Annotated in this window: 47 protein-coding genes, 1 rRNA gene and 1 other annotated feature (1 of these 49 running past the window's edge); of the genes, 17 read left to right on the forward strand and 31 right to left on the reverse strand. The window is 43.6% G+C overall.

Annotation, left to right across the window (positions count from 1 at the left end):
* The 4 genes from ACED28_RS13170 to rluD form a co-directional block, all read right to left on the reverse strand.
* A 16S ribosomal RNA gene (locus ACED28_RS13170) occupies window positions 1–465 on the reverse strand; the annotation flags it as partial.
* A gap of 584 nt (window positions 466–1,049) precedes the next feature.
* Window positions 1,050–3,623 carry an ATP-dependent chaperone ClpB gene (clpB, locus tag ACED28_RS13175; RefSeq protein ID WP_371710023.1) on the reverse strand — a complete coding sequence of 858 codons (2,574 nt, stop codon included), beginning with the start codon at window positions 3,621–3,623 and terminating at the stop codon, window positions 1,050–1,052.
* A 143-nt stretch (window positions 3,624–3,766) separates the two neighbouring features.
* Window positions 3,767–4,501 carry a peptidoglycan editing factor PgeF gene (pgeF, locus tag ACED28_RS13180; protein WP_032499186.1) on the reverse strand — a complete coding sequence of 245 codons (735 nt, stop codon included), beginning with the start codon at window positions 4,499–4,501 and terminating at the stop codon, window positions 3,767–3,769.
* Between the two features lie 8 nt (window positions 4,502–4,509).
* Window positions 4,510–5,484 (reverse strand): 23S rRNA pseudouridine(1911/1915/1917) synthase RluD, encoded by a 975-nt coding sequence (gene rluD / locus ACED28_RS13185; protein WP_009848467.1) that lies wholly within the window; start codon window positions 5,482–5,484, stop codon window positions 4,510–4,512.
* Between the two features lie 137 nt (window positions 5,485–5,621).
* On the opposite strand from rluD, the gene ACED28_RS13190 reads away from it, so the two are divergent.
* From ACED28_RS13190 to yjjX, 6 genes are all read left to right on the forward strand, one after another.
* Entirely contained in the window at window positions 5,622–6,350 is a 729-nt protein-coding gene (locus tag ACED28_RS13190) for an outer membrane protein assembly factor BamD (protein WP_009848466.1), read from the forward strand.
* Between the two features lie 157 nt (window positions 6,351–6,507).
* Complete coding sequence (locus ACED28_RS13195) at window positions 6,508–7,932, forward strand: lytic transglycosylase F (RefSeq protein ID WP_309598818.1); 1,425 nt, start codon at window positions 6,508–6,510, stop codon at window positions 7,930–7,932.
* Window positions 7,933–8,356: 424 nt separating this feature from the next.
* Complete coding sequence (gene hpf / locus ACED28_RS13200) at window positions 8,357–8,692, forward strand: ribosome hibernation-promoting factor, HPF/YfiA family (protein ID WP_004735034.1); 336 nt, start codon at window positions 8,357–8,359, stop codon at window positions 8,690–8,692.
* Window positions 8,693–8,802: 110 nt separating this feature from the next.
* Window positions 8,803–8,924, forward strand: a sequence feature (Phe leader region).
* A 12-nt stretch (window positions 8,925–8,936) separates the two neighbouring features.
* Window positions 8,937–10,112 (forward strand): prephenate dehydratase, encoded by a 1,176-nt coding sequence (gene pheA / locus ACED28_RS13205; protein ID WP_009848464.1) that lies wholly within the window; start codon window positions 8,937–8,939, stop codon window positions 10,110–10,112.
* Window positions 10,113–10,469: 357 nt separating this feature from the next.
* On the forward strand, window positions 10,470–12,848 hold the full coding sequence (locus ACED28_RS13210; RefSeq protein ID WP_371710024.1) for an EAL domain-containing protein: 2,379 nt from the start codon (window positions 10,470–10,472) through the stop codon (window positions 12,846–12,848).
* Entirely contained in the window at window positions 12,811–13,332 is a 522-nt protein-coding gene (gene yjjX, locus ACED28_RS13215) for an inosine/xanthosine triphosphatase (RefSeq protein WP_009848462.1), read from the forward strand. Before ACED28_RS13210 ends, yjjX begins: the two co-directional genes overlap by 38 nt.
* A 117-nt stretch (window positions 13,333–13,449) precedes the next feature.
* On the opposite strand, the gene trpR is transcribed toward yjjX, so the two are convergent.
* Both trpR and ACED28_RS13225 read right to left on the reverse strand, forming a co-directional pair.
* On the reverse strand, window positions 13,450–13,746 hold the full coding sequence (gene trpR, locus ACED28_RS13220; RefSeq protein WP_009848461.1) for a trp operon repressor: 297 nt from the start codon (window positions 13,744–13,746) through the stop codon (window positions 13,450–13,452).
* 172 nt (window positions 13,747–13,918) lie between these two features.
* Entirely contained in the window at window positions 13,919–15,868 is a 1,950-nt protein-coding gene (locus ACED28_RS13225; RefSeq protein ID WP_371710025.1) for a transglycosylase SLT domain-containing protein, read from the reverse strand.
* 263 nt (window positions 15,869–16,131) lie between these two features.
* Between ACED28_RS13225 and ettA the strand changes: the two genes are divergently transcribed.
* The 3 genes from ettA to ACED28_RS13240 all read left to right on the forward strand — a co-directional run bounded on the left by ettA (window position 16,132) and on the right by ACED28_RS13240 (window position 19,317).
* Window positions 16,132–17,799 (forward strand): energy-dependent translational throttle protein EttA, encoded by a 1,668-nt coding sequence (ettA, locus tag ACED28_RS13230; protein WP_009848459.1) that lies wholly within the window; start codon window positions 16,132–16,134, stop codon window positions 17,797–17,799.
* An 89-nt stretch (window positions 17,800–17,888) separates the two neighbouring features.
* Entirely contained in the window at window positions 17,889–18,257 is a 369-nt protein-coding gene (locus ACED28_RS13235) for a PilZ domain-containing protein (protein WP_065680294.1), read from the forward strand.
* 49 nt (window positions 18,258–18,306) lie between these two features.
* A complete protein-coding gene (locus ACED28_RS13240; RefSeq protein ID WP_371710026.1) occupies window positions 18,307–19,317 on the forward strand; it encodes a M23 family metallopeptidase in 1,011 nt (336 codons plus the stop codon).
* Between the two features lie 133 nt (window positions 19,318–19,450).
* Here the strand turns inward: ACED28_RS13240 and tyrA are convergent, their stop codons facing one another.
* The 3 genes from tyrA to nagZ all read right to left on the reverse strand — a co-directional run bounded on the left by tyrA (window position 19,451) and on the right by nagZ (window position 23,005).
* Window positions 19,451–20,578 carry a bifunctional chorismate mutase/prephenate dehydrogenase gene (gene tyrA, locus ACED28_RS13245; RefSeq protein WP_135384510.1) on the reverse strand — a complete coding sequence of 376 codons (1,128 nt, stop codon included), beginning with the start codon at window positions 20,576–20,578 and terminating at the stop codon, window positions 19,451–19,453.
* A 117-nt stretch (window positions 20,579–20,695) separates the two neighbouring features.
* Window positions 20,696–21,769, reverse strand: a complete 1,074-nt coding sequence (locus tag ACED28_RS13250; protein WP_017059354.1) for a 3-deoxy-7-phosphoheptulonate synthase — start codon at window positions 21,767–21,769, stop codon at window positions 20,696–20,698.
* A 246-nt stretch (window positions 21,770–22,015) separates the two neighbouring features.
* Window positions 22,016–23,005, reverse strand: coding sequence for a beta-N-acetylhexosaminidase (gene nagZ, locus ACED28_RS13255; protein WP_371710027.1), 990 nt, complete (start codon window positions 23,003–23,005; stop codon window positions 22,016–22,018).
* A 121-nt stretch (window positions 23,006–23,126) separates the two neighbouring features.
* On the opposite strand from nagZ, the gene ACED28_RS13260 reads away from it, so the two are divergent.
* Entirely contained in the window at window positions 23,127–24,242 is a 1,116-nt protein-coding gene (locus tag ACED28_RS13260) for an anhydro-N-acetylmuramic acid kinase (RefSeq protein WP_371710028.1), read from the forward strand.
* 83 nt (window positions 24,243–24,325) lie between these two features.
* Complete coding sequence (gene murQ / locus ACED28_RS13265; RefSeq protein ID WP_371710030.1) at window positions 24,326–25,246, forward strand: N-acetylmuramic acid 6-phosphate etherase; 921 nt, start codon at window positions 24,326–24,328, stop codon at window positions 25,244–25,246.
* A 265-nt stretch (window positions 25,247–25,511) separates the two neighbouring features.
* Here the strand turns inward: murQ and ACED28_RS13270 are convergent, their stop codons facing one another.
* Window positions 25,512–25,862: a DUF2799 domain-containing protein gene (locus tag ACED28_RS13270; RefSeq protein WP_009848451.1), complete on the reverse strand. Its 351-nt coding sequence runs from the start codon at window positions 25,860–25,862 to the stop codon at window positions 25,512–25,514.
* 332 nt (window positions 25,863–26,194) lie between these two features.
* On the opposite strand from ACED28_RS13270, the gene ACED28_RS13275 reads away from it, so the two are divergent.
* The 3 genes from ACED28_RS13275 (at window position 26,195) to btsR (ending at window position 30,453) form a co-directional block, all read left to right on the forward strand.
* Window positions 26,195–27,688, forward strand: a complete 1,494-nt coding sequence (locus ACED28_RS13275) for a carbon starvation protein A (protein WP_371710031.1) — start codon at window positions 26,195–26,197, stop codon at window positions 27,686–27,688.
* A 257-nt stretch (window positions 27,689–27,945) separates the two neighbouring features.
* The gene (locus ACED28_RS13280; protein ID WP_371710032.1) at window positions 27,946–29,616 is read left to right on the forward strand and encodes a LytS/YhcK type 5TM receptor domain-containing protein; all 1,671 of its coding nucleotides are present in this window, start codon (window positions 27,946–27,948) and stop codon (window positions 29,614–29,616) included.
* Window positions 29,617–29,721: 105 nt separating this feature from the next.
* Complete coding sequence (gene btsR, locus ACED28_RS13285; RefSeq protein WP_371710033.1) at window positions 29,722–30,453, forward strand: two-component system response regulator BtsR; 732 nt, start codon at window positions 29,722–29,724, stop codon at window positions 30,451–30,453.
* A gap of 161 nt (window positions 30,454–30,614) precedes the next feature.
* On the opposite strand, the gene ispH is transcribed toward btsR, so the two are convergent.
* The 6 genes from ispH to murJ form a co-directional block, all read right to left on the reverse strand.
* Window positions 30,615–31,571 carry a 4-hydroxy-3-methylbut-2-enyl diphosphate reductase gene (ispH, locus tag ACED28_RS13290; protein WP_012603278.1) on the reverse strand — a complete coding sequence of 319 codons (957 nt, stop codon included), beginning with the start codon at window positions 31,569–31,571 and terminating at the stop codon, window positions 30,615–30,617.
* Window positions 31,572–31,746: 175 nt separating this feature from the next.
* Window positions 31,747–32,178, reverse strand: a complete 432-nt coding sequence (gene fkpB, locus ACED28_RS13295; RefSeq protein ID WP_017098349.1) for an FKBP-type peptidyl-prolyl cis-trans isomerase — start codon at window positions 32,176–32,178, stop codon at window positions 31,747–31,749.
* A 357-nt stretch (window positions 32,179–32,535) separates the two neighbouring features.
* Entirely contained in the window at window positions 32,536–33,036 is a 501-nt protein-coding gene (gene lspA, locus ACED28_RS13300; protein WP_009848445.1) for a signal peptidase II, read from the reverse strand.
* 158 nt (window positions 33,037–33,194) lie between these two features.
* Window positions 33,195–36,053 (reverse strand): isoleucine--tRNA ligase, encoded by a 2,859-nt coding sequence (ileS, locus tag ACED28_RS13305; protein ID WP_017098348.1) that lies wholly within the window; start codon window positions 36,051–36,053, stop codon window positions 33,195–33,197.
* 63 nt (window positions 36,054–36,116) lie between these two features.
* Entirely contained in the window at window positions 36,117–37,052 is a 936-nt protein-coding gene (ribF, locus tag ACED28_RS13310; protein WP_012603275.1) for a bifunctional riboflavin kinase/FAD synthetase, read from the reverse strand.
* A 70-nt stretch (window positions 37,053–37,122) separates the two neighbouring features.
* Entirely contained in the window at window positions 37,123–38,685 is a 1,563-nt protein-coding gene (gene murJ, locus ACED28_RS13315) for a murein biosynthesis integral membrane protein MurJ (protein ID WP_009848488.1), read from the reverse strand.
* A 250-nt stretch (window positions 38,686–38,935) separates the two neighbouring features.
* Between murJ and rpsT the strand changes: the two genes are divergently transcribed.
* Window positions 38,936–39,196 (forward strand): 30S ribosomal protein S20, encoded by a 261-nt coding sequence (rpsT, locus tag ACED28_RS13320; protein ID WP_012603273.1) that lies wholly within the window; start codon window positions 38,936–38,938, stop codon window positions 39,194–39,196.
* 219 nt (window positions 39,197–39,415) lie between these two features.
* Here rpsT and ACED28_RS13325 read toward each other — a convergent pair whose 3' ends face one another.
* Both ACED28_RS13325 and nhaR read right to left on the reverse strand, forming a co-directional pair.
* The gene (locus ACED28_RS13325) at window positions 39,416–39,709 is read right to left on the reverse strand and encodes a metalloregulator ArsR/SmtB family transcription factor (RefSeq protein WP_009848443.1); all 294 of its coding nucleotides are present in this window, start codon (window positions 39,707–39,709) and stop codon (window positions 39,416–39,418) included.
* A gap of 100 nt (window positions 39,710–39,809) precedes the next feature.
* On the reverse strand, window positions 39,810–40,700 hold the full coding sequence (gene nhaR, locus ACED28_RS13330) for a transcriptional activator NhaR (protein WP_371710034.1): 891 nt from the start codon (window positions 40,698–40,700) through the stop codon (window positions 39,810–39,812).
* Between the two features lie 388 nt (window positions 40,701–41,088).
* Here nhaR and ACED28_RS13335 point away from each other — a divergent pair, with 388 nt between their 5' ends.
* Entirely contained in the window at window positions 41,089–42,234 is a 1,146-nt protein-coding gene (locus ACED28_RS13335; protein ID WP_017102996.1) for a Na/Pi symporter, read from the forward strand.
* Between the two features lie 305 nt (window positions 42,235–42,539).
* On the opposite strand, the gene ACED28_RS13340 is transcribed toward ACED28_RS13335, so the two are convergent.
* From ACED28_RS13340 to rppH, 7 genes are all read right to left on the reverse strand, one after another.
* Complete coding sequence (locus tag ACED28_RS13340) at window positions 42,540–43,016, reverse strand: hypothetical protein (RefSeq protein WP_371710035.1); 477 nt, start codon at window positions 43,014–43,016, stop codon at window positions 42,540–42,542.
* Between the two features lie 217 nt (window positions 43,017–43,233).
* The gene (locus tag ACED28_RS13345) at window positions 43,234–44,625 is read right to left on the reverse strand and encodes a transcriptional regulator (protein ID WP_371710036.1); all 1,392 of its coding nucleotides are present in this window, start codon (window positions 44,623–44,625) and stop codon (window positions 43,234–43,236) included.
* A 156-nt stretch (window positions 44,626–44,781) separates the two neighbouring features.
* Entirely contained in the window at window positions 44,782–45,633 is an 852-nt protein-coding gene (locus ACED28_RS13350) for a thymidylate synthase (protein ID WP_009848438.1), read from the reverse strand.
* 9 nt (window positions 45,634–45,642) lie between these two features.
* Complete coding sequence (gene lgt, locus ACED28_RS13355) at window positions 45,643–46,464, reverse strand: prolipoprotein diacylglyceryl transferase (RefSeq protein WP_012603269.1); 822 nt, start codon at window positions 46,462–46,464, stop codon at window positions 45,643–45,645.
* Between the two features lie 58 nt (window positions 46,465–46,522).
* Window positions 46,523–47,314 (reverse strand): sulfite exporter TauE/SafE family protein, encoded by a 792-nt coding sequence (locus ACED28_RS13360; protein ID WP_122047549.1) that lies wholly within the window; start codon window positions 47,312–47,314, stop codon window positions 46,523–46,525.
* 8 nt (window positions 47,315–47,322) lie between these two features.
* Complete coding sequence (ptsP, locus tag ACED28_RS13365; RefSeq protein WP_371710037.1) at window positions 47,323–49,572, reverse strand: phosphoenolpyruvate--protein phosphotransferase; 2,250 nt, start codon at window positions 49,570–49,572, stop codon at window positions 47,323–47,325.
* A 2-nt stretch (window positions 49,573–49,574) separates the two neighbouring features.
* Window positions 49,575–50,093 (reverse strand): RNA pyrophosphohydrolase, encoded by a 519-nt coding sequence (gene rppH, locus ACED28_RS13370; RefSeq protein WP_009848435.1) that lies wholly within the window; start codon window positions 50,091–50,093, stop codon window positions 49,575–49,577.
* A 615-nt stretch (window positions 50,094–50,708) separates the two neighbouring features.
* On the opposite strand from rppH, the gene mutH reads away from it, so the two are divergent.
* Window positions 50,709–51,374, forward strand: a complete 666-nt coding sequence (gene mutH, locus ACED28_RS13375) for a DNA mismatch repair endonuclease MutH (protein WP_102249744.1) — start codon at window positions 50,709–50,711, stop codon at window positions 51,372–51,374.
* A gap of 86 nt (window positions 51,375–51,460) precedes the next feature.
* Here the strand turns inward: mutH and ACED28_RS13380 are convergent, their stop codons facing one another.
* From ACED28_RS13380 to recJ, 6 genes are all read right to left on the reverse strand, one after another.
* Window positions 51,461–51,772 carry a DUF6482 family protein gene (locus tag ACED28_RS13380; protein WP_009848433.1) on the reverse strand — a complete coding sequence of 104 codons (312 nt, stop codon included), beginning with the start codon at window positions 51,770–51,772 and terminating at the stop codon, window positions 51,461–51,463.
* Between the two features lie 194 nt (window positions 51,773–51,966).
* Window positions 51,967–52,218 carry a hypothetical protein gene (locus ACED28_RS13385; RefSeq protein WP_004735015.1) on the reverse strand — a complete coding sequence of 84 codons (252 nt, stop codon included), beginning with the start codon at window positions 52,216–52,218 and terminating at the stop codon, window positions 51,967–51,969.
* A gap of 572 nt (window positions 52,219–52,790) precedes the next feature.
* On the reverse strand, window positions 52,791–54,125 hold the full coding sequence (vpsR, locus tag ACED28_RS13390; RefSeq protein WP_371710038.1) for a cyclic-di-GMP-binding transcriptional regulator VpsR: 1,335 nt from the start codon (window positions 54,123–54,125) through the stop codon (window positions 52,791–52,793).
* Between the two features lie 276 nt (window positions 54,126–54,401).
* Window positions 54,402–55,934, reverse strand: coding sequence for a lysine--tRNA ligase (gene lysS / locus ACED28_RS13395; RefSeq protein WP_009848430.1), 1,533 nt, complete (start codon window positions 55,932–55,934; stop codon window positions 54,402–54,404).
* A 98-nt stretch (window positions 55,935–56,032) separates the two neighbouring features.
* Window positions 56,033–57,131 (reverse strand): peptide chain release factor 2 gene (prfB, locus tag ACED28_RS13400; protein ID WP_100208942.1). Its coding sequence is split into 2 segments (ribosomal slippage): window positions 56,033–57,055 and window positions 57,057–57,131, totalling 1,098 coding nucleotides; the frame shifts between segments, so codons are not numbered across the junction.
* 251 nt (window positions 57,132–57,382) lie between these two features.
* On the reverse strand, window positions 57,383–57,671 hold the final stretch of the coding sequence (gene recJ, locus ACED28_RS13405; RefSeq protein WP_017100502.1) for a single-stranded-DNA-specific exonuclease RecJ. It continues 1,448 nt past the right edge of the window; 289 of the gene's 1,737 nt are visible here — the last part of the coding sequence; its start codon lies off the right edge, out of view — the gene reads right to left on this strand; the stop codon is at window positions 57,383–57,385.

Genomic DNA, 57,671 nt, shown 5'->3' on the forward strand with positions numbered 1-57,671 from the left:
CCCTTCCTCACAACTGAAAGTACTTTACAACCCGAAGGCCTTCTTCATACACGCGGCATGGCTGCATCAGGCTTTCGCCCATTGTGCAATATTCCCCACTGCTGCCTCCCGTAGGAGTCTGGACCGTGTCTCAGTTCCAGTGTGGCTGATCATCCTCTCAGACCAGCTAGGGATCGTCGCCTTGGTGAGCCATTACCTCACCAACTAGCTAATCCCACCTAGGCATATCTTGACGCGAGAGGCCCGAAGGTCCCCCTCTTTGGCCCGTAGGCATTATGCGGTATTAGCCATCGTTTCCAATGGTTATCCCCCACATCAAGGCAATTTCCTAGGCATTACTCACCCGTCCGCCGCTCGACGCCCATTAACGCACCCGAAGGATTGTTAGTGTCGTTTCCGCTCGACTTGCATGTGTTAGGCCTGCCGCCAGCGTTCAATCTGAGCCATGATCAAACTCTTCAATTTAAGATTTTGTGACTCAACGAATACTGACTTCAAAACTAATATTTACCGAAGTAAACATGTAATTCTAAAGCTATTACCATTCCAACAGAATGGTAATGAATTGACTGTGCCGAATAACTACAAGTAGTTAAACGTATTGGTCACTCAGTTCATTGAAATCAATTTTGTTACCGAAGTAACTGTCATTACCTAAGTAATAACGTTTTGATATTCATCAACGAGTGCCCACACAGATTGATAGGTTTAAATTGTTAAAGAGCTTCACTTGTTGAGCGTTCCTTTTAGTAAGGAGCCTCTCTAAGTGGACGGCCATTCTAGCGAATTGGGTTCCAGTGTCAAACACTTTTTCCAGCTAATTTTTCAAAGCATCTTAAATGCTTAATGTCGTCTCGTTACTTAGTTCAAACCGCTTGGTTATCCCTAGCAACGGAGGCGCATTATAGAGAGAATCCCCCTTTGCACAAGACCAAAAACGGAAAAAAATCGCCACAGGCGATCGTTCGGACACTATTCACACAAAGCGTTCAAAATAGGTACGATTACGTCTTAATTTCGACTAATCGTACCTATCCTTCTTACCTTTATTATTGGTGAGCAATAATTCGGTCGTTATTCACTAATAGCTGCACTTTCTTATCCGGATTGATTTTCCCTGCAAGTATCGCTTTCGCTAATGGGTTCTCTACTGTTTGTTGAATTGCTCTTTTAAGAGGCCTTGCACCATATACAGGGTCAAAACCAACTTGAGAGATTAGCTTGAGCGCTTTTTCTGAAACTTCGAGTTCATAACCATTGTCTTCCATTCGCTTTTTCAAATGATCAAGCTGAATAGCGGCAATTGACTCGATGTGCTCTTGGCCTAATGGATGAAACACGACACTTTCATCAACTCGATTCAAAAACTCAGGTCGGAAATGTTTACCCACCACTTCCATAACCTCATTTTTAATCCCTTGGTAATCCAATGTATTAAAGTTCTCTTGAATACGAGTTGAACCTAAGTTCGATGTCATGATTACCACGGTATTTCTAAAATCAACCGTACGACCTTGTCCGTCAGTTAATCGCCCATCATCTAAAACTTGCAATAGAATATTGAAAACATCTGGGTGAGCTTTCTCTACCTCATCAAGCAGAATGACAGAATAAGGTTTTCGACGAACAGCTTCGGTTAAGTACCCACCTTCTTCATAACCCACATAACCAGGGGGAGCACCAACTAAACGAGCAACAGAGTGTTTTTCCATAAACTCAGACATATCGATACGAACCATCGCATCTTCACTATCGAACATAAAGTTAGCTAATGTTTTACACAGTTCCGTTTTACCTACACCTGTTGGCCCTAAGAACAAGAACGAACCAATCGGCTTATTCGGATCAGACAAACCAGCACGGCTACGACGAATCGCATTCGATACCACTTCGACCGCTTCCGCTTGACCGATAACCCGCTTATGCAGAACACCTTCCATTTTCAGAAGCTTCTCCTTTTCTGCTTCTAGCATTTTAGAAACAGGAATACCGGTTTGCTTTGAAAGGACATCGGCGATCTCAGCGTCGGTCACCTTATTACGTAATAAGGTCATTTCTTGCATTTCAGCTTGAGTCGCGAGATCTAACTGCTTCTCCAATTCTGGGATTCGACCATATTGCAATTCAGACATACGGTTAAGGTCACCAGCGCGTCGTGCAAAATCCATATCCATTCGAGTTTGTTCTAGCTCTGATTTAATATGTTGCGTACCAGACAGCGCCGCTTTTTCAGCGTTCCAAACTTCTTCAAGCTCTGCGAAATCGCGTTCTTTCTCAGAAAGTTCGCTTTGTAACGTACGAAGCCTCTTTTCACTGGCCTCATCATTTTCATTCGTCAGAGCTTGCTGTTCGATCTTCAATTGAATGATTTTGCGCTCTAACTTATCCAATGACTCGGGCTTTGAATCTATCTGCATTCGAATACTCGAAGCCGCTTCATCAATGAGATCAATCGCCTTATCTGGTAACTGACGATCTGAAACATATCGGTGAGATAGCGTTGCCGCCGCTACGATAGCAGGATCGGTAATTTCTACATGATGGTGGAGTTCATAGCGCTCTTTCAAACCACGAAGAATCGCTACCGTGTCTTCAACGGTGGGTTCATCCACGATCACTTTTTGGAATCGACGCTCCAAAGCCGGGTCTTTCTCTATATATTGTCGGTATTCATCGAGCGTTGTTGCGCCGACACAATGCAGTTCACCACGAGCTAATGCTGGTTTCAGCATGTTACCCGCATCCATAGAGCCTTCGCCTTTACCTGCGCCGACCATCGTATGAATTTCATCGATAAAGAGAATGACATTGCCTTCTTCTTTCGATAATTCATTAAGCACTGATTTTAGACGCTCTTCGAATTCACCACGATATTTAGCACCCGCAACTAATGAGCCCATGTCTAATGAAAGCACTCGTCGGCCTCTTAAGCCTTCAGGCACTTCATTATTGATAATACGCTGAGCCAAACCTTCGACAATCGCAGTTTTACCTACACCGGGTTGACCGATAATGACAGGGTTGTTCTTAGTACGACGTTGAAGGACTTGAATCGTGCGACGAATTTCATCATCACGACCAATCACAGGATCTAGCTTGCCTTGCTCTGCTCGCTCGGTCAGATCAATGGTGAACTTCTCTAAAGCTTGGCGTCTATCTTCCGCATTCGGGTCATCAACCTTTTGACCACCACGAACTTGCTCGATAGCTTGAGATAGTTTTTGCTCGGTCAGGCCTAGTTCTTTAAGTAAGTTACCCAAAGGCCCTTTGTCTTCAATGGCAGCGAGTAGGAATACTTCTGAAGATATGTAACTGTCTTGCCGCTTTTGTGCGACCTTGTCACATAGGTTGAATAGCGTTCCCATTGCGTTAGAAAGCTGAACATCACCACCGATACCGCTTACTTTCGGCACTCGGTCTAATATTTCGCTCAATTTAGAACGCAATTGAACAACGTCAATATTCAACATAGTGAGCAATGGACGAATCGCACTGCCATCTTGATTAAGCAAAGACACCATTAGGTGTACAGGTTCTATATATTGGTGATCACGACCTAATGCGAGCGACTGAGCATCAGATATCGCAATTTGGAATTTACTAGTGAATCGATCGAGACGCATGCCAACCTTCCTACTCTTTAGATATGTTTATCTTATGGTTAGAAGATGGATACGGTAACGCAGATTTTCAAGGGATAAGGATGAAGAATAGAGCTGATATGAAAATATAAATGAACTGGATGAGTGGTTATGCTAGTCAGAGATTACTCTAACCAAATAAATGTTGCCTGACGCCCAGTAATACCATCACGACGATAAGAATAGAAAGCATCTGAATCTGCGTATGTACATAGATTCGAATCTGTCACCGAAGTCACGCCAACTTTCATTAATCGTTGAGTCGCAAGTTGAGACATATTTGCTAACCACTTGCCGGGTTCAGATTTAGCTTTAAATGCTAATTTCGCTTGAGGGTCAAAACGAGCAAAAGCGTCCAACACATCGTTGCCAACCTCAAACGCATCTTTACCAATAGCAGGACCAAGCCAAGCAATGATCTGATTATCTGAATCTAGGTTTGAAAACTTTGCGACGGCATTTTCAAGAATGCCACCAGCAAGACCACGCCAACCCGCATGAACGGCAGCAACTTGAGTGCCTTTGGTATCGCTAAGGATGACCGGTAAGCAATCGGCTGTCATCGCAGAACACACAACCCCCTTTGCAGTGGTAAATGCACCATCCGCATCAAGCACATTCGCCACAGGTTCTAAAACCGTAACGACATCCGTTGAGTGAGTTTGATTTAGCCATACTGGAGCTGTGGGCATCTTAGATTGTTGCTTTAGCCATGTTCGATTACTTTCAACAAGTAAAGCATCATCCCCAACATGCATACCAAGGTTTAACCCTTGATAAGCACCTGTAGAACAACCATCAAAACGAGTCGAAGCAAATGCTTTCACGTTTTTTGGTGCATTCCAGTCAGGGATGATCATTGACACGATTAAATGTCGTCTTCTATGTTTTCGCGAGCATCAACACGCAACGCTTCAGCCATTACAACCATGTCATTTGGCACAGGTGCGTGGAACTCTACCTCTTCACCAGTAATCGGGTGAACAAACTTCAGCATAACCGCGTGTAACGCTTGGCGATCAAAAGAACGAATCATTGTCGTTAGTTCTTCAGATGCACCTTTAGGAATACGAGCACGACCACCGTACGCAATATCACCTAACAACGGGTGCTGAAGGTATGACATGTGAACACGAATTTGGTGAGTACGACCCGTTTCTAGGCGCAGACGAATACGAGTATGTTCGCGGAAGTGCTCAGCAACACGGTAGTGAGTTACCGCAGGCTTACCCAGTTCATTAACGTCCATTAACGTACGCTTAGTTGCATGACGGCTAATGCCTTTCTCAACCACACCACCCGCGGTCATTTTACCAATAGCAATTGCTTCATATTCACGAGTAATACGACGTTTAGCAAGAGCTCGTACAAGGCGAGTTTGAGCTGGAACCGTTTTAGCCACAACCATAAGACCAGTTGTGTCTTTATCAAGACGGTGCACAATACCCGCACGAGGTACTTCAGCAATCTGAGGGTAATGGAAAAGCAATGCGTTTAGTATGGTTCCATCCGGCGTACCTGCACCTGGGTGTACAACCAGATCGCGAGGTTTATTGATAACCAATAAATCATCATCTTCATAGACAATGTCTAACGGAATATCTTGTGCTTCCCAGCGCTCTTCATCCGCAAGCTCTGCTTGTAAGATGATCGCTTCACCGCCCAAAACTATGGTGCGCGGTTTAGTGATAACTTCGCCATCCACTTGGATTTTGCCGTCAAGAAGCCACTCTTTAATACGAGAGCGAGAAAAATCGGTAAATAGTTCAGCGACAGCTTGGTCTAAACGTTGACCTAACTGGCTGCTTTTTACTGTGTCTGTTAATGTTATCTGCTGAGCCATATCGAACTTTTTTAAAAACCGTGAGACTAATACCCATTAGTATGGATAAAATAGAATAATTGCATCATTGTATCTGTTACTGGTTAGAAAGTAACGGAAGCTTACGAAATATTTAATTCAAGGAATCGACGTCTGACATGAAACACCTTACTTTAACGGGTCTATTAGCCGTATCACTCTTAGTTGGTTGTTCAAGTAGTGAAGAAATAGTACCGGATGTACCGCCATCGGTTCTTTACTCTGACGCCCAAGAATCACTGCAGAGTGGTAGCTGGCTTTCTGCAATCGAAAAGCTAGAAGCCTTAGACTCACGTTACCCATTCGGCGCCTATTCTGAACAAGTACAACTGGATCTGATTTACGCTTACTACAAAAATGATGACTTGGCGCTTGGCCTTGCGACTATTTCGCGATTCCTACGCTTAAACCCTACTCATGAAAAACAGGATTGGGTTCTTTACATGCGCGGTTTAACGCATATGGCACAAGACCGAAACTTCATGCATGATATTTTTAATATCGATCGTAGCGACCGAGACCCAGAACCTGTGAAACTTGCATTTGCTGATTTCAAACGACTGTTAGAACGTTTCCCAGCAAGCCCATACGCTGAAGATGCACAAAAACGCATGTTCGCACTGAAAAACCGCCTCGCGGAGTATGACTTAGCAACCGCTGATTTCTACCTGCGTCGTGAAGCTTGGATTGCAGCTATAAACAGAACACAAGAGTTGCAGAAGACTTACCCTGACACCATTGCTGCACGTAAGTCTTTAGACATTCAATTAGAAGCTTATGAACAACTAGGCTTAGAAGACGCAGTGTTACGAACAGAAAAGTTAATCGAGCTCAATCCACTGCCTTAGTCAGCGAATCACACTCGTCGTTAACTAAAACAATCACTTCAAAATCGCGCTAATTTGTTAGCGCGATTTTTTTTGAACTTCGTCTGGTAAACTTGATGAATGGCAACATAAGCAGTATCTTCAATAGATAACTTTTAACAAAACATCAACATGGAGTGTGGATGTGAGCAGGATGTTATTATTTATCTGGATCGGGTTATTTAGCCAACTTTCCAACGCATTAGAACTGTCCCCATTGAGCAATCAACCTTACATGGGAGACTTAGATGTACTCAAAACAAAAGGAACAGTGAGAGTATTGGTTTCGGCTGATCTGGGCTTTTACTACATAGAAGATGGCAAGCCAAAAGGTATTGTGGCAGAAATGCTCTACCACTTTGAGAAAAGTCTTCGTAAGAAGCACCCCTATCTCAACGTTCAAATCATCCCCGTGCAACGAGATGATCTACTCCCCTCGTTAGAATCTGGTTACGGTGATGTCGCTGTCGCCAACCTAACGATCACCGACAAGCGGTTAAGTGTCATCGATTTTTCCGATCCAATGATCAAAGATGGGAAAGAACTGATTATCACCGGAAAAAATTCTGCCCCTATCACCGAAATCAAGCAATTGAGTGGTCAAGAGGTCTGGATCCGAGCTAGCTCGAGTTACTTCGAGAGTGTTCAAAGAGTCAACAAAGAGCTTAACGCACTAGGTTTACCACCACTGCATGTCCACTTTATCGAAGAATCATTGCAAGACTACGAGCTGATAGAACTGGTCAATCAGGGTTATATACAAGGTACAGTTCTAGATAGCCACAAAGCTAAGCTCTGGCTCGATGTTATGGAAAACATTCAGGTACACACTGAGTTGCCGCTGCGTGAAAATGGTCAAATTGCTTGGGCACTGAGAAAAGACAGCCCTCAGCTAAAGAAAGAGATCAACAAATACGTAAAGACCGCACGAACAGGAACTCTACTTGGGAACGTTATCTATAATAAATACATCGACAACACTCGTTGGTTAGGACGAGCACTCAACCCAAATAAAGTAGACCGAGTGGCAAAACTGGCAGATGTCTTTGAAAAATATTCGAATGAATACGAATTCGACCCTTTGATGATGTCAGCTCAAGGTTTCCAAGAGTCTGGACTTGATCAAAGCAGGGTTTCTCACCGAGGCGCCATCGGTGTAATGCAGGTGTTGCCAAGTACCGCCAAAGACAAAAACGTCAATATAAAAAACATACATAAGGTGGATAACAACATCCATGCTGGTGTGAAATATATGCGCTTTATCAAAGACCGATATTTTGACGATCCAGCGATATCGCCTGACAATCAAATCTACTTCACTTTAGCTTCTTACAATGCCGGCCCCGCTAAGATAAGAAAGATGCGGAACATTGCTAAAAAAAAGGGTTATAACCCAAATATCTGGTTTAAAAACGTGGAAATCATCACTCGTAAGTACGTGAGTAAAGAACCCGTAACCTATGTCGCCAACATCAATCGTTACTTCGTCATTTACAAACAATTGCAAGCAATCAATGCCATCCGAGAGGACGGTACAGCGAGATTACTGAACACTAACGATTAACTTCGCCCTTAACATCAGAGCTTGAGGAACAAAGGTGTTAGATAAGGTTAAAAACATAAAAGCCGCATAAGAAAACTTATGCGGCTTTTATTTATCTAATTCTGAAGAAGCTTACGCAGAGAGCTACATCATTATACCTATATCACAAAACACTATTGAGTAAATTTCAATCAAGCACTTTCTATAGGCTGTAGTCCGCCCCTAAAAACTGGTTTAATTTTTAGCGAAGCCTTGCCTCCAACTTATCGTTTTTCATAGGGATAACAAGTATTTTTCGACAAAAAGATATCAAGACTTGCGTGAGATCACATTTGATTTTAATGCTTATCCCACCCAACCAAAACAAGATCTAAATCACATTCTTTATTCCTAAAAGTCGTAATCTGAAGTTAACCCATGAGGGATACAACAGAGGAAAACTTCTATGAAAATGAACATCACTGGTAAAAATATCGACATTACCTCTGCAATCCGTGATCACATAGAAAGCAAATTTAAGAAGCTGGATAAATGGCAAGTAGACATCATTGGCTGCCAAGCGAGCTTTAGCGAAGAACCAAATAAAAAGAAAAAATTTGAAGCCGTTCTAACGGTACCAAAAGGCCAACTTGTTGCTTCATCAATTCATGACGACCTCTACGTAGCCATTAACGAAGTAGAACAAAAACTAGAGCGTCAACTCAACAAGCTGCGCCATAAACCAGAAGCGCGCCGCGCTGAAAAGCCTGAAATCGAAGAGCTAGAAGCTGAAGTAGAATAAGGAAATATGACAGATTAAAAAATAGCGCCTCAGGGCGCTATTTTTTTGCTTGACGCTCGTAGCTCGCTTGCTTATTGTGTTTAAACATTCATAAAACAATCACTTTTTATGCACTCTCACTCTTTGTTTATTTTTGACTTCTTTTTTCTTCCGTAAATCGGAGGCTAAGTCGTTTTAGAAAAACAAGTCAAAAACGAACAAGAAGCCTCCCACACTAGGGGGGCTTTTTTATAAGGACACATTTATGACTGACCGAACAATTTCACTAGATGATATCCGCCTTCGTCTCAACGATTTAGACGACGAACTCCTAAAATTACTTTCAGAGCGTCGTAAGCTGAGTATCGAAGTCGCTAAAAGCAAGGTAGAAACGTCAAAACCCGTTCGTGATGCAGTACGAGAGCAACAACTACTAGTCAAATTGATCAACAACGGTAAAGATAAATACGAGCTTGATGCGCAGTACATTACTAAGTTGTTTCATACCATCATTGAAGATTCGGTTCTGCTGCAACAGTCATACCTGCAAAACCTTGCGAATCCACAAAGCCGTAAACCACTAGCTCGCGTTGCATTCTTAGGTTCTAAGGGATCGTATTCTCACCTTGCGAGCCGTGAATACTTCAGCCGCAAGAATATGGAATTGATTGAGCTGAACTGTAATCATTTCAAAGAAGTCGCATCGACTGTAGAATCGGGCCATGCCGACTACGGTGTACTGCCGATTGAAAATACCAGTTCAGGGTCAATTAACGAAGTCTACGATCTGCTACAACACACAACGCTTTACATCGTTGGTGAACTTTCTCAACCGATTGAACACTGCCTTGTCGCGAAAAATGATATTCGTTTAGAAGACATTAAAACGCTCTATTCGCATCCACAACCTCATCAACAATGCAGTGAGTTTTTAAGCCGCCTTAAAGATGTCAGCCTTGAATCTTGTGCAAGCACAGCTGATGCTATGAAAAAGGTGAAAGATCTAGACGGTGATGATGTGGCAGCGATTGGTAATGCATCGAGCGGCAAGCTTTATGGACTTCAACCAATCCAAGGTAACATTGCAAATCAAACTGAGAACCACACTCGTTTCATCGTGGTCGCTCGTAAGCCTGTTGAAGTATCGACTCAGATCCCAGCTAAGACGACGCTTATCATGTCAACTTCTCAAGAAGCCGGTTCTTTGGTTGAAACACTACTGATTCTGCAACGCTTAGGTATTAACATGACCAAGCTGGAATCTCGTCCTATCATGGGTAACCCTTGGGAAGAGATGTTCTATGTGGATTTAGAAGCACACTTAGATTCAGATAATATGCAGCAAGCGATAACGGAACTAACAGCCATAACTCGTCACCTAAAAGTGTTAGGTTGCTACCCAAGTGAGAACATTAAGGCTACTCAGGTTAAGTTGTCTTAACTTTTTATTATCTGTTCCCCCATTTTAACTGCTATAAGCTTTTCACTAATACAAGCATTTGGCCTACTGCAGGCCAAATGCTAAAAGAAAGTAACTAATGGAATAAAACTCGAACTAAGGAATACGCAAAGTCTGTATACTTAAAAATGAATTGGTTGTGTTACTGATTCTCACTCCTATCCACTTCAATCACCCCCACCGTACTTACTTAAACACTCATTACTGATAATTTAATCAGTAAATACAAAAACTTAAAACCCAAACAAAACTCTTCAAACACAATATAATCGATGGCAAGAACTCTCGAAATAACATAAACTTGCGTGCTAAAATTTATAAACCATGTTGTGAATAACCATGAAGCTAAGTACTAAAATATTACTTGTGATTGCCCCCGTAATACTGATCAGTACAGCGGCTTCTAGCTATATCATCTATTCCACGCAAAAAAACAGCTTTATCAAACGTGAAGACAATGCCCTGCAATTAAGCATGGAAAAATTAGCAGGCTATTTTCAACAGTCTCGTTCTTTCCTCAACAATTACTCCTACACCCTCACCAATAGTGACCTGGTTAAGCGTTATTTTATGGTTGATGAAAATGTCGACCACCAACGTGAACTTACTGATAACCTAAACGAAACGATTAAGTTATTGCAAGATGGTAACGACAGTTTTACAAGGGTCGCGTTGCTTGATAGCGATCGAGCTCTTAAATATTACGCTGACAATACCAATGATCCTTTCGCAAAAATGGATCCCAAGATATTAGAGTTCATTGAGCATCAATATCAAAAAACGTTAGCAACTTCGAGTACGGACTACATACAGAATTCCCAAGGTGAAGGGGGATTAGTTCATTATGATGTTATTGATAAAAAAACAGTTTCGACACCAATAAACGATCCACCCAACAATGTGTTTTTTGTGGTTGTATCTGTCTCTCTTGATAAGTTTAATTCACTACGAAAACAGATAGAGTTCGACTATCAAACTAGTTTGTTTTTTACCCCTACGTTAGTGACACAGGGGCGTGAGTTAACACAATCTATAAAGCTAGCACCTGGCCTCTACGCCACGCTCGATCCTGCACCATTCTTATTAGACAACAAACTCAAATCTATCTGGAATGAACTGAGCCTATCCTTTGCCCTATCTGCATTTGTCAGTGTTACCTTACTGCTGATCCTGCTATCTCGCTGGGTGATAAACCCGATCACCCGTTTAGATAGGCAGCTTCAAGAGGTTGAGAAAAAACAGAGAAAAAACATTGAGCGCCTAGGAACAAATGATGAGTTGGGGCGCTTATCCCAACGCTTTTATGATATGTACCAAGAGTTGGATGACACGTACCAACAGACTAAGTTGTTGGCAGAAAATGATCAGTTGACCCAAATAGCCAATAGGCACCAGTTTCAAACCTTCGTGCAGCAGTCGTTGTCAAAACCTAGTTCGAACACCGAAACCTGGGTTCTCTACTTTGATTTAGATAACTTCAAATTTGTGAACGACAAATACGGGCATCAGATCGGCGACTCGATTCTCGTCAGTTTTGCTCAGCGTATCTCCAATATTTGTAACCACTACAAAACAGAATTAAATGCCCACTGTCTGCCAGCCCGACTTTCTGGGGACGAGTTCGTTGTATACATTAATGCTCCAAATCACCAAGAAAATATCGCACATCGATTTTCGAATGATTTACTCACCCCACTACAAAAGGGGTTTGTCACCGAGTCAGGTAATTTCCCGATTACGGTAAGTATTGGTATTGCGACCCACCCTAATGATGGCGATACAATCGAGAAGCTTCTTTCGAATGCTGATACCGCGATGTATCAAGCCAAACGTGCAGGTAAAAACCAATTCGCAGATTACTCGTTAGACTTAGATAAAACCATTCAGCGTCAAGCCAGTATTGAGAGCGCCCTCAGAGAAAATAATTTTGATGAAGAGTTTAAGCTCGTTTACATGCCTTATATGGACTCAACAGGAAGTTATATTATTGGTGTAGAAGTGCTATTACGTTGGCACTCAAAACACCTTGGTTTAGTGCCACCCGATGAATTCATTCCTATCGCCGAACAAACCGGATTATTTGAAATAATTGATCGCTGGGTTATCCAGAATGCATTTGCTTCATTCCATCAACTTCAAGCTCAATTCGATCACTCTATTCAGCTATCGATTAACTTATCTTCAGCCGGGATTAAAACCACTCACCTTGCTGATTTCATCAAAGAGCATGCGAAAATCAATCAGATTCCGCCCAATTTGATCGATTTTGAAATCACAGAAACCTTTTACTCAAACTCTCAGGGGTTCCCATTACTTAACCAGTTATCATACATGGGCTATAGATTAGCAATCGACGACTTTGGTTCTGGTTACACCTCGATCACTCAACTGGTTCAATATCCAACTCAGAAGATTAAATTGGATAAAACCTTTTTGGACACCTTGATTGAGACAGATAACCAGAACATAGTGAAACCCATTATCGGGCTATGCCATGCTCAAGGGAAAAAGGTCACAGCCGAAGGAATTGAAACTCAATGCATGCATCAGTGGTTACAAGATGCGCAGTGCGATATGCTACAAGGCTATTATTTTGGTAAGCCAATGCCATTAGAAGAGCTGACGGAATGGTACCGACAGCATCAACTCAATTTTATCGATAATAAAAAGAATCAACCACATGAAATCTGTAATCATCGCATCGCTGAATCCAGCTAAAATTAGCGCCGTTAAAAGTGCATTCTTATCGGCTTTTCCTGATACTGAATTTGATTTCAAAGGCATCAGTGTCCCTAGTGGCGTCGCCGATCAACCCATGAGCAACGACGAAACCTATCAAGGTGCGGTAAATCGTGTTTACAACACGATCCAAGCTCAGCCTAATGCAGATTTTTATGTGGGATTAGAAGCTGGAATAGAAAAAAACGTTACCTTTGCATGGATGGTGATCGAAGCAAATGGCCTACGTGGAGAATCGCGTTCAGCAAGTTTGATGTTGCCACCTGCAGTACTTGAAAAGTTAGAACATGCGAACGAGCTAGGGGATGTGATGGATGAAGTGTTTGGCACCGATAATATCAAACAAAAAGGCGGTGCGATTGGCCTACTAACGCATAACCAACTAACACGCAGCTCTGTCTATCATCAGGCTTTAATTTTAGCGCTGATCCCATTTGTGAATCCAGAGCACTTTCCTATCTAGATCTTCGCTAAACTTCGAAAGCCTCAGAGAACAATCACCAGAATTAAAAAACGCTAACATTCAGTTAGCGTTTTTATCGAATTAATAGACACACTACTCAGAGGTTGCTTAACTCAGTTATTGTTTGAGCAAAAGGTCGGCGATCACGGCTTTCTCTTGTTCAGATTTGGCCTTTAGCTCATTTGAGCCTCTGGTTATCGTCGCGACGCCTACTCCCAGCATTTGGCTAACCTGTCGTTGAGACATCTCACCTTTCATCAGCTCACAAAAGATATTAATTCGAGCAACCAAAGCATCTCGCTCGTCTGGTGTCATCATCATGGTCAACAATAGTTCATGTTGATCTTTTTCGACAGCCGTCTTTACCAAGTCCATCAGTTGTTGCCAATTCTCATATTCAGGTTGTGATGCCATATCTCTACACTTACTTTTAAATTCTGACTTTAAAGAGTCGCTTAACGATTGAAAGCGTCGAACACTTTATACCGAAACACTTGATGTGATCCAATGTAAAAAGGCAGTAAGTGGAAATGGTTCGCACTCACTGCCTTTAATATTACTCAGCTTGGAGAAAAATGCAGAGAGCTTAGTATTTCGTTTTTGCCTCATGGGGCGCTAAAAACGTCCCTTTCTCACCCAGGAGATCTCGATAGTAAGTCTCAAACATCAAGATATTCTGAACGTAACCACGAGTCTCTTTGAATGGGATCATCTCGATAAAAGCAAAAGCATCGAGCTTTTCATCGCTGCGTGATCGCCACTGTTTCACACGACTAGGGCCAGCATTATACGCGGCAAATGCGAAGATGCGGTTATCATCATATTGAGCGAGTAGGCCATCTAGATAGTGGCTACCAATCTCAATGTTCTTGCCGACATCATAAAGATCATCGCTGCCCTGGTACTTAATCTTATGTTTATTGGCCGTGTATTGTGCCGTCTTTGGCATAATTTGCATGATGCCACGCGCGCCAACTGGAGAGCGAGCCTCTGAATCCATCGCACTCTCTTGTCTTGCTAAAGACATCAAAGTAATTGGATCAAGATCGTGCTTCTCGGCATAGAAATTAAACCACCACTTATGAGCGACAGGGAAACGTAACGCAATGTTATCCCACATCTTCGCAGAAATACTCGCCGTTACCGTAAAGTGATTCCATCGCTGTGTCGCAGCATGAGCTGCAAGCATCGCTTTTTGCTCTTTATCTGCATGACTTAATAACCAGCGCCACTCACTCTTTGCAGCCGCTATTTTATCTCGCTCAATCAGCTCACCGATACGAACCAAAGAAGTGTCGAATGGTTTCACCATTTCTGCACTGTATTTAAGGGTCGACGTTGGATAGCTAACTGGCTTATTTAATTGCTTAGCGGCAGCCACACTGTAGAAATTACGCTGACCCAAAATGTCTGACAGTCGCTTATTACCTTCAGCAGTATCGACTAGTGCAATCTCAGCTCTACCCTGCCAATACTGCCAGCGAAGCGAAGCCTGATGCTTATCATCTAAGCGCGCAATCCACTCTTTCAAGCCAGTCCAATCGGCATGCTGAATCGCTAAGCGAGCACGTCTTTCCAACAAGACTTGCTTTGATGAACTCGCGAGCATTTTGTCTCGCCACGCCATCAACTCTTCAGAGTCGGTATTGATCAAGCGGAACGCTAGGTAATCCGCGAGCTCTTGGGATTTTTCTTTCGAAAATTTTTGAGCTTTCACAACATCATCAAAAACCTCTTGAGCGCTGCTTGCGAATTTCCTTACTAGCTTCTCGAAACCAAATTCAGTTTGAGCTTGGTAGAATTCATTCGCTGGGTGCTTCTTAGCAAACGCGAGTACATTTTCAGGCTTGTTGTACAACGCCTTCATCTGCTTCGCTTGAGTAATTGACTCATCATGATCTAATTGCTTAACCAAGTAGCTCATTAACTTACCGTTTCGACTCTCGAACGCTAAAAGCATTCTGTCCAGAATCAGCTGATCCGTTCTTAAGCCCGCTTCATCCCAACTTTCGAAAAGTGAATCACAGTTATCATCAACACCACTGCCACTTAACCAAAGTTGTTTCGCACCTTTAAAGGCGAGATCTTGATTACCTTGTTCATAATTAGCGCGGTAATAGATACATTGATATTTTTCACCAACAGGCTCTTGGGTTTGAAACTCAAGGATCGTCTTCCACTGTTTTTGAGCCGCCAATAAATCTAAATAAGGCGCTCGTATACGATTGGAAAACGGCAGTGCTTTGTTCTCTTCAATAAAAGCATCCACCTCGCTTGGCGTTCGATCACCTAAGCCCAATAAAAAGGCGCGATAGTCAGTGTAAGGTGTTAACGGGTATGTTTGAATTTTATTACGAAGTGCTGAATAAGCTTTTAGATCACGGTTGTCTAAAACCTCTTGCGCTCTATCATAAACATCACGCTGCATTTCAAGCTCGGAAGCATTGCTGGCCATAGCCATTGGAGCCTGTGAAAATGAAAACAAAATTGCCGATGCAGCGACAGCAATTTTCGTATTACCAATGCGAAAAAACATTCGCTCTTTCCTTAGTGCGTGTATGAATACGTGAAGTCTATTTACGCCCGACATCACATCAAATGTAAAGAGTTTGAGTGTAAATATTGTTAATATTTAACACATCGCCTCGAAAGCTTATTAAATATAGTTTTAATGACCAATGTGACAATAATAGGTGAGGATTAGTTCAAGAATGGCTTTTCTGTCCTAGGAGTAACATCTTTGAGGATATTGGTATAAAATAGCAAACAATTTTGAACAATAATTAGGATCGATCGGCAATGGCTGAATACGTATATACCATGTCTCGGGTGAGCAAAACTGTTCCACCTAAGCGTCAAATTCTTAAAGACATTTCTCTTAGCTTTTTTCCTGGCGCTAAAATCGGTGTTTTGGGTCTAAATGGTTCAGGTAAATCTACCCTACTACGTATCATGGCTGGTATTGATACTGATATTGATGGTGAAGCACGTGCACAACAAGGTCTAAAAGTAGGTTACCTACCTCAAGAACCTGTACTAGACGAATCAAAAACCGTTCGTGAAATCGTAGAAGAAGCGGTTTCAGATGTTGCTGACGCACTTAAGCGCATCGACGCAGTATATGCCGCTTACGCAGAACCTGATGCAGATTTCGATGCATTAGCGAAAGAGCAAGGTGAGCTTGAAGCACTGATCCAAGCAAAAGATGGTCATAACCTAGAGACAGCTCTAGAGCGAGCTGCAGATGCACTTCGTCTTCCTGAGTGGGATGCGAAAATCGAATTCCTATCAGGTGGTGAACGTCGTCGTGTTGCTATCTGTCGTCTACTTCTTGAGAAGCCAGACATGCTGCTTCTTGATGAACCAACCAACCACTTGGATGCAGAATCAGTTGCTTGGCTTGAGCATTTCCTTGTTGATTACAGCGGTACTGTTGTGGCGATTACCCACGACCGTTACTTCCTAGACAACGCTGCAGGTTGGATTCTAGAACTTGACCGTGGTGAAGGTATCCCATGGGAAGGTAACTACACATCTTGGCTAGAACAGAAAGATGAGCGTTTGAAGCAAGAAAAAGCTGGCGAAAGCGCACGTCAAAAAACGATTGAGAAAGAACTTGAATGGGTTCGTCAAAACCCTAAAGGTCGTCAAGCTAAGTCTAAAGCTCGTATGGCTCGTTTTGAAGAAATGACGACTGGCCAATACCAGAAGCGTAACGAAACCAACGAATTGTTCATCCCACCAGGTGAGCGTTTAGGTGACAAAGTACTTGAAGTTAAGAACCTAACGAAGTCATTTGGTGATCGCGTTCTTATCGATGACCTATCATTCAGCATGCCTAAAGGCGCTATCGTTGGTATCGTTGGTGCCAATGGTGCGGGTAAATCAACACTATTCAAGATGCTAAGTGGCGCAGAACAGCCAGATTCAGGCACAGTTGAACTTGGCGAAACGGTTAAGCTTGCTTCTGTTGATCAGTTCCGTGACAGCATGGACGACACAAAAACAGTATTCCAAGAGATCTCTGAAGGCGCTGATATCATTAAGATCAACAACTTCGAAATCCCTGCTCGTGCATACTGCTCTCGTTTCAACTTCAAAGGCAACGACCAACAAAAGATCATCGGTCAGCTTTCTGGTGGTGAACGCAACCGTGTTCACCTAGCGAAACTGCTAAAAGCGGGCGGTAACGTACTGCTACTCGATGAACCAACCAATGACCTTGATGTTGAGACACTACGAGCTCTTGAAGAAGCACTACTTGAGTTCCCTGGCTGTGCAATGGTTATCTCGCATGACCGTTGGTTCCTTGACCGTATTGCGACCCATATCTTAGACTACCGTGATGAAGGTCAAGTTAACTTCTACGAAGGTAACTATACTGAATATACAGAGTGGCTGAAAAAGACTCTAGGTGCACAAGCGGCAGAACCTCACCGCATCAAATACAAACGTATTGCAAAGTAAATAAGCTTGTATTTTGAACAAAGGCCGCGATAATAGCGGCCTTTGATATATCTGGTTATATGTTACGTATTGATATAGAGAGATTAGTTATGATTGAAAGACGTCAATTTTCACGAGTTGTTTATCAAACCCCGACTGATATATCACAAGGGAACGTAAATGTATCAGGCTCAGTACAAGACTTATCTCTTCATGGCCTACTCATTCAATGCGATAAATTACAGCAACTCAGAACTGACATTCCTGTTCAAGTCAGCTTTAAGCTCGAAAGCAGTGATATCAATATTCAGTTAGAAGCAACGATAGTCTCGACCATCAATACCTCAATGCGTTTACGTATAGAGCATTTAGATATTGATAGTATCAGCCACCTTAAGCGCCTTGTGGAACTTAACGTTGGCGACGATGAACTGCTTTATAGAGAGATTGAACACCTTACCGATTTAGGTAGTGAGTGACGTCTCCATTCCCCTTTTTCTATTAGAAGCATTTAGTTAATACAGAACCATGTCTAAAAAAGTTTCCATTACAATCCCCTTAACCCAAGGGGATCAGACGTTTTATTTCGGTCGAAAAGCCGTACTAATATGTACCACAGCCCTTTTTTCAGTGCCTCTATTGATTGGCGGAGCTGCATACATGCACTTTGAGGGTAAACAAGAACTCGCCCTCCAAGCCGATGATGCACAACAATTGATTGAAACACTTATTGTTGAAAAAGAACAAACCGACTTTCTTTACGCTGAGCAGGTAGAAACCAATCACTCACTGTCTCAAGCATTAACCGAGAAAGAAGGCACTATTCAGTTACTTGGTAAGCGTGTATTTGATGTGGAATCAGTGCTTGGCCTGACCGATGAAGAGCCGCTGACTGATGACGTCTCTTTAGAAGACCGAATTGATGCAGCTGCAGTAGATTCGGCAGTCAGAGCCACAATGTTTCGTTTAATTCCAAATGACAGCCCTATGGCTTATCAACGCATATCATCCTCTTATGGTCGTCGCTCTAACCCTATAACAGGTAAACGCCACGTTCATACTGGTATCGACCTAACGTGTAAGCGTGGTGAAGATATAGTAGCGCCAGCAGATGGCGTAATTGAAACCGTGCGCCCAAGTAAGAAGGGCTTCGGTAACTTTATAACGATGCGTCACTCATTCGGTTTCATGAGCTCTTATGCGCACCTACAGAAGTTCAAAGTACGTAGCGGTCAATTTGTGAGTAAAGGCGATGTGATTGCGAGCTGTGGTAACTCAGGTAACTCAACCGGGCCACACTTGCACTATGAGGTACGCTTTCTTGGTCGTTCATTGAACCCTCAATACTTGATGGATTGGACACCTGAGAACTTCAACTACGTGTTTGAGAAAGAGAAAAAGGTTAAGTGGGGTCCATTGGTTCAACTGATTGATAATGTGGTTCGCTTGCAGATCAACCTGACTAACGTGCCTTACATTAGCTCGACCATAGACACCGTATCGAGTGAAGATAGTAAGAAACCTATCACGACTAACTAGTTATTGGTTATTGATTTGGCCTATGATGTTCTAATTGCTTTTAGCCTACAGTAGACCAAATGCTTTCATAGCATTCAGTACAAACAAAAAGAGCGACCTGATGGTCGCTCTTTTTTATGATTTCAAATCGTAATTAGCCACGATGAATCGAGTCATGTGCTTGTTTTAGAAGACTTTGGCTCTCTTGCAAGAACTGCTGCGAGTAGTCGCCAAACCAATCACTGACTTGATTAAAGCTATCAACGAATTTAGCTTTATCTTTCCCATCCAAGATTTCCAATGCTTCACCGAAACGACTATGGAAACGTCGAATCATCTCAATGTTCTCATCTGAAGAAAGAATGATATCACCGTACAAGTTCGGGTCTTGAGCAAACAGACGACCAACCATCGCAATCTCAAGTCGGTAGATTGGCGAGCTTAACTTCAAAAGTTGATCAATGTTCGGGTTCTCTTTACTTAGGTGCAAGCCGTAAGCAAAAGAAGTGAAGTGACGAAGAGCTTGAATCAGAGTCATGCCGTGATCGTGTTCCGCAGCATCCATCTGGCAAAGGCTCGCGCCCCAAATACCAAATTGATTCAGCAACCATTGGTAGCTTTCAGAGCCACGCCCATCACTGTAAACAATCACTTGTTTCGCAAGGCTTGGAACATCTGGACCAAACATTGGGTGTAATCCAACCACAGGGCCTTGGTGCATGTTCATCATGGCTTGTAGAGGCTTTGATTTAATCGACGTCAAATCACACAGAATACAATCGCTTGGTAGGTTACCCAACTTCGCAATCACACCTTCTGTCAGGTGAATTGGAACCGTTACAACCACAAGGCCAGCATTATCTAAGATCTCATCGGCTTTGTCCCAATCTTGGCTGCCAAGGATTTTCACTTCGTAACCAGAAAGCTTGAACATACGGCCAAACAGACCACCAAGCTGACCATTACCACCAACGATAACCACTGAACGTAACTCTGGGTTAAGGCACTTAAAACCAGAATCTTTTTCACTGGCATAAGACTCACGCATCGTACGACGTAAAATATCTTCGATTAACTGCGGTGGTACTCCTATTTTCTCGGCTTCTTGACGACGAGATGCCAACATCGCGGCTTCACGTTCCGGTACATAAATAGGTAAACCATGTTCACTTTTTACTTCACCGACTTTCTCCACTAGAGCCAGTCGTTGAGCCAGTAAATCCAACATTTGTTTATCGACAGCATCGATTTGGTCGCGTAATTCGTTCAGTTCAACGGCCATTTTATTCCTTACTCATCTATAAGCCCGTGCCAATCTAAAAGCCCGCACTGATGCAGGTTCGTTAGCAACAGATCTTAAAATGCCCCATTAGATGAGGCACTTAAATTTAAACTCTGACTAACCTTTCAAGCGGTTCTCTAAGAACGGGACTAATTCCGTATGTGCATGTTTCAATAGTGCCTCAGTTGAATCCCAATTGATACACGCGTCGGTAATAGATACACCGTATTTCATCTCATTGAGAGGTATATCTGAAGATTGGTTTCCTTCGTTAATATGGCTCTCAATCATCAGGCCGATAATCGACTTATTACCTTCACGAATCTGATGGATGACATCTTCAGCCACCAGCGGTTGACGACGGAAATCTTTACGAGAGTTCGCATGACTACAGTCGACCATTAGTGCCGCCTCTAAGCCAGATTTACCCAGCTCTTGCTCACATTCGTGTACCGATACTGAATCGTAGTTCGTCTGCTTACCGCCACGTAAAATTACGTGACCATTTGGGTTACCTTGCGTCGTTAGTAGTGCGACTTGACCTTCACGGCTGATACCCATGAAACGGTGGCTAGAAGAAGCCGCCTGCATTGCATTGATTGCAGTACCTAGATTGCCATCCGTACCATTCTTAAAGCCGATTGGCATTGAAAGACCACTCGCCATTTCACGGTGGGTTTGTGATTCAGTCGTACGAGCGCCGATTGCAGCCCAGCTGAATGTATCTGCTAGGTATTGCGGACTGATTGGATCTAGCGCTTCCGTCGCTAGTGGGATTTCCATCTCAGCAAGTTCAACAAGTAACTCACGACCAACATGTAAACCATGCTCAATATCGAAAGTACCATCTAGGTGAGGGTCATTGATCAAGCCTTTCCAACCAACAGTAGTACGAGGCTTCTCAAAGTAAACACGCATTACAATATACAGTTGGTCGCTAAGCTGCTCAGATAAAGCTTTTAAGCGTTTCGCGTATTCTTTCGCAGCTTCAATATCATGGATAGAACATGGGCCACATACTACAAGCATGCGATGATCTTTCTTATGAATGATGTTTGCTATAGTTTGACGAGACTCTTGAATGAAACGACGAGCATTATCACTCAAAGGCAGTTTTGCTTTTAACTCCTCAGGAGTAATCAGTACCTGTTCGTCGATGATATTGACATTGCTTAATTCACTTTTCTGCATAACTCAACCTGTATATTTATTTTTACACCCAACATTTCCATTTGGGCTGACAATCTTTAAAAACACAATAACAACTACAAAAACGATTGCAAGTGTAAACAATAAAAAACATTTAATGTAAATTAAAACTTACACACCCTCTTTAATTCACTCTGATACACAAACCAGCTTAAACTGCACCTCACACATACAAAAAAGGCGATATTTCTCATATCGCCTTCTTCAAACTTATAGAGTGTTTATTTATCACCCAGCGTTTAACATTCGCTTAATTTGCTCTGAGGCCTCTTTCCATCGACTATCCGAGTGAAGCGTCGATAAATCAAAGCTGTGCTTTTTAAGCAATGAGTTGGCTAAAGGCACCTCTTGAATCGCTAAATGATCAAGAGCCTCAATTTGTGCATCTCGCTTATTACACATCAACACCATGTCACAGCCAGCATTCAAAGCTGCTTTCGCTCTGTCTGCTGGTCCGCCCATAATGGCCGCGCCTTCCATCGTTAAGTCGTCAGAAAAAACTAAGCCTTTGAATCCAAGCTGCTGCTTCAATACTTTCTGCAGCCAATACAGTGAACCGCTCGCTGGTTGATCATCATAGTGAGAGAAAACCACGTGTGCTGGCATCATGGCATCCAATATTCCGGCTTCAATTTGCGCCTTGAAAATGGCCATGTCTGTTTCAAAGATATCGTTTCTAGGATCGTAAGGCGTTTCAAGGTGCGAATCAGCAATCACGCCACCGTGTCCTGGAAAGTGCTTGCCTGTTGTCGCCATACCAACCGACTTCATGCCTTTGATGAAAGCGCTGCTGTGACGAACAATGGTATCAATATCTTCACCAAACGCTCGGCTACCAATCGCTTTACAGTCGTGGCCTTTGTCTAATACCGGCGCAAAGCTCAGATCGATATCATGGGCAATCAATTCCGCCGCCATCAACCAGCCGGCTTGTTCTGCTAACTGCTCACCATCGTTCTTAGTCGCAAATTCTTGAGCTGCAGGGATAATTGAAAAACCATCGCGAAAGCGCTGAACTCGGCCGCCTTCTTGGTCAACGCCAATCAAAATAGGACGTTTCGCTACCTTGCGGATCTCTTTATTTAACGCCGAAAGCTGTTTGCTATCGTGGTAGTTTCGAGCGAATAAGATGAGACCACCAACGGTTGGGTGCTCTAAAATTTCTCTGTCTTCAGCTGTCAGTTCGTAGCCCGCGACATCTACCCACAACGGTCCCATATTTATCCCTTATTAAACCTAATTTCATAAACTTCCCGAGATTATTCTCTTTAAATTTGCTTTACAATGTTTTTAAACCAATCTGTGGAAGACTTTAAGAATGCAGTGCAAGAGCTTAGGAATGGATCGTAAAGAACTGTATATCGGTGTGATGTCGGGGACGAGTATGGACGGTGTTGATACGGCCTTGGTTTCGATTGAAGATTCGCGCATCACATTGCTCGCTCATGATGAGTTCCCAATGCCTGATGATCTCAAAGCGCGTCTGCTTGAAGTTTGTATTGGTCAGAAAACGGATTTGATTGCCATTGGCGAACTAGACCACCAGCTTGGTCATCTATTTGCTGATGCTGTTCTGCAACTTCTCGATAAGTCAGGTACGCCTGCATCTTCTGTGACTGCGATTGGGAACCATGGCCAAACAGTATTCCACCAGCCAACCGGTACTTCGCCATTTACCATGCAGTTGGGTGACGCTAATATCATTGCCGCTAAAACAGATATTCAAACTGTTGCCGACTTCAGACGCAAAGACATGGCGCTTGGCGGACAAGGTGCGCCATTAGTCCCCGCGTTTCACCATACGATTTTTCACCCGCGAGACAGCTCGGTTGTAGTCTTGAATATTGGTGGTATCTCGAATATTTCAGTACTGCGCCCGAATCAGCCTACTCTTGGTTATGATACAGGCCCCGGCAATATGTTGATGGACGCTTGGGTTGATAAACACATAGGTGATAAGTTTGACCGTGATGCACTGTTCGCGCTAACAGGCCAACTGAATCAAGCCTTGCTCGAACAGCTTCTAAGTGAATCTTATCTATCTCAACTGCCACCGAAAAGTACTGGTAGAGAACTGTTCAACCTACCTTGGCTAGAGCAACAATTAACAGAATTTAAAGATCTTGCGACAGAAGATATTCAGCGCACACTTTGTGAATACACCGCATTGACGATAGCGAATGAAGTGGAGACTTATCGCTTGGGTGATCAACCTGCACTCTATGTGTGTGGCGGTGGTACGAGAAATCCATTGTTGATGAAGAGACTGTCTGAACTGCTTCCTAGCTGGGAGGTTGAGTCAACCACCAGTAAAGGCGTTGATGCCGATTATATGGAAGCTATGGCCTTTGCGTGGCTTGCTCAACGTCATGTTCATCAACTGCCAAGCAATTTACCAGAAGTGACTGGCGCAAGCAGAGCGGCCTCTCTAGGCGTTCTCTATCGTGCAGATTAACTTGATAGCCGTGCTAACTTAGTAACAATACTGACTTCGCGATGCTGTCTAAACAATTTTAGAATCACCATTTAAGGATCATTATGAGTAACGACGCTCTCATATCAGCGCTCTCGCACCTCGTTTCGGAGGGGAGAAACCCTGACACTATGGATATTGATCTACTCACCTCTCTCGAAGTGGTTGAAAAGATTAACCAACAAGACAAACAGGTACCACTGGCGATCGAAGCCGAATTACCACTGATCGCGAAAGCGGTTGACAAGATCGCTCACGCCTTTCAAAACGGTGGCCGACTGATCTATATGGGTGCAGGCACCAGTGGTCGATTAGGTGTATTAGATGCCTCAGAGTGCCCTCCGACTTTCGGTGTTTCAGACAAAATGGTTATCGGCTTAATCGCTGGCGGACCAGAAGCGATTTTAAAAGCCAAAGAGGGAGCGGAAGATTCGCTGACTCTCGGTATTGAAGACCTGAAAGCCATTCAATTTACAGAAAACGATGTCGTGGTAGGCATTGCAGCCAGTGGCCGTACACCTTACGTGATTGGTGCACTCAATTATGCCAATCAACTTGGCGCAGTGACGGTTGCATTGTCTTGTAACCCTGATTCTCCGATTGCTGAAATCGCTCAAATCGCAATTAGCCCGGTGGTTGGCCCAGAAGCATTGACGGGTTCAACACGACTCAAATCAGGGACAGCACAAAAGCTGGTGCTTAATATGCTGACCACAGCCAGCATGATTCGCATTGGTAAGAGCTACCAAAACCTGATGGTCGACGTAAAAGCGACCAATGAAAAGTTGGTTGCCCGCGCTGCTCGTATCGTTATCCAAGCAACGGAGTGCGAGAAAGCACTGGCGGTGTCGACACTTAAAGCGACTGATTACGATGTGAAGCTATCGATTTTGATGATTCTAACAGGGCTAGATTTAGAACTGGCCAAGGCTCAGCTTGATAAACAAAATGGCTTCTTGAGAAAAGCGGTCGAGAATAATCAGTAATCTGCTGATACCAATCACAGTAAGTAAGTGATTATAAATAGCGCAGGAAAAATGCTTGAGAACAAGGCAGAAATTTTCGATAAGTAGTTATTCTACAATTAAAATTTCTAACGATGTTATCGAGTGTTTTAACCAGCTAGGATGAACAGTTATTTACTACGATTGGCATTATACTGTTGAGCGTTACTCTCGCTACATACAAAAAGACCAGTACACATGCAGTACTGGTCTCTTTTAGTTTTCATTTGTTATCGCTAGCTTGGGCTTAATAATCGTTCGAGAACTCATCCCAGCCACGTTGCCATTCCATACGGAAACGTTGAGCGTCTTCCGTACCAGAACACACGCCTTCATACACTTGACCAGATAAACCAATCTGATAAGCATGGTTCGGATTACAATATTCAGTCACACCTAGGTGATAACCTTCTGTATAGCTAGCTTGATCGACTCCGCCAAGCTCGGCCATATCTGAATAAGAACGCTGAGTGTGGCCTTTGATACCATCACGATAGCCAATCTCTTGCCAATTGCCTTCAGCTGCTAAATCTTGAACATTGGCGCTGCATCCTGCAAGGCTAAATGCCACGGCGAATAGTGCGATTATTTTTTTCATTTCAATCCTTTATATTTACCTAGCCACTTCCTGATGAAGCGTTATCTTTGTGGTGATTCTCCGCTGAACACTGGCTGATGTCCACTGATGTCTGCTATCTGCCACTGATATCTATTGGTGACCGCTTAAAGCTGATAAGTCACCACTTGTCAGAAGTAAGGCACTTCTCAACACGAATAACCAACCGCTCTACAAACGTAGCAAACCACTCAATCAGTTATAACACCACTTAATTGACTATTCGACCACTCACTCTCATAGCGGAAGTTTCTTCTCATACTCTTCTTTAATATACACCCTGACTTAATTAATACATTCAGGGATAACAAATTATGATGTGGTTTCTTACCTGTGTTGCAGCACTCATTGGTGGCTACTTTATTTACGGTGCCTTTATCGAGAAGATTTTCGGTATCAATGAAAAGCGTCAAACACCTGCTCACACCAAACAAGATGGCGTGGACTACGTTCCGATGTCGACGCCAAAGGTTTACCTAGTTCAGCTGCTTAACATTGCAGGTGTAGGTCCAATCTTCGGCCCTATCATGGGTGCCCTTTACGGCCCAGCAGCGATGCTTTGGATCGTGCTAGGCTGTATCTTCGCAGGTGCAGTACACGACTACTTCTCAGGTATGTTATCTATCCGTAATGGTGGCGCTTCAGTTCCAACTATCACTGGACGTTACCTAGGCAATGGCGCAAAACACTTTATGAACATCTTTGCCATTGTTCTACTGCTTCTAGTTGGCGTGGTATTCGTATCTGCTCCTGCAGGCATGATCACTAACCTAGTGAACGACCAAACTGATTTCGCGATGTCTGCAACAACCATGGTTGTTATCATCTTTGCTTACTACATCATCGCAACGATTGTCCCTGTCGATAAAATCATTGGTCGCTTCTACCCACTGTTCGGTGCACTGCTTATCTTCATGTCTGTTGGCTTAATCACTGCGATTGGTCTGTCTGACGAGCACCAAATAATGGGCGGCTTCGAGATGAAAGACATGTTCACCAACATGAACCCGAATGACCTACCACTTTGGCCTGCTCTATTCATCACTATCGCTTGTGGTGCTATCTCTGGCTTCCACGCAACTCAGTCTCCTTTGATGGCGCGTTGTATGGAAAACGAGAAGAACGGTCGCTTCGTGTTCTACGGCGCAATGATTGGTGAAGGCATCATCGCTCTAATCTGGTGTGCACTTGCTCTGTCGTTCTTCGGTTCAGTTGAGTCTTTATCTGACGCGATTGCAAACGGCGGCCCAGGTAACGTGGTATACAGCGCTTCATTTGGCCTACTGGGTGTATTTGGCGGTATCCTTGCTTTCCTTGGCGTGGTTATCCTACCTATCACTTCTGGTGACACAGCGTTCCGTTCAAGCCGTCTTATCCTTGCTGAATACTTCAACATGGAACAGAAAACACTGCGTAACCGACTACTAATGGCTCTACCGCTATTCGTTCTTGGTGGCATCCTGACTCAAGTAGATTTCGGCATCATCTGGCGCTACTTCGGTTTTGCTAACCAATCAACAGCAGTCATGATGCTATGGACAGCTTCGGCTTACCTACTTCGTCACAATAAACTGCACTGGGTAACAACGGTTCCAGCTGTGTTCATGACTTCTGTGTGTATTACATTCATCCTGAACAACAGCCAGCTAGGCTTCGGTCTGCCAATGCAGCTTTCAACCATCATCGGCGTAGTGAGTGCATTCGGTATCGCAGCTTACGTTATCAAAATTTCAAAAGGCAAAGGCGATACCGACCTTGCTGATGAAGAATCAGAAAAGGAAGCAAAGCCCGTAACAAAAACAGCTTAGCTTTCCCGAAATATTCTCACTCTTCATAGAAAGAGGAGAATAAGAAAGCCAAAAACACTTCGCTTGTTCCACCACATCTTTGATGAACTGGAATCTAAGATCAAAGCCCATCATGTATGATGGGCTTTATTATTTTATCCATAACCACTGAATACGTTAGTTTCCACTTTATAAAAGAAAGACAACCTGCAAAAAGCAAAGCTACCTTTCAGCCTCAATGAGCTTTACACTTAGCAAGCATCTCAATTGGTGAAAATATGGAACTCATTCTCTCTCTGCTGCAACAAACCTGTGTCTACTTAGTAATAGCTTACATGCTAAGTAAAACCCCGTTGATTCTCCCTTTGTTGAGCATCTCTTCACGCTTAAGTCATAAAATAAGCTGCTACGTTCTGTTTTCCCTATTCTGTATTATGGGCACCTATTTTGGACTGCAGATTAATGACGCGATAGCCAATACGCGCGCGATGGGTGCGGTCATGGGTGGTCTATTTGGCGGCCCTGTCGTTGGCTTTGCCGTCGGCTTTACTGGCGGTATTCACCGTTACTCATTAGGCGGCTTCACAGACTTGGCTTGTGCTATTTCCACCACAGCAGAAGGCTTGATTGGCGGCCTATTGCACGTTTACTTGGTTAGAAAGAACAAAGCCAGCCAGCTATTTAATCCATTGGTGGTTTTCTCGGTAACCCTGTTTGCAGAGATTATTCAGATGCTCATTCTTTTAGCGGTCGCGAAACCATTCGAGCAATCTTATGCCTTAGTGTCCGATATTGCCGCACCAATGATCATCGCAAACTCTGTGGGTGCGGCACTGTTCATGAGCATCATCCAAGACCGTAAAACCATCTTCGAAAAATATTCTGCAACCTTCTCTCGTCGCGCATTAACCATCGCCGAGCGTTCAGTGGGTATTTTGCATGGAGGATTCAATTCAGATAATGCGCAAAAAATCGTGCGGATCATTTACGAAGAGACCAACGTTGGTGCGGTGGCGATCACCGACCGAGAAAAAATTCTCGCTTTCATCGGCATTGGTGATGAACACCATATTCCGAACACCCCTATTTCATCGCAGAGCACGCTCACTTCGATGGAACAGAACGACATCATCTACCTTGATGGCAAAGAGAATCCATACCAATGCTCCCTTTCGCAAGATTGTAAGTTAGGCTCAGCGCTAATTATCCCGTTAAGAGCAGGAAACGAAGTCATCGGAACCATCAAACTGTATGAGCCAAAGCTGAAGCTGTTCTCGACCATCAATATGTCGATGGGTGAAGGTATCGCTCAGCTATTGTCGAGCCAGATCCTATTTAGCAACTATCAGCAGCAGCAAACGCTGCTGACACAAGCGGAAATCAAACTGCTGCATGCACAGGTGAACCCACACTTCTTGTTTAATGCACTTAACACCATCAGTGCCGTTACACGTCGTGACCCTGATAAAGCACGTGAGCTCATTCAACATCTGTCTCACTTCTTTAGAAGTAACCTGAAGCAGAACATCAACACGGTAAAACTCAAAGATGAACTGGCACACGTTAATGCGTATCTAACCATAGAGAAGGCACGCTTTACCGATCGATTAGAAGTGGAATGGGATATCGACCCGCAACTGTATGAGTCGCAACTGCCAAGCTTTACCCTACAACCGCTAGTAGAAAATGCCATCAAACATGGGATTTCTAACATGCTAGAAGGCGGCAAAGTGAAGATCTATAGCGAGGCTTTAGTGGGTGGATTCAAGTTAATCGTTGAAGACAATGCTGGTAATTATCAGAAGCCATCCCAAGATCACGTTGGATTAGGTATGGAGATTGTTGATAAACGACTCACTAATTTTTTTGGACAAGATTCAGCACTAAAAATAGAATCTCAACCACAGCAATTTACTCGAATGAGCTTTATCATACCTATACTGAAATAAAGGCATTTTCGGAGACGAATCACTCCGAGTTGAAACATTTAGAAGCAGACATTTAAAAGAAAAGCGTGAAACAAGCAGGGATAGAACCAAAATGAAGATTGTAGGATGTTAAAGGCATTAGTTGTCGATGATGAGCTTTTTGCTCGCGAAGAGCTGATTGAACTACTCACTGAAACCGGACAAGTAGAAATCATTGGCCAAGCGAGTAACGCGATCGAAGGACTGAAACAGATCAATCTGCTCAAGCCTGATGTGGTGTATTTGGATATCCAAATGCCGCAGGTTACCGGAATCGAACTGTTAAGCATGCTTGATCCAGACACCATGCCTTACGTTGTATTCGTCACTGCCTACGACCAATATGCGATTCAAGCCTTTGAAGACAATGCCTTTGATTACCTACTCAAGCCGGTCGAACCTTGTCGACTAAACAAGAGTGTTTGTCGTCTGAATAAGGTCATCAAGCAGAACCACAAAGCGCCGGAACAAGACATCTCTGCCATTGCTCCGTGCCGTTTAGAACAGATCCCATGTATCGGCCATAACCGCATTGTGATCATGGCGAGCCAAACGGTCGAGTGCGCTTATTCGGATATCAGTGGTGTGCATGTTCGTAGCTCCTCACAAACGGCGACCTCACAGTTAACGCTAAAGATCTTGGAAGAAAAAACCGATTTGATCCGTTGTCATCGACAGTATTTGATCAACATAAAATCGATCCAAGAGATCAAACTGTTGGAAAATGGATTAGCGGAGATCATCACGCTGACTGGTTTTGAAGTGCCTGTCAGCCGCCGCTACCTCAAGACACTAAAGGAGCTACTCGGTCTCCAGTAACGAGTTAGAAGTTAGAAGTTAGAAGTTAGACGTTAGACGACTTGTTCCAAAGCACGATCAAAAAAGCCAACGTATCAACGTTGGCTTCCTGCTGTTTACAAATCAATAGTGTTTGCGAATCGATAGAGTTACGAATCGATCTTGTCGCCAATCTATAGAGATTAGTCGACTTGCTTAATCTGCAGCTCTTTCGGTACTTCGAAGAACATGTTCTCTTCACGACCTTGAATCTCTTCAACTTCGGTTGCACCCAGCTCACGAATACGATCTAAGATTTGGTTTACTAGCTCTTCAGGAGCAGAAGCACCGGCAGTTACACCGATTTTCTTTTTCCCTTCAACCCATTCAGTTTGAATATCTTCAGGGCAGTCGGTTAGATAACCTGGCGTGCCTAGCTTCTCAGCCAGCTCTTTCAAACGTGTTGAATTCGATGAGTTCTTAGAACCGACAACAATCACGACATCAACATCACCGGCCATCTCGCGAATAGCGTCCTGACGGTTTTGAGTCGCGTAGCAGATGTCGTCTTTACGTGGGCCTTGGATCTCAGGGAACACTCGACGCAGCTCTTCAATCACATCCGCCGTTTCATCAACTGACAGCGTGGTTTGGCTAACGTAATGTAAGTTACTCGGGTCGTTCACGACTAAGTTCTGTACATCTTCTGGTCTTTCAACCAAGTACATACCACCAGTTTGGCTAGCGTACTGACCCATAGTGCCTTCAACCTCAGGATGACCAGCGTGACCAATCAATACCACTTCCATATGTTTGCGGCTCGCACGAGCAACTTCCATATGAACTTTGGTTACCAATGGGCATGTTGCATCAAATACCGTGAGTTCACGCTCTTTCGCTTCTTTACGAACAGCTTGAGAAACACCGTGAGCAGAGAAGATCACGATATTGTCGTCTGGCACTTCACTCAGTTCTTCGACAAAAATAGCACCACGCTGCTTGAGCCCCTCTACAACAAAGCGGTTGTGCACCACTTCATGGCGAACATAGATCGGTGGCTGATACATTTCTAGTGCGCGCTCTACGATGCTGATCGCACGATCGACACCGGCACAAAAGCCACGAGGGTTAGCTAACATTATTTTCATTTCATTGCTCATCATTTACCGCGGTACTAAGGTTGTTTCTATAGAGTTCGCTGTCAGCGAGGTTCGCATTCTACAGTGAAGCGCCTAGACAGTGAAGCTCTGGGTTGCATCACACCTGTAAGGCGATATTATTCTACTGTTAAGATAGTGATTAACCGCTAAGATAGCTACTCCACCGTTAAGACAGTTAGTCCACAGCTAAGATGTTAACGTCAAACGTAACGTCTTGGCCTGCTAATGGATGATTAAAATCAACCGTCACTGAATCACCCGCGATCTCAGTGATAATACCTGGAATTTCCATACCATCAGGACCAGAGAAAGCCATAATAGTGCCAACCTCGACTTCAGAATCGCCAACAAACTTAGCACGATCCATATGATGAATATGATCTGGATTTGGCATACCAAACGCGTCTTCCGCCTTCAATTCGATAGACTTTTCAGTCCCCGTTTCAAGGCCAATCAGGCACAGTTCAAAGTTCTCACTTAGGCTGCCATCACCCATCACGAACTTTGCAGGCTTACCCATATTTTCGGTGCTATCGGCAACTGAACCATCCTTCATTTTAATCGTAAAATGTAGAGTTACTGCTGAATCATTTTTAATTGCTGCCACGTTACTTTCCTTAGATTTCTTTATTATTTGAGAATGCATTTTGCTTCGCTCTCATATCATATCAATCACAGTAAGTAAGTACTCAGACATAGTTCAGGGAAAAGGCTTGAGAACAAGGCAGAGTTTTTCGATAAGTAGTTATTCTACAATCAAAAATTCTAACGAAGTTATCGAGGCTTTTAGCAAACTAGGGAGAGTAGTTATTTACTACGATTGATATTAATTGCAGCATAAAAAAAAGCGCCGTCGGAATCAACCGACAGCGCTTAGGGCTATCCTATTCTGTGAGTCATAGGCTGACTTTAGGACAATCTATTACAAAGCGATTTGCTTGATACTCATTAATGTCTGAGTAGTCTATTGGCTTTCATCTTTCTTACGGAAACCATCTAAGATGATCATCGCGGCGCCGATACAGATTCCCATATCCGCTAGGTTAAATGCAGGCCAGTGGTAAGTACCCCAATAGAAGTCTAAGTAATCGACGACAAAGCCATGTACAACACGGTCGAACACGTTACCAACAGCGCCACCAATGATGATCGCATAAGCAATGTTGTTCCACTTATCTGTTGCTGGTAGCTTGCTCATCCAGTACGTCAGCATCCCCGTTACTGCAAATGCGATACCAGTAAATAACCAGCGCTGCCAACCACTTTGATCACTCAAGAAGCTAAATGCTGCACCGTAGTTATGCACGTACAAAAAGTTAAAGAATGGCAACACCTCAATACGGTTTGCCCAGCCATAACCCATGTTGTCCATAACAAAAAGTTTGATACCGATATCAGCAAGGAAGACCAGTAGAGCCAACCATAACCAACGCACACCAGATTGTTTTAACGAAACTTCACTCATTTCTATTCCTAGTATTTACGAATTTGGTATTCACTGTTACTCAATTTAAGTGACCTTGATTACCAAACTTGGCTAAACACATTTCCTATAATTAAAAATAACCCCAGTTGGTACTGGGGCTATGATTTTTACAAAAAGTTCAGTCTTTCTCTGAGTCGTTATGCGTACTTACGCACTTCGCCTTCACCGTCGATGTTCGACACACAACGACCACAAACTTTCTCGTGACCTTCAATTGTGCCTACATCTGGAGTGTGGTGCCAGCAACGGTCACACTTCTCAGCTTCAGTTGCTGCAACTTCAACGTACAGACCTTCAACGTCTGTCGCTTGAGCTGTATCAGACTTATCGCTAAGTGGTTTAACAACCGCAGCAGAAGTAATAAGTACGAAACGTAGCTCATCTTCTAGCTTGTTGATTTTAGCAGCCAGTGCGTCGTCAGCGTATAGAGTCACTTCAGCCTGCAATGCACCACCGATCGTTTTCTCTTTACGAGCATCTTCAAGAAGCTTGTTCACTGCGCCACGAACTGACTGGATTTCAGTCCAGAATTCGTTGCTTAGCTCTTCGTCGTCAGCAAGACCAAATAGGCCTTCGAACCACTCGCCTGTGAATACAAACGTGTCGCGTTCGCCAGGCATCTCGTTCCAGATTTCATCTGCAGTGAACGACATGATAGGCGCCATCCAACGAACTAGAGCTTCTACGATGTAGTAAAGTGCCGTTTGACAGCTACGTTGAGCATGGCTGCCCTGTTTCGCTGTGTACTGACGGTCTTTAATTACGTCTAGGTAGAAAGAACCCATTTCGATAGAACAGAACTGCATTAGACGTTGAGTCACACCGTGAGTGTTGTACTCACCGTATGCTTTAACAATCTCTTCTTGTGCAGCTTGAGCACGGCCAACAGCCCAGCGATCAAGTGCGACCATTTCTTCAGCAGGCACTAGGTCAGTTTCAGGGTTGAAACCGTTCAAGTTCGCTAGGAAGAAACGAGCCGTGTTACGAATACGACGGTATGCATCAGCAGAACGCTTAAGGATCTCGTCAGAAACCGCAACTTCGTTAGTGTAATCCGTAGAAGCAACCCATAGACGTAGAATATCTGCGCCTAGCTTGTTGGTTACATCTTTAGGAGCAACAACGTTACCGATAGATTTAGACATCTTACGGCCGTTACCATCAACCACGAAACCGTGCGTTAGCACTTGCTTGTATGGTGCTTCGTCTTTCATCGCGATAGATGAAATCAAAGATGACTGGAACCAGCCACGGTGTTGGTCAGAACCTTCAAGGTACAGATCAGCACTGTGCGTTCTTTCTTCATTCGGGAAGTTGTACTCTTCACGAGAATCCACAACAGAGAAGTGCGTTACACCTGAGTCGAACCATACGTCTAACGTATCAAGTACTTTCTCGTACTTGTCAGCGTCTTCAGCACCCATCAGTTCAGCAGCATCGACATCCCACCAAGCTTGAATGCCTTTTTCTTCCACAAGCTTCGCTACTTTTTCAATAAGAGCTGGGCTATCTGGGTGAAGTTCTGATGTTTCTTTATGAACGAACAGAGCAATTGGCACACCCCAAGTACGTTGACGAGAGATACACCACTCAGGGCGACCTTCGATCATACCTTCGATACGGCTTTGACCCCATTCTGGCATCCATTCAACACTCTTCGTTGACTCTAGTGCTTTTGCACGTAGGCCAGCTTGATCCATAGAGATGAACCACTGCGGTGTTGCACGGAAGATGATTGGAGTTTTATGTCTCCAACAGTGTGGGTAGCTGTGCTCGTAAGCGTGGTGATGCAGTAGTGCACCTTTCTCTTTTAGAACTTCTAAAACAGAATCGTTCGCTTTGAATACATGCTGACCAGCAAATAGCTCAGTATCTGGCAGGTAAACGCCGTTTGAGCCTACTGGGTTAGCGATTTCTAGGTCGTACTTCTTACCAACCACGAAATCCTCTTGACCATGACCAGGCGCAGTGTGAACCACACCAGTACCTGAATCCGTTGTAACGTGGTCGCCAAGAACAGCAGGAACAGTAAAATCGTAGAACGGGTGGTTGAACTGAGAAAGCTCAAGATCAGCACCAGTCGCAAAACCAAGGTTATGGAAGTGCTCGATACCTGTACGATCCATTACGTCTTTTGCTAGTTCAGAAGCAACAACGATACGTTGAGCTGGCTGTTCGCCATTCGCTTCAACTTGGATAAGTACGTATTCAAGATCATCACGTAAACATACTGCGCGGTTAGCAGGCAGAGTCCACGGTGTTGTCGTCCAGATAACGATAGAGATTTCGCCCTGACCCGCGTGACCTTCCGCTAGAGTAAATTTCTCTAGAAGCGCCGCTTCGTCAGCTGCTGTAAATTTCACATCGATAGATGGAGACACTTTATCTTTATATTCAACTTCAGCTTCAGCCAAAGCAGAACCACAGTCAGTACACCAGTGAACGGGTTTGAAACCTTTAAGAAGGTGACCTTTGTCTGCGATTTTGCCTAGAGAACGAATGATGTTCGCTTCAGTGCCGAAATCCATAGTGCGGTAAGGTTTATCCCACTCGCCCATGATACCAAGACGTTTGAAGCTCTCTTTCTGACCTTCAACTTGGCCCGCAGCGTACTTACGACACTCTTCGCGGAATTCAGCAGCCGAAATCTTCTGACCAGGCTTACCTTTCTTCTTCTCAACCATTAACTCGATTGGAAGACCGTGACAGTCCCAACCTGGGATGTACGGTGCATCAAAACCAGAAAGGGTCTTAGATTTGATAATAATGTCTTTAAGAATCTTATTCAGCGCGTGGCCAATGTGAATGTCGCCGTTCGCGTATGGAGGGCCATCATGCAGCACGAAAGATTTTTTACCTTTCTTTGCCTTACGGATTTCGCCGTAAAGATCTTCTTTGTACCAACGCTTCAGCATTTCTGGTTCACGATTTGCCAGATTGCCGCGCATTGGGAACCCTGTTTCTGGTAAGTTCAGGGTATCTTTATAATCACTCATCGATTCTTAATTCCGTTATATTGGGCGAAGTTAGACATTATGTTAATCGGTGGAATCATCCGACTAATTCTTTAGCTGAAGCAGCCACACCCTTGCGGCTTCAGCATCCAATTCTATTTGATTCTTTAGTGCGTCGAACGATTCAAATTTTATCTCGTCGCGCAGTTTGTGCAAAAGTCGTACTTCTAACTGTTTACCATATAAATTGGCTTTAAAGTCAAAAAAATGTACTTCTAATTGCTGCCTTACACCATTAACTGTTGGTCGTTGTCCAATATTAGCAACACCACCGACAGGAACACCGTCGATATCTAATGCTTCAACAACATACACTCCCGACACAGGAGAAACACAACGTTTTAATGGAATATTAGCGGTAGGGAAACCGATAGTTCTCCCTAGTTTACGACCATGAGAAACACGACCACTGATACTGTAGTCACGCCCAAGCATGGTAGCACTAGAAGCCAAGTCATTGGCCGCTAACGCATTTCGTATCTCAGTGCTGCTTACTCGTAATTGGTTTAAGCAATAGCTTTGGGTGCTCACCACCTCAAAACCATATTTTTCGCCCGCTTCTTTAAGCATAGCGAAATTACCTGTTCGGCCTTTGCCAAAGCAAAAGTCGTCACCAACCACCAAGAATTTCACACCAAGCTTATCAACCAAAAGATCCTTAATGAACGCTTCCGCAGACAAGCTTGCAAAATACTGATTGAAATTCACACACAATAAACGACTAATCTCTAGCTTGCTCAATTGCACGTACTTATCTCGTAAGCGAGTTAAACGCGCTGGCGCTCGACCTTTAGCAAACAACTCCATAGGTTGCGGTTCAAACGTCATGACAACAGAAGGGAGTCCCAGTGCTGTAGCTTGTTTAGAAACCTGACTCAGAACCTCTTGATGCCCTAAATGAACACCATCGAAGTTACCTATGGTTAATACACAGCCATGATGCTGTGCTTTAATATTGTGTATACCTCGGATCAGTTCCATTGTGATCAGCTAAAACCTGTTATTTGCATCATTTATTGTGTGAAACCGACGGATTATATACTAATCAGTATTAATCTGTCGCTGCTTTTAAATGTTTTACTCGGATACCTAAAACCAGTACCGACACAATATAAGCAAAGCCACCAAGTGCGATCAACCCTGTTAGCGTCAACGCTCTTTGGTTGAAGCTCCAATCAAGCCACAGCTGCATATTGTCTAGTTGCCATAAAATCACGCCAACCATCACAGTTCCAGATACTAATAATTTAAGGCTAAACAACAATGTAGTCTTGGTTAAACGATAAACACCCGCTATATGCAGACCACGATAAAGTAGAGTCATGTTCACGAACGCAGATAACGCCGTTGCGATTGCCAAACCAACATAACCATAGAAATAAGCGAAGATCGCGTTGAACACCATGTTAGTGACCATCGCAATGATGCCGTACTTCACAGGAGTTTTAGTATCTTGACGTGAGTAATAGCCCGGAGCCAACACTTTAATCAACATGAAGTTAAGCAAGCCTGAAGCGTATGCCACCAAAGACATGGAAGCCTGCTGTACATCGTGTGGTGAAAACTCGCCACGCATGAAGAGCACCATCAGCATCGGCTTTGCTAAAACAATAAGACCTAACATTGCAGGAATGCCTAGCAATAAAACCATGCGCACGCCCCAGTCCATTGTATGAGCAAACCCTTCCCCTTGAGCGTCTACGTGTTTACGCGACAAAGCAGGAAGAATAACCGTCGCAATAGCAATACCAAACAAACCGAGTGGGAATTCCAATAATCGATCCGAATAATATAACCAACTGATAGAGCCGGTTGCTAGAAAGCTGGCAATGAAGGTATCGAACAACAAGTTGATTTGGCTCACTGACACACCAAACAAGGCAGGGATCATTAGCGTGCGGATCTTAACTACACCGGGATCTCTCCACCCCCACTTCGGCTTAACCAACACACCCGCTTTAATCAAGAAAGGCATTTGGAAAAGGAACTGGACTAAACCACCAAGAAACACACCGATGGCCAAGCCAATTTCGGGTTGTTCTAAATTAGGAGAGATAAACCATGCTGAACCTATGATCATTACGTTCAGGAACACAGGGGTAAATGACGAAACCGCAAATTTGCCCATGGTATTGAGGATTGCACCAGATAAAGCAACAAAGGTGATAAACCATAAATAAGGAAAGGTAATCTTGAGCATAAAGCTCGCCAGCTCAAATTTTGGTGCTGCTGGGCCATCATTTAACCAATCGATAAACCAACCTGCGCCAAACATCGCAGTGATGACACCCGAGCCCAACACCCCGATAACGGTGACGATAGAAACTAGTACCCCGAGCGTGCCCGATACTTTGGCAATTAAATCTCGAGTCTTATCTTTATCACCAGCAGCGTGATATTCTGTTAATACAGGAACAAACGCTTGAGAAAAGGCACCTTCTGCGAAAAGTCGACGTAAGAAATTAGGGATTTTATTAGCGAAGAAAAATACGTCGGCACTCGCTCCTGCTCCCATCAAATTTGCTACTACTACATCACGTACTAGCCCCAATACGCGGGAAACAAAAGTCATTGCACTGACAATCAGGCCTGACTTTAATAGTCGTTTACTCACACAAACCTCTGACACTGGTTGATTACTTTCAAGCGAGGATAAATACTATCCTGTCCTAAGAAGCATATTTATTAGCATTGGTCTAAAAATGCTGTTAGAATCCCCGCCATCTTAACCGCGATGACCTTTCCATACCAAAGTTTGTTTGGCTACGATTGGTTTTTGCACAAATCATTTGACAATTAAGCGCCTATGAGGGATAGTCCTCGCCCTTAAATTGTCACCGAACTAAGTTTTTGGGAGTTAGACCTTGGCAAACAGTAAATCTGCTAAGAAGCGCGCTATCCAAGCTGAGAAACGTCGCCAGCACAATGCTAGCCGTCGTTCTATGATGCGCACTTACATGAAAAAAACTATTGCAGCTATTGAAGCTGGCAATAAAGAAGCTGCAACTGCTGCTCTTGTAGAAGTTACACCTCTTCTAGACCGCATGGCGACTAAAGGCCTTATTCATAAGAATAAAGCTGCACGTCATAAGTCTCGTTTCGCTGCTGCAATCAAAGCTCTTTAATAGAAATTTGATTACAACGCAAAACGAAAAAAACCGGCCTCGGCCGGTTTTTTTATATCTAAACTTTGAGCAACACAGAGATTTTTCTTACTGAGCGTTACTTGGTTTACTTAAAGATATGCGGTTTGCTGGTAGGCACTAACGTTCGACATGAAATACTGACACTTCCTTGTGTCGACCCTACCCCTGGTAAGAAATCACTTCCCCACCAGCAATAAACTACTTGCAGTACATACCATGCAGTAGGTTAATCATCGCTTTTACTTCTTCACTACTCAATGTGTAATACACTGTTTGAGCTTCTTTGCGAGTTTCGACCAAACCATCTCTTCTCAACCAAGCAAGATGTTGAGATAAAGCAGATTGACTCAATTCCAACTTGCCACACAACTCCCCAACCGACAGCTCAGTACCATGCAATAGGCACAGAATCTGTAAGCGACGCTCATTGGCCATGGCTTTGAGTAGAATCACAGCTTGTGCTGAATTCTTCTCCATCTCTTTTAAGTTCATAGTTTGGCTCCATACAACCTTTACGCCAAGTCCGGGTGATCAGTATTTCCGGCAGATTATGAAGTCATGATAATCGATATCAATTCATTAACAAACAAGCTCACTCGAACAATTTGCTAAAATCTGCGTCACATACATTTTTTACTGCTGGATGTTGGATCATCCTCTCAGCAAATATGACGTAGTACTCCTCTTTTAACTCCTCGACTTCCCCCAACAATTGCAATGACGTATCTTCCTCAACCTCTGACATATATAGCGTAGGCGCTAAGAAAATAGCGTCGTGGTGGTAACGAGCGAAAGCCTTCATCAATGCCGCGTCATCAAACTCACCCAAAATATCAGGCTTAAGTCCTTGTCTATCAAACCATTGCAGTACTTTACGCCCCATCGAAGTTCGACTTCCTGGGATTAACAGTTTCTTTTGTTCTAATACAGCCGGAAAGTTAACACCTTCCACATTACCTGAACTGAAAAAGCTCATACCACTCTCACCCAACTTCTTACTAAACAGGCCTGGGCTTTGGCTAGAATCCACCGGGCAGTCAGACAAAATCATATCGAGCTTATGCTGAGAAAGTTGTTCAAGTAGCATTTCATGGGTCGATTCAAAGCAGCGTAAATGAATGCTGTTATCGGGTGGGATAGTCGACATTAATATCTTACTGACTAATCTTTTGGACAGTGCATCCGCAACACCGACATCGAACAGAATATTGGAGTGCTGGCTGTAATTCACGATATCCAGCATCTCGTAACTCAGGCCAAACATACGATCAGCATACTTAAAGACTAACTGCCCAAGCTCTGTCGGCTCAACACTGCGACCATTACGCTTGGTTAACTTACCATCCATACGCTCTTCTAAGGCTTTTATCTGACCTGTTACCGTTTGTGGTGTTAGGAATAGGGCTTCTGCAGCTTTAGTAACAGAGCCTTGCTTGCAAACCATCCAGAAGTAATAAAGGTGGTTATAGTTGAGATGCGACATAAATGTGCCGTAAAAAAGAGAAGATAACCTGTTATATCAAATATGACACCTCCACTCAATAAACTCGGAAAAACTATACATAACTATCAATTACTACTTATTTTTACGAAGTGTCTGATTTCATAATGTAATATTTCAACGATTATTTTCAATTTTTCTCTAACTTTTAAGATCTACATCACCTATCAAAAATACGAACAAAAAACCTTAAAAACAACAAGTTAAACCACCACCATTTCAAGACCAAATATTTAAAGAGCAAATCATCACAAAAAAGTCTCACCTAAACCAAAATGTAATATTACTGAAATATTTGTTCTCTAACATCACGCTCAGATTAAACAAACAGACCAAACACAGACTAAAACGGTCCAATGGAGAAAACATTATGAACCAAGCTACTACTGCAGCAGCGCCTATCTCGAGCACAACTCGTTGGCTACGCTGGGCTAACTTGGCATTCATGCTTTACCTACTATTACTTTCAGTTTCAATGGTTGGTACAGGCTTCAAATGGGCAACAGGCGAGCAAGCAAAAGTTCTTTTCGAATTTGCTTCACATCCAGTTGCAGGCTTAATGATTGGTTTAGTGGCAACAGCCCTTATTCAATCATCAAGTACAGTTACTTCAATTATCGTTGGCCTTGTGGCAGGTGGTTTACCTGTTGAGCTAGCAATCCCTATGATCATGGGTGCAAACATTGGTACTACTGTAACTAATACGCTAGTTAGCCTTGGTCATGTTCGTTGTAAAGATGAGTTCAAACGTGCATTCGCAAGTGCGACGATTCACGATTTCTTTAACCTATTAGCCGTTGCTATCTTCCTACCACTAGAGATGGCGTTTGGTATTCTAGAGAAAATTTCTCACTGGTTAGTATCACCGATGCTAGCAACAGGTGATATGAGCATGGGTGGTCTTAACTTCATCAAGCCAATAACTAAGCCTGTTGTAAGTGCGATTAAAGAGCCACTATCAACGTTTGGCGACACTGTTGGTGGGGTTATGCTTATCGTTCTAGGTATCGCGACTATCTTCGTAGCTATCACGGTAATGGGTAAGCTAATGAAGAGCCTAATGGTTGGCCGTGCTCGTGAGATTCTAAAGAACGCAATCGGTCGTGGTCCTATCCACGGTATCGCTTCTGGCTCTATCGTGACTATCCTTGTTCAGTCTTCTTCAACGACAACAAGCTTGATGGTTCCACTAGTTGGTTCAGGTGTTCTTAAAGTACGTGACGTTTACCCATTCACTTTAGGTGCAAACATCGGTACGTGTATTACCGCGCTATTAGCAGCGACAGCAGTATCTGGTGAGTTCGCAGTATTCGCACTACAGATTGCTCTAGTACACTTGGTGTTCAACATCATGGCAACGGTATTCATCTTTGGTATTCCGTTCCTACGTGAACTGCCAGTGAAAGCAGCTGATATCATTTCAGACATGGCAGTGAAAAACAAAGCTGTAGTAGCTGGTTATCTTGTTGCGGTATTCCTTGTACTGCCTGGTAGCGTGTTAGCACTGACAGCTTAATAGCAAAACAAACATCGCTTATAGCAAAGCCCGCAACCTCCTAGGTTGCGGGCTTTTTCTTTTCTGAAAGGCAGATGTGGGAAACAAAAAGAAGATTGGAGTAGCGAGTGACAAGTTGAAAGCAGATACAGGATGGATGCGAGTGAACGAGTAACGAAAAGCCCGTTTTACTCGCATCTATATATCCCCGTCATTCCCTACAGCGAGGAACGAGCGTGATAGGGAATGACGGTTTTTTTTGATCTTAGTATCCCGAATCTCTTCTACTTGTATCTAACTCCCCTTATCTCGCATCTAAAAAACGCTTACTGACCTTGCTCATTACGCAGGTACATAATGGCAACCATGCCGAAGCCGATAAATTGCCATAGATACTGCCCGTCGCTTGCGCCTGTGATGGTTTGAGTGAAAGCCATACAAGCAGTCACAAACAGAGAAGCGAATGCCGCATAGAGTAACCACGGTCGCTCTTTACCGGCCATGAATTCACCAGCTATCACCGAGCGAAGTACCAATAAAAATGGTAAACATTGCAAAGCAATCAGAATAGGAAACATAAAATCGAACGTAGGGCTCAGTAAAACATGACCGACTTGGCTCTTATCCCAAGTGCCGACAATATAGCCTTTCCAGCCAGCCCAAGTGTCACCCGAATAAGCGGTATCTGGCGTAATAAAGCCAAGCACAACGCCCATCACTTTATCGACAAAGCCATTTTTGAACCAAAAGACGAATAAGAAGATCTGAATTGGAATGATCTGAAAAGCAAACTTCTTCAACATGTGTGTACCCCAAATAATTAATGATTTGGTTACCAGTATGTGGAAGTCGATGTTTTTACGCTTGATGCAAGGCAATCGAGCCTGACTCCAAACAATAATCAAACATGTTGAGAAGCCTGTCGGCACAAGAAAACCTTGCAGAAGAGCCGTTACTATTAGCGGTAACTCAACGTCTTCACTTCAAAGAGAATTATGTGGTTTAGGAAAGGTTTGTTTTTTATAAAGATTCAATAAGATCAAACAGTTGGCCATTATACTCTTTTTTCACTTCGGTAGAGCGCTGATAGTTGTATTGCGAACCTTCTGGGTTATCCGACAGCTTGTCAGCTACACTAAGTAGATAAAAACTGATAGGGCTCGGTGTACTTTCGGCCGCATAAAAAAGGTAAGGGAAAGCTTGATTGGCATGTTGGTTGATTAACAGTGCAAGACCCAAGGTAAGGTTGGCAATATCACAACGTGGGTTCATCTCAAAGGCTTGCTTTGCCAGTTGCAGTGCATGTTCGCGATCTTCTTGCTCATGACTTTGCAAATAAGCCAAAGATTCCGAATACGACAATAAGGCATTGACCAAATAATTGTCTCTTCCTTGCTGTTGAATCGTATCCAACTGAAGTGCGATCTCTGCAAATGGCTGTCCACCTTTGCCTTGGTAGAAAAGCGATATTCCCTCTGAAATAACCTTCCAATCATCGTAGTTATCAATAGAAGTCACTCGATGACTGACGACACCGTATTCTGAACTCATTGGGGCAATAATGGCTTTAATCTCAAGAATCACATCCCCAATGGCATCAAAGAAGTTATCTTGGCTAAAGCTCTTTTCCACTTTCTGGCTTTGATTGGGCTGGCGGTTGTTTTGTATCAGCACGCTCAGTATATAATTACTGCCCTTTTGCTTGAGCCAACCTTTGAGTTCGACACCATTATTGGCAAGTGATTGCTTGCCCTGTTTCGAGAGCTGAGAGAAGTGGTAACCCGATAAATTTCTCGCTGAGTTCAGCCCGTAGAATAGGTAGTTGTACACGCTTTCCGACATCTCATAATCGTCCGCAGAATCGAGTGTTATGTCATGGATATAAACGGGAATCACATCACTTTGAGGCGCAGAAATAACAGCTGTGTCATTGGTTGAGACATCAATTTGCCACGCCCAAGTTGCTATTAAGCCAATAGAGAATACTGCGGTTGTAATCAGGGCGATGGTTTTATTTTTAGGCTTAGAAACAACTTTGATTTCAGGTGGGGGAATTTCTACTACGGGAGTAGTCTCAACGCTAGGCTGAATTATCTCAATATCGAACAGATAACCTTGCTTAGGAATGGTCTGAATGATGCGATACGGACGTACTTTATCCTGAAGCTGACTGCGCAGTAAACTGATGACCTGTCTGACCAAGTTGTCAGACACTTGAGTTCGTTGCCAGACATCAGCAGCTATCTGCTGCGTACTAACCACTTGCCCGCGCTTGTCGATGAAATAGCTGAGCAGCCTTGCTTGTAGTGGCTCTAAATGAATCTCTTCACTATCAATCACCAACTGGTTTTTATCAGGGTAGAAAGAAATAGGAAAGTCGTGTTGCAATACAAAGCAATGCGAGCGAGTCATAGTAGTTCTGTGGTTAGAAAAGACCACTCAAGATTATTGGTTTTACGAATAGTAAGCAAGCCAAGCATCAGAAATAAAAAAGGCTGCGCAGAGGCAGCCTTTCGATCAACCTGTCAAACAGTCAAACAGTCAAACAGTCAATCAAAGCAGATTAGATTAAACCGAGAATGGGTACTTAATCGCTTCGTGGCATTCGTAGCCTTCAACCCAGAAGTCATCCATCGTCACCCACGTTTCCAAATCTTCTAGAGACTTAATCTCAGGATTGATATGGAATGTTGGACCAGCTAAAGGCTCACGCTTCAACTGTATATCACGCATAGGTGCGAGTTGATCTTCGTAGATATGAGCATTAACCAGCTTATGGTAAGCCACACCGGCTTTCTTGCCCGTGATTTGCGCCATGATTGCTAGGAACACATACACTTGAACCATGTTGAAGTTCAGACCTAATGGAACATCACAAGAGCGCTGAGTACTGTTTAGGTACAAAGTGTCACCAAGTAGAGAGAAGTGGTGGCTGTACATACACGGACGTAAACAACCCATGTGGAACTCACCTGGGTTATAGAAGTTTAAGATCTCGCCGCGGTCATCAATGCCGTTCGTTAGATCATCAACAATCTTCTTCAGTTGGTCGATATGACCGCCGTCAGGTTTTGCCCATGCACGTCCTTGAACGCCATAAACACGGCCCATGTCGTCTTCACCCTTGCGGTAAGGGTTATTTAGCCATGCTTCATTCAGGTTAGAATTCGCATCCCAAGTTTTAGTCCCTAGCTTACGAAAATCTTCAGCATTGTCGTAACCACGGATATAGCCAAGCAGCTCGGCAACTGCGGCTTTCCAAAAACTTTTACGTGTTGTTACCAGTGGGAATTGGTTATTACCTACATCATATTCAAGGTCAGCATTGATTACGGTTAGGCAGCGCTTGCCTGTGCGTTCATTTTCAATCCAAGTACCGTCATTAACGATACGCTGACAGAGATCTAAATACTGTTTCACACCAATTCCTTACTTCGTTTGTTGTGGTAATTCATCTTTGTAGTGACCACGCTTGTATGCCCAAACCATCATCAGCACACCGATGATAACCATTGGCAGTGACAAAATTTGTCCCATAGAGATAAATCCACCGAACAAACCTAGCTGAGCATCAGGTTCACGTACGTATTCAACTAGGAAGCGGAATGTACCATATCCTGCTAGGAATAACCCTGATACAGAGCCAAGAGGACGAGGCTTTTTGATGAACCAGTTCAAGATGAAGAACAGTACAATACCTTCAAGCGCCATTTCATAAAGCTGAGATGGGTGACGAGGGAGTGGACCACCGTTAGGGAATACAATCGCCCATGGCACATCAGTCACACGACCCCAAAGTTCACTGTTCATGAAGTTGCCCATACGCCCCATACCTAAACCAAATGGAACCAATGGTGCAATCATGTCTGCGACACCAAAAAAGGTTCGACCGTTCTTTTTGGCATACCAAAGCATCGCGGTGATCACACCAAGCAAACCACCGTGGAAAGACATACCGCCAGTCCATACCTTAAATAGGTAGAGTGGATCATCAATGAAAAGGCCAAAGTTGTAGAAAAGTACGTAGCCAATACGACCACCCAGTACCACACCTAAAAAGCCAGCAAACAGTAAGTCTGATACTTGCTCTCGAGTCCAACCACTATCTGGTTGATCCGCTCGGCGATTTGCTAACCAAAGAGCAAACATAAAACCAACAAGGTACATTAGGCCGTACCAACGAACTGAGATTGGTCCTAGTTCAATAAGAACAGGATCGATATTTGGGAATTCGATAAAACCCTGAGACATACTTGGCTCTCTATCTAAAATTGAATAACGGTTAACTCAACAGCTAACAGAAAAGACACTACAGCAGCATAGTGGCTGCTATAAACATTAAAAATACCGCAAAGAATTTCTTCAGCACGGGGGTTGGCAATTGAGTGGCCAGTTTAGCGCCAACTCGTGTGGTCAGTACTGAGGTACAAGATATCGCTATCAAAGCCGGCAGATAAACATAACCTAAGCTATACGCAGGAAGATCATCGACAGAAGAGCCATGCCAAATAAAGCCTAGCATTCCCGAAATCGCGATAACACAACCACATACAGAGGATGAGCCTACAGCTTTGCGCATTTCCACACCGTGATGGTTAAGGAAAGGCACCGATAAAGAACCACCACCAATACCAGCCAAGCTTGAAACCAAACCAATACCGCCACCACATAACATGGTTTTAGCTGAACCCGGCATCGACTTTTGACTCTTAGAGCGAATAGACAACAGCATTTGCAACGCCAATACCAAGACAATCACACCAAAGACTTTTGGTAAGTATTGAGCTGGAATCACATCGGCCACGAAAGAACCTAGGAAGCCACCTATCACGACACCTGGTATCAACCATTTAACGACAAACATCTCTACATTACCCAATTTTAAATGGTTAATCGCAGACGATCCCGACGTAACGATGATGGTTGATAACGAGGTAGCCAATGCCATTTGCATCGCAAACTCTTGAGGGATACCCGCTTTAGGAAGCAAAAAGAGTAAGGCAGGAACCACCAGCAAACCACCACCAATGCCCAGCAAGCCAGCTAAAACACCAACAATAGCACCAAGGCCTGCTAGCAAGCCTATCAGTTCATATGACACGTTAAATCCTATTTTTTACCCGCTCGAATGAAGCCTGTAAATTCACGCTCTTCGAAATAGTTGAGCATCATACTATAGATGTCACTTCCATACGGTTTTGATAGCGCCTCATTTGCCAAATCTTGCAGTTCACTAAGCTTAGATTGACGAATCAAATACTTAGTCCTTGCGACATTTGAGGTGTTCATACTTAACGTCTCATACCCTAACCCAGTCAAGAGCAATGCACCCATTGGATCACCCGCGAGCTCTCCACATATACACACAGGCAATTGATATTGCTTACAAGTATCATGGATGTGTTTCAATGCCATGATCACTGCAGGGTGCATGGATTCATAGACATCAGAGACGCGGGAATTGTTCCGGTCAACCGCCAATAAATATTGAGTTAAGTCATTGGTGCCCACCGAAACGAAATCAACTTTATCCGCAATAAGCGGAAGAAGGTAAAGCATTGATGGCACTTCAATCATGATACCGATACGCGGCATACGAACTCGACTGTCGAGTTCATGCACTTCATCGTAGGCTTGCTCGATAAGTTGAACAGTATCATCCAGTTCTTGAGTGCTAGAGATCATCGGCAACAAGATACTCAAGTTCTGGCTATCACAACTCGCACGTAACATGGCACGTAACTGAATAATAAAGATGTCAGGATGATCGAGCGTAAAACGAATACCACGCCAACCAAGGAATGGATTGTCTTCTTCTATTGGGAAGTAAGGTAACGCCTTATCTCCACCAATATCCAAGGTTCGCATCACCACTTGCTTCTCAGGGTAACTCGCAAGCACAGAACGATACTGCTTGAATTGTTCGTCCTCTGACGGAAACCTTTGCTGCAACAAGAAAGAAATTTCGGTTCGATACAGACCAACCCCATCAACCCCTTGGTTGATAGCGATGTTAGTGTCTGCACTCAAACCCGCATTAAGCAGAATCTCGACTTGCTTGTCGTCTTTCGTTTTTGCCGGTAAGTACAGTTCTCGATTGACCATAGAGGAGAGCTCACTCTCTTCTAGAATCAGCCCCCGATACTCTTTGAGCAGGTTTTTAGTCGGCTCAATAAAGATCTCGCCGCTATACCCGTCAACAATCGCTTGCTTACCATTAGCTTGCGAAAGATTAAGGTTAACTCCCATAACAGAAGGAATACCCAAAGCTCGAGATAAAATCGCTGCGTGCGAGTTCGCCGCCCCTTCCAAGGAAATAACCGCTAATAGTTTTTCTTTAGGAATAGACGCTAATACAGAGGCCGTTAACTCACGAACCACCAAAATAATCGGTTTATCTAACGTGCGAAGTTCATGTTCAGAATTGTGGAGGAAATAGAGCAGTCTTTGACCAAGCTCTCGGACGTCTTGCGCTCTCTCCCGAAGGTACACATCTGACATACGAGCAAAACGGTTAGAGTAACTCTCAACAACCTGTCTCAATGCCCAATCGGCTTTGTCGCCTTTCTGAATTTGACTCTTGAGATCCTTACGTAACATGGGATCGTTGAGTAAGTGAGTAAACAGATCAAAGATCGCCAACGCGTCTTTATTGATTTCACTATCTAAACGCTTTCGCATTCGCTTAAAATCATTGAGAGCATTTTCGACAGCGACTGCCAACAGCTCATGCTCCCTTTCAACATTGAGCGTCGAAGCAGGGTAAACATCGGTGAGTTCAGGCTGAGTGTTGTCCCACCATAAGTCACCAATCGCCACACCCGATGAAGCTGCAATACCTTTGGTCGCAGGTAGCTTCTGTTGCTCTAACAGCCAATGGCCTTGAGTTTGGGCATGCGCCACAATAACCGCAAGTTGTGCTGAGAGTGTAACAAGGAAGGATTCTTCCATCTCACTGAATAAACGGGGGGACTTCTGTTGAATGACCAATACGCCAAGCACTTGCTTGCGATAGATAATCGGAGTGCCGAGAAAAGAGTGATAAACCTTTTCTCCAAGCTCGGGAAAAAACTTATAAGCAGGGTGAGCAGACGCTTGTGCAAGGTTGATCGGTTCAGCACTTCTTTTAACAAGGCCAACCAAACCTTCGTCAAAACCAATGTGAATACTATTGCCTTTGAAGATCAGGCCTTGAGTTGCCATCAACTCAAGACGCTGCATATCATTATTTGCCAAATACACGGTGCAACATTCCGTCTGCATCGCGCTGCATGTCTCTTTAACCAAAATATCAAGAGCCGTCGACACATCTTCAACTCTTGATACGTGTTCAACTATTTCCCTTAGTTGGCTGAGCATGCTTAACCTCTACGCAATTTGCGCTTTCCTTTTGTTTTTCGCTCTTTAAACGGCATTGCTAAAGATGCGAATTCTTTCATCGCTCGACGGTAAACATCTCGCTTGAAAGATACAACTTGTCGAACTGGGTACCAGTAACTCACCCAACGCCAACCATCAAACTCAGGTGTGCTTCCACGCTGCATATTGATATGCGATTCATCGCAATCTAAGCGTAAAAGAAACCACTTCTGTTTTTGTCCAATACAGACAGGTTTAGAATCCCACCGAACCAGTCGTTTGGGCAGCTTATAGCGTAACCAATGACGACTTGTCGCGACGATCTTTACATCCTTTTTAGTAAGGCCAACCTCTTCATATAACTCGCGGTACATTGCCTGTTCCGGAGTTTCACCTTCATCTATTCCCCCTTGAGGGAATTGCCATGAATGTTGCCCGTATCGTTTAGCCCAGAAGACCTGACCATGGTTGTTACAGATTACAATACCAACATTTAATCGGTAACCATCGCCATCTATCACTGGCCAACCTCTATCTAAATTTTTAATTACACTGATTTTTCCACATATCCCCAATCGGAGCAAACTTAGTGACGTGACAAGCGCTATATTTATGAATAATAACTACGAATATGGATAAGTTTTGCTCAAATCTTAGTTACCCACACAAGAGTGAGACATAGACCACATTTATTCACCTTTTCTGTGAATAACTATGTGAAGAATTACCCTCAATCGTTTTTTTTAATCCATAGATTCATCAGAACCAAAAACAAAAAATCACCCACACCAAAAGAAAACAATTAAAAATCAATAAATTAAAATAAATCCATCAATTTTAAAAACATGAAAAAGCAAAAGATCTTTTAAAAATCACCCATGGTTAAAGATTAACCACTCCGATGTTTATCCACACTAGTAAGTGAAAGATTCATTTCAAACCCTATTTAGCAAGCATTTTATCCCCTGCAAACCCCTGTTTATTTATCCACTAAATTAATATTTCAATTAATTACCTTCATGTCCTGTGGATAACCATGAGTTTGATCCCTTCTCTAGCTAGGCGATCGTTTCTTAACCAGTCGTCATATGGTGATAACTTCTGGTAAAATCATTTTTTTGATCATGCCTTTTATTATGAAACCAGAACCACAAACACAACAAGAGCTGTTAGACAGAGCATATGCTATTGCAGGAATGACCTTCAAAGAGCTCGCCGATGAAGCCAATATGGTTGTACCAAACGACCTAAAGCGAGATAAAGGCTGGGTTGGACAACTATTGGAATGGCACTTGGGTGCGCCAGCTGGCAGTAAACCAGAACAAGATTTTGCCAAGCTCGGGATCGAGCTAAAAAGTATCCCGATTGGCTATTCAGGGAAGCCACTCGAAACCACCTTTGTTTGTGTCGCGCCATTGATGGGCGTGCAAGGCATAACTTGGGAAACCAGTCACGTTCGAAACAAGCTGTCTAAAGTGTTGTGGATCCCAGTAGAGGGAGAAAGAGAGATCCCGCTGACAGAAAGGCATGTAGGATCCCCTTTATTGTGGACACCAACCCAAGCGGAAGACGAGATCTTAAAAAGGGATTGGGAAGAGCTCATGGAGCTGATCGTGTTAGGTAATGTTGAACAGATAACAGCAAGACACGGCGAAGCACTGCATTTGCGACCAAAAGCCGCCAACAGTCGAGTGTTAACAGAAGCTTACGGTGCAAGTGGAAAACCAATAAAGACCAAACCTCGTGGTTTCTATCTACGAACTCAATTCACCCACAGATTGCTGACAACCCATTACGCATAGAGCTTTTATTTAGCATAGATGGACCAAACTATCAGTATGTTACAAACCGCCTGTAACTAGAATCAATCTCTAGCTACGAACGCTCTCTAATGAGGTTTGAGCGCCAGTTCAATATCGCAGTAGCTTTGGTTGGGTTCATTACCAAACTCATCATACGCGTTGTGCAAGCGAAGGTAGGCCTTTTCAAAGCCGAGCCGGAGTAATTCCTCTTTCACTTGATCCAAGGATCCAAAGTGAAGCGGCTCGCCGTCTTGCTTTACCGGTTCTAGCTTGTGTTTGTACTCCACCGCCAGCAAATATTCAGAGATATCAGAGCAACCAATAACGTACACTTTCGGTGTCTGATAAGAGTCTTTGTGCTCTCCATGTAACCACATGTCTAATTGATGCTTCTGCATAGTCAGCCTCCCTTGCTCTGTAAAGCTTAGCCGAACTATTTACCTTTACTAGATAACGACTTAAAAAAGCAAAAAAAGAGAAGCAAGAGCTTCTCTTTTTTTGGCCAGTTCTAGTTCAAAAATTTGCATTTTCGACGCCATAACTATCGCTGATGTTTATCTTGTGGGGTGAAAGGCGCTATCACCCCACAAGATTACGTCGGTATTCGCGCGCTTAAGACTCGACGAAGATGACGAACTCGGCGCTCAATCGTGACAACTTCAGGCTCAGAAAAACCAATTGGTCGACCATCGGCTTCAAGGCCAATATCTCTCAATAAATGGGTGTTGTTCCATGGTAGATCATATGAACTACGACGAACTTTTCGTTGCCATTCACGCTCTTCACGACGAAGGTCTGCACGGATAAGAACAGTTGCTAGTTTTAAATATACTGAGTGACGCATAATAACTCTCCAGTTGTGGAATAAACTGAGGAAAAATAGCGTTCTAGATAGTATGAGGGCTTCTCACTTAGCTGCTATTTTTCCGCAGCCAAATAAGGGTACGGATCTATTAGTTAGGTTTATCTTGGGTGTTTCGATCGGCCATGGCTGATGTGTGTGACATATCAGTCACCATGTCAGTACACGGATCAAACGACGCGCAAATATGCTGTATAAAATCGAAATGTTTCATTTGCGCCTCCAAGCTAACTAAAAAATCCAAAAAGAAATGGGGTCGTAAAAGCAGACAAGTCTTTGTTAAATCGTTGCTTTCACGGTTAAAGTCTAACCAAGTGAGTATATTATTCAACCGATAATTGATTAACATTTTTAAAACAATGCATTCGCCTGAAATATCAGTTGCATATTCATTTACATATAACATATTCACTATGATTATATAAAATCACAGCATATCTATCTTAGGACTCTCTCTATAGAACAGCGGACTATCCTTCAGAAACAAAAAAGCCACGTATGATACGTGGCCCTTGAATTTTCACTCACCGGATAGAGTCAATGAATAGAACGTTCTAAACAACGCCCTCAGATATAAGACCATGTTTATTGAGTAAGCGGTACATAGTTGCGCGTGAAACTCCAAGCTCCTTAGCGGCCAAAGACACTTGACCACCATAAGATTCCAACACAATGAGTAAAGCATCTCGCTCTGAACGTTCACGTATACTTTTCAGACTGCGGCGTTCATCATTCTGTTTTGGTAAATCCAGTTGATGATCCTCAATGATGACAGCATCAGACATCAACACAACACGCTTAATCTGATTCATCAATTCACGAACGTTGCCAGGCCAATGGTAGCGACTCATCGAGCGGATAGCATCGTCTGAGAAGCTCTTCGCTTGCGCATTAAACTCTTTTGAGTACTCACGCAGAAAATGATTCGCTAGCACTGAAATATCACTCACACGTTCTTTTAAGCTAGGAACATGAATACGCAGAACATTGATGTAATGATAAAGCTCTTCATTGAAGTCGCCCTCGATCAATGCCTTTTCAATATCAGAAGAGTTAGCAGCCAAAATGCGAACATCAACTGACTTAGCTCCCTTCGTGGTTTCAATTTTCCCTTCTTGTAAAAAGCGTAAAAGGTTCAATTGTTGATTACGAGGCATCGCTAGGACATCGTTGAGTAAGAGGGTTCCGCCATCGGCTTCTTCCAACATACAAGGCGCTGCCGTTGCTGGGGCTGAAATACCAAACATCTCAGTCTCTATCCTCATTTCAGATAGAGCACGGCAATTCACAGTTAAAAATGGTTTCTGAGCTCGCGATGAATTTTGATGAATGGAACGTGCAATTGTCTCTTTTCCTGTCCCACTCTCACCGTAAATCAAAATACTGACATCTGTGGGGCCAATTCGCTTGACTTGGTCTCTCAAGCGTTTCACCGCCACAGAATCACCGAGTAGGCCCATATTGTTGTTAATACCGTAGTTTGGCCATACTTTCTGCTCAAGTTTGAGCATACCCAGTTGATGACCAATGGTACTCAATAGCTGAGCATCAGGGATTGGTGCCGTGAAAAAGTCGATACAGAAGTTAACGATAAATTGGCAGATTGTATCTGAGCTCAATTGCGATTCACGGATAAAAGCAAGCCATCGAACTTGCTTGTTGTTGCTCACGAGGTTAGCGATACCATTAAGGCTAAACTCATCATAACTAAGATCCACAATGCCAATGCAGGGGCCAATATCAGTAATTAAGGCATCGGCTTTTCGTAAATCTGCACACTGGGTACATTGCCAACCCACTTGTTCTAACACTGATAACCAGGGTTCGTACGCACCACCAACGACGATAAGAGAACCTGGTAAGGAATCCATCTTAAATTGAGTTCCCATCCTTCTTCCTTATTCTGTTTTTATTTTTTTCAATCAGGCTAACACGAGTTAAACGAATCATACGGGTACAAAGTTGCCGCAAGATCGTATTCAGATCCGATACGTATAGTAATGAGACTATCTTAGATTTTTTGTCTCAATGGTAAGACTATGTCATAAATAATCATTTTTCGAATCAAGAGTGCGGTACGAGCTAGGTTTTGACGCTAAAAACCGAAAAAGCCACCCGAAGGTGGCTTTTAAATTACACGGGCAGTAACACCCCATAAGCGAAAATTACGCTTGTGGGCGCATTGCCGGGAACAAGATCACGTCACGGATTGTGTGGGTGTTAGTAAATAGCATCGCTAGACGATCGATACCAATACCTTGACCCGCTGTTGGCGGTAGGCCGTGCTCTAGTGCAGTAATGTAGTCCGCATCGTAGTACATAGCTTCGTCATCACCCGCGTCTTTTGCGTTAACTTGTGCTTTGAAACGCTCGTCTTGGTCTTGTGCATCGTTAAGCTCAGAGAAACCGTTCGCTACTTCACGGCCACCGATGAAGAACTCAAAGCGGTCTGTGAAGAATGGGTTGCTGTCGCTACGACGAGCCAGTGGAGAGATGTCCGCTGGGTAACCCGTGATGAACGTTGGTTGAATTAGCTGAGGCTCAGCCGTTTCACCAAAGATCTCTTCAAGAAGCTGACCACATGTCCAAAACTTCTCAACGTAAAGACCCACTTCTTCTGCAATTTTAACCATCAATTCTCTGTTCTGAAGATCGTCTTCAGTCAGAGCTTGAATGTTTGCATTTTCAGGTGTGTAGTGTTTGATTGCATCGAACATGCTCATGCGAGCGTAAGTGCCACCGAACTCAACTGTTTCGTCACCGTAAGGCATAGAAGTAGAACCAAGAACGTCCATCGCCGCTGTGCTTAGCATCTCTTCCGTTAGATCCATTAGATCTTTGTAGTCAGAGTACGCTTGGTAGAATTCCATCATTGTGAATTCTGGGTTGTGACGTGGAGAAAGACCTTCGTTACGGAAGTTACGGTTGATCTCGAATACACGGTCAAAACCACCAACTACTAGACGCTTAAGGTAAAGCTCAGGTGCAACACGTAGGTACATGTCGATGTCTAGTGCGTTGTGATGAGTGATGAATGGACGTGCTGTTGCACCGCCTGGGATCACGTGCATCATTGGCGTTTCAACTTCTAGGTAGCCTTTTGAGCTCATGAAGTTACGGATTGAAGACACAAGCTTAGAACGCACGATGAATGTGTTACGAGAGTCTTCGTTCACGATTAGATCAACGTAACGCTGACGGTAGCGCATCTCTTGGTCAGTTAGACCGTGGAACTTCTCTGGCAGAGGACGAAGTGCTTTGGTTAGCAATTCAAACTCTTCCATGTTCACGTAAAGGTCACCTTTACCAGACTTGTGAAGCGCACCTTTAACACCGATGATGTCACCGATATCTAGGCCTTGGTACTTCTCTTTCAGCACTTTTTGAACGTCTTTCGCTGCGTACGCTTGGATACGACCAGAAGTTTCTTGAATCGCAAGGAATGGGCCACGCTTCGCCATAATACGACCTGCGATCGCAACGATGTGGTTAAGCTCTTCTAGCTCTTCCTTAGTCTTCTCACCGAATTCCGCTTGAAGGTCGCCAGCTAGGTGCTCACGACGGAAGTCATTTGGGTGACCATTAGCTTTGCAGTTTTGGCGGATATGATCCAGCTTGCTACGGCGCTCAGCGATTAGTTTGTTCTCTTCAGGTGAAGAAGCTTCTTGTGCATTTTCGTTTTGAACAGCATCAGTCATTTGAGATGTACCCTGCTTTTATAATTTGGACAGCTATATTTTTGAAAATATAGGCATTTTTACCAATATTATTGGTAAAGCTTAATAGTTGATAAAGCTTACAGACCTGATTTCAGGCTAGCTTCAATAAACTTGTCTAAGTCACCGTCAAGAACCGCTTGAGTATTACGGTTTTCGATGCCGGTGCGTAAATCTTTGATACGTGAATCATCCAGCACGTAAGAGCGGATCTGACTGCCCCAACCGATGTCTGATTTCGTTTCTTCGCTCGCTTGTTTTTCAGCATTTTGCTTTTGAATCTCAAGTTCAAAAAGCTTAGCACGTAGCTGCTTCATCGCTTGATCTTTGTTCTTATGCTGCGAACGGTCATTCTGACACTGAACCACGGTGTTAGTTGGAACGTGAGTAATACGTACCGCCGATTCCGTGGTGTTTACGTGCTGACCACCAGCGCCAGAGGCACGGTATACGTCAATACGTAGGTCAGAAGGATTAATGTCGATCGTAATGTTGTCATCAATCTCAGGATAGATAAACGCAGAAGCAAATGAAGTATGACGACGACCACTTGAATCAAATGGTGACTTACGTACTAGACGGTGAACACCAGTCTCTGTGCGTAACCAACCGTAAGCGTACTCACCAGAGATACGTACCGTTGCGCCTTTAAGGCCAGCAACATCGCCATCAGACACTTCGATAACTTCAGTCTTGAAGCCTTTCGAATCTGCCCAACGCAAGTACATACGCAACATCATTGAAGTCCAGTCTTGAGCTTCTGTACCGCCCGAACCTGACTGTAAATCGATGTAGCAATCTGATGCGTCGTGATCACCAGAGAACATACGACGGAATTCCAGCTTCTCTAACTTAGCTTCAAGCTCGGCCAGTTCTGGCTCAATTTCATCGAACGTTTCTTGATCTTCTTCTTCAACCGCAAGCTCTAATAGGCCATCAACATCCTCAACACCTTGGTCAAGTTGGTCGATCGTTTCTACTACTGCTTCCAATGCTGAACGCTCTTTTCCTAGCGCTTGAGCACGCTCAGGTTCGTTCCATACATCCGGTTGTTCTAATTCTGCGTTTACTTCTTCTAGACGCTCTTTCTTTGCGTCATAGTCAAAGATACCCCCTCAGGATATTTGTGCGCTCAGACACATCCTGCAGACGGTTTTTTATAGGATTGATTTCAAACATTTTAGCTCATCATTTATGAGTAGAATTTAACCGGAGAATTGTACTCAAAAGTGTGACGGAGATACAGAATTTTTTAGAGTGGTACACCAATATTCAATAACTTAATCGGATATAAAATTGACGGGCAGAAAAAACACGTAAAATTTGTAAGGAAAGGAAGGGAAACAAGCCCTGTTTTTGAACAGAGCTTGTTGGATTTGGCACTAAATGATGAACCTCATTCAGTGAACGATAACGCTATTTGGCTTCAACTATTTCGCTTCGATATGATCAATCATCAACTGCAACGATTGATTGCCACGAAACTCGTTAATATCCAGCTTAAACGCAAGATGTACCGTTTTCACTGAGGCATCAGGCCAGCGACGTAGGTCAACATTAAAGGCAATGCCATCAATCATCACATTGGTTGGGTGGCTTTTGTATAGAGGTTCTAGCATCAATTTAAGATGTTTTTCACCTACCAGTTTTTGATGCAGAACTTTAAACTCACCATCAAAGATGGGCTCCGGGAAAGCTTGTCCCCACGGACCACCTGAA

Origin of the sequence: Vibrio sp. 1F253 (genome assembly GCF_041439295.1) — a bacterium.
In the GTDB taxonomy this organism is placed as follows: Bacteria; Pseudomonadota; Gammaproteobacteria; order Enterobacterales; family Vibrionaceae; genus Vibrio; species Vibrio tasmaniensis_A.

Coding starts and splice junctions, on each gene's coding strand:
- btsR (WP_371710033.1), top strand. CDS start 29,722: ATGTTAAAGGCATTAGTTGTCGATGATGAGCTTTTTGCTCGCGAAGAG.
- ACED28_RS13340 (WP_371710035.1), bottom strand. CDS start 43,016: ATGTTGAAGAAGTTTGCTTTTCAGATCATTCCAATTCAGATCTTCTTA.
- vpsR (WP_371710038.1), bottom strand. CDS start 54,125: ATGGGAACTCAATTTAAGATGGATTCCTTACCAGGTTCTCTTATCGTC.
- ettA (WP_009848459.1), top strand. CDS start 16,132: ATGGCTGAATACGTATATACCATGTCTCGGGTGAGCAAAACTGTTCCA.
- ACED28_RS13210 (WP_371710024.1), top strand. CDS start 10,470: ATGAAGCTAAGTACTAAAATATTACTTGTGATTGCCCCCGTAATACTG.
- ACED28_RS13325 (WP_009848443.1), bottom strand. CDS start 39,709: ATGAACTTAAAAGAGATGGAGAAGAATTCAGCACAAGCTGTGATTCTA.
- ACED28_RS13225 (WP_371710025.1), bottom strand. CDS start 15,868: ATGTTTTTTCGCATTGGTAATACGAAAATTGCTGTCGCTGCATCGGCA.
- pheA (WP_009848464.1), top strand. CDS start 8,937: ATGACTGACCGAACAATTTCACTAGATGATATCCGCCTTCGTCTCAAC.
- ACED28_RS13260 (WP_371710028.1), top strand. CDS start 23,127: ATGGATCGTAAAGAACTGTATATCGGTGTGATGTCGGGGACGAGTATG.
- ileS (WP_017098348.1), bottom strand. CDS start 36,053: ATGAGTGATTATAAAGATACCCTGAACTTACCAGAAACAGGGTTCCCA.
- lspA (WP_009848445.1), bottom strand. CDS start 33,036: ATGAGTGAAGTTTCGTTAAAACAATCTGGTGTGCGTTGGTTATGGTTG.
- trpR (WP_009848461.1), bottom strand. CDS start 13,746: ATGGCATCACAACCTGAATATGAGAATTGGCAACAACTGATGGACTTG.
- ACED28_RS13240 (WP_371710026.1), top strand. CDS start 18,307: ATGTCTAAAAAAGTTTCCATTACAATCCCCTTAACCCAAGGGGATCAG.
- yjjX (WP_009848462.1), top strand. CDS start 12,811: ATGAAATCTGTAATCATCGCATCGCTGAATCCAGCTAAAATTAGCGCC.
- pgeF (WP_032499186.1), bottom strand. CDS start 4,501: ATGATCATCCCTGACTGGAATGCACCAAAAAACGTGAAAGCATTTGCT.
- ACED28_RS13335 (WP_017102996.1), top strand. CDS start 41,089: ATGAACCAAGCTACTACTGCAGCAGCGCCTATCTCGAGCACAACTCGT.
- rluD (WP_009848467.1), bottom strand. CDS start 5,484: ATGGCTCAGCAGATAACATTAACAGACACAGTAAAAAGCAGCCAGTTA.
- lysS (WP_009848430.1), bottom strand. CDS start 55,934: ATGACTGATGCTGTTCAAAACGAAAATGCACAAGAAGCTTCTTCACCT.
- ribF (WP_012603275.1), bottom strand. CDS start 37,052: ATGGAACTGATCCGAGGTATACACAATATTAAAGCACAGCATCATGGC.
- ACED28_RS13235 (WP_065680294.1), top strand. CDS start 17,889: ATGATTGAAAGACGTCAATTTTCACGAGTTGTTTATCAAACCCCGACT.
- ACED28_RS13345 (WP_371710036.1), bottom strand. CDS start 44,625: ATGACTCGCTCGCATTGCTTTGTATTGCAACACGACTTTCCTATTTCT.
- hpf (WP_004735034.1), top strand. CDS start 8,357: ATGAAAATGAACATCACTGGTAAAAATATCGACATTACCTCTGCAATC.
- lgt (WP_012603269.1), bottom strand. CDS start 46,464: ATGTCTCAGGGTTTTATCGAATTCCCAAATATCGATCCTGTTCTTATT.
- nagZ (WP_371710027.1), bottom strand. CDS start 23,005: ATGGGACCGTTGTGGGTAGATGTCGCGGGCTACGAACTGACAGCTGAA.
- clpB (WP_371710023.1), bottom strand. CDS start 3,623: ATGCGTCTCGATCGATTCACTAGTAAATTCCAAATTGCGATATCTGAT.
- mutH (WP_102249744.1), top strand. CDS start 50,709: ATGAAACCAGAACCACAAACACAACAAGAGCTGTTAGACAGAGCATAT.
- nhaR (WP_371710034.1), bottom strand. CDS start 40,700: ATGTCGCATCTCAACTATAACCACCTTTATTACTTCTGGATGGTTTGC.
- ACED28_RS13250 (WP_017059354.1), bottom strand. CDS start 21,769: ATGCAGAAAAGTGAATTAAGCAATGTCAATATCATCGACGAACAGGTA.
- ACED28_RS13275 (WP_371710031.1), top strand. CDS start 26,195: ATGATGTGGTTTCTTACCTGTGTTGCAGCACTCATTGGTGGCTACTTT.
- ispH (WP_012603278.1), bottom strand. CDS start 31,571: ATGAGCAATGAAATGAAAATAATGTTAGCTAACCCTCGTGGCTTTTGT.
- ACED28_RS13280 (WP_371710032.1), top strand. CDS start 27,946: ATGGAACTCATTCTCTCTCTGCTGCAACAAACCTGTGTCTACTTAGTA.
- ACED28_RS13190 (WP_009848466.1), top strand. CDS start 5,622: ATGAAACACCTTACTTTAACGGGTCTATTAGCCGTATCACTCTTAGTT.
- ACED28_RS13380 (WP_009848433.1), bottom strand. CDS start 51,772: ATGCAGAAGCATCAATTAGACATGTGGTTACATGGAGAGCACAAAGAC.
- tyrA (WP_135384510.1), bottom strand. CDS start 20,578: ATGGCCGTTGAACTGAACGAATTACGCGACCAAATCGATGCTGTCGAT.
- murQ (WP_371710030.1), top strand. CDS start 24,326: ATGAGTAACGACGCTCTCATATCAGCGCTCTCGCACCTCGTTTCGGAG.
- ptsP (WP_371710037.1), bottom strand. CDS start 49,572: ATGCTCAGCCAACTAAGGGAAATAGTTGAACACGTATCAAGAGTTGAA.
- ACED28_RS13270 (WP_009848451.1), bottom strand. CDS start 25,862: ATGAAAAAAATAATCGCACTATTCGCCGTGGCATTTAGCCTTGCAGGA.
- ACED28_RS13385 (WP_004735015.1), bottom strand. CDS start 52,218: ATGCGTCACTCAGTATATTTAAAACTAGCAACTGTTCTTATCCGTGCA.